Below are 56,189 nucleotides of genomic sequence, written 5' to 3'. Positions count from 1 at the left end.
CGCCTACCGACATAAGGAATTGCCCTCCCGGTCATGCCGGACGACTGCGCCCGGCATCGATGTGCGAGGACCAGCCTTCCTCACGGAGCGTGCCGGTGCTATTACACGAAAGAGCGGGAATGGATCACGTCCGGCCGGGGCAGATATGGGGGCTTGTTCGACGTCTCCCCGACATGTCTGGTTCCACCGCGCCCGTCCGGCCCGTCCCCGCGCCTCCGGGAACGCGGACGGCGTTGTCCGAAACGGCTCGCACACGGGCCGAACAAGCAATGGACGGCGCTCCGTTTCGGTACAAGCTCCCTACGAGACGGCCGCGCCGGGCGGCCGTCGCGCAGCGCGAAGGAGTCGGCCGTGGCCTCACCCATGTCCGCGAGCAGCTTCCTCAAGGCACTGAAGGCGGAGGGCCTCACCGTCGTCGAGGTCGGCGACTGGCGGGAGCACAACCGCAACCACAAGGGCCCGTGGGGTCCCGTGCACGGCGTGATGATCCACCACACGGTCACCAGGGGCAGCGAGCGGACGGTGGACATCTGCCGCAAGGGCCACGAGGACCTGCCGGGCCCGCTGTGCCACGGCGTCATCACCAAGGACGGCACGGTGCACCTGGTCGGGTACGGCCGCGCCAACCACGCCGGTCTCGGCGACGACGACGTGCTGCGCGCCGTCATCGCCGAGAAGGCACTGCCTCCGGACAACGAGTCCGGCACCGACGGCAACCGCCACTTCTACGGCTTCGAGTGCGAGAACCTCGGCGACGGCGACGATCCCTGGCCTCAGGCGCAGTTGGAGGCCATCGAGCGGGCCGCCGCGGCCGTGTGCCGCCACCACGGCTGGAACGAGCGGTCCGTCATCGGCCACCTGGAGTGGCAGCCGGGAAAGGTGGACCCGCGCGGGTTCACGATGGCCTCGATGCGGGAGCGGATCCGCGACCGCCTGAAGTGACCGGCCCGGCCGGGCCGGTCACCGGCCGACGCGGTCGGGCACCGGTGGACGCGAGGTGCCCGCCCTGTGCGGCGGCGGGACAATGGCGGGGTGACCGGCACCGACACCGACGGCCCCGACGCCCTGCGGCCCCGCCTGCCCTCTCCTGTGCAGGAGGTGGCGGACGAGCGCTTCGAGCGGCGCGGCGTCCGGCTGCTGCTCAAGCGGGACGATCTGATCCACCCCGAACTGGTCGGCAACAAGTGGCGCAAGCTGGCACCGAATCTCGCCCTGGCGGCCGGCCGCGCGGTCGTGACGTTCGGCGGCGCCTACTCCAACCACCTGCGGGCCACGGCTGCCGCCGGCCGTCTGCTCGGCCTGCCCACGGTGGGCGTCGTCCGCGGTCAGGAGCTGGCGGGACGGCCGCTGAACCCCTCGCTGGCCCGGTGTGCCGCCGACGGCATGCGGCTGCACTTCGTCGACCGCGCGACGTACCGCCGCAAGACGGAGCCGGAGACGCTGACCGCCCTGCTGCGCACGGTGGAGGCCGAGGACGCCCTCGTCGTCCCCGAGGGCGGCAGCAACGCCCCGGCCGTGGGCGGCTGCCGCGCCCTGGGCGAGGAACTGGGCGAACACGCCGACGTGGCCGCCGTCGCCTGCGGCACCGGCGGCACGCTGGCCGGGCTGGCCGCAGGGCTCCCGCCGGGCCGGCGGGCCCTGGGCATACCGGTGCTCAAGGGCGGCTTCCTGGAGGGCGACATACGGCGGCTCCAGGAGCGCGCGTTCGGCGGGCCGCGCGGCACCTGGAGCCTGGAGGACCGTTTCCACCACGGCGGATACGCCCGCACGACGCCCGCCCTGGACGCCTTCGCCGAGGACTTCGAGCACCGTCACGGAGTGCCCGTGGAACGCGTCTACGTGGCCAAGCTGCTGTTCGCCCTCCTGACGCTCACCGAGGAGGGCGTCTTCCCGCGCGGGACGGCCCTGGCCGCGGTCGTCACCGGCCGGCCCTTCCCCTGAGCGGGCCATGAGCGGCCACTGAGCGGCCACACCACCGCGTCGGCGCACCGGCTCACGTGGTCTCGCGGTAGGCCGCCGCCTCCTCCAGGTCGAGCCGGCGCAGCAGCGTCCGGAGCATCTCGTCGTCGATGTAGCGGCCGTCCCGCAGCCGGACGAAGACCTGGCGCTCGGCACTGATCATCTCCCGGGACAGCCGCCGGTAGGTGTCGTCGACGGTCTCACCGGTGACGGGATTGACCTGGCCGAGCCGTTCCCAGACGGCGTTGCGACGGCGCTCCAGGACCGTGCGCAGGCGGTCGGCGAGGGGGGCCGGCAGCGTGTTGCGCTCGTCGGCGAGCAGGGCGTCCAGGCGCTCCTCGGCGACCCGTGAGGCCTGCGCCTGGGCGTTGGCCTCCGCCAGCGTCTCGGCCTGCGCGTCGTGCGCCGGGAACTTCAGCAGGCGGATCAGCGGCGGCAGGCTGACGCCCTGGACGACCAGGGTGCCGATGACGGTCGTGAAGGTCAGGAACAGGACGAGGTTGCGCTCGGGGAAGGGCTCGCCGCCGTGCACGGTGAGCGGGACGGAGAAGGCGATCGCCAGGGAGACCACGCCCCGCATCCCGGCCCAGCCGATCACGAACGGCCCCTTCCACGAGAGGGCTCCCTCACGCGCCCGGACGCGGGCCGACAACCGGGGCAGGAAGGTCGCCGGGTACACCCACACGAACCTCGCCACCGCGACCACCAGGAAGACGGCGAGGGCGTACCAGGCGGCGTCGGCGCCCTCGTACTCGCCCAGGCCCCTGAGGACGACGGGCAACTGGAGTCCGATGAGGGCGAACACGGCCGACTCCAGGACGAACGCGACCATCTTCCACACCGCCTCCTCCTGGAGCCGGGTGGCGAAATCGACCTCCCACGCGCGGTGGCCCAGGTAGAGGGCGACGACGACGACCGCGAGCACACCCGAGGCGTGCACCTGCTCGGCGACCGCGTAGGCGACGAACGGGATCAGCAGGGAGAGCGTGTTCTGCAGCAGCGCCTCCGTGAGGTGGGTGCGCAGCCAGTGCAGCGGCACCATGAGGGCCAGTCCGACACCGACGCCGCCCAGTGCCGCGAGCAGGAACTCCCCGATGCCGCCCGCCCAGGTCGCGCCCTCCCCAACGGCCGCCGCGAGCGCCACCTTGAAGGCGGTGATCGCCGTGGCGTCGTTCACCAGGGACTCGCCCTGGAGGATCGTGGTGATCCGGGACGGCAGCCCCACGCGGCGGGCGACCGCCGTGGCCGCGACGGCGTCCGGCGGTGCCACCACCGCGCCGAGCACGAGGGCGGCGGTCAGCGGCAGGCCGGGCACGATGAAGTAGGCCGCGCAGCCCACGACGAAGGTGGCGAACAGGACGTAGCCCACGGACAGCAGCGCCACGGGCCTCGCCTGCGCCCGCAGGTCCAGGTAGGAGCTGTCGGTGGCCGCCGTGTAGAGCAGCGGGGGCAGCAGCAGGGGCAGGACGACGTGCGGGTCGAGGGTGTAGTCGGGTACGCCGGGCACGTAGCTCACCGCCAGGCCCGCCGCGACCAGCAGCAGCGGCACCGGTACCGGCACCCGCCGGCCCGCCGCGGCGACCGCGGCACTGCCCGCCACCAGCAACAGCAGCGGCATCACGTCCATCGTCCTCGCCCGCCCTCGGTTTCCGCGCGGTCGTCCGCACACCCGTCGTAACCTGGCAATCATGAAACAGTGCACGCACGCCGACGCGCTGCCGCACCCGGAACCCGAGCCGTGCGGCGAGACCTGCCCGGAGTGTCTGGCCGAGGGCACGGACCCGGTGCAGTTGAGGCTGTGCCTGAGCTGCGGTCATGTCGGCTGCTGCGATTCCTCGCCGCGGCAGCACGCGACGGCGCATCACAAGGAGACCGGTCATCCGGTGATGCGGTCCTTCGAACCCGGGGAGAGCTGGCGTTGGTGCTTCGTCGATCATGTACTCGTGTGACCCCGGCCCGCGACGGTTCGACCGTCTGACGTCTGGGTACGTCAACCCGGCGCGCGCTCTTCCGATTTGGGCCCGCCGACCCCCTAGCCACTGTGCGTGTTCATGTGTTTACTATGAGTGACAGCACGGGGCTGGGGTCTCGGGGACAGGAAACTCCGGAGCGCGATAACGTCACCGCTGAACCACGTGTCGCGTTGCTCCGAGGGGCGTCCCTCGGCCCTGTAACGCTTGTACCACCTTGGAGGTGAGGGTGTCCCAGATCGCAGGCGAGCCCGCGACCCAGGACTTCGTGGAAGTCCGGCTGCCGGCCGCGGGTGCCTACCTGTCGGTGCTGCGTACGGCGACGGCCGGCCTCGCAGCTCGTTTGGACTTCACCCTCGACGAGATCGAGGACCTGCGCATCGCAGTCGACGAGGCCTGCGCGATCCTGCTGCAGCAGGCCGTGCCCGGCTCGGTGCTCAGTTGCGTCTTCCGCCTCGTCGACGACTCGCTCGAGGTCACCGTCTCGGCGCCGACCACGGACGGCCACGCCCCGTCGCGGGACACCTTCGCGTGGACGGTGCTCTCCGCCCTCGCGGGCAAGGTCTCCTCCGCCGTGGACGAGGACAGAACCGTTTCGATCAGCCTCTACAAACAGCGCGGCGCGGGACCCGGGCCGGCGTGAGGGACGGGGACGGGCCGGTGCGGGACGAAGAGCGCGGTACACGGGAGCTGCCGGCCGAGGGCACACGTTCTCCGAACGAGGTGCGGCGCACGGCGGACGGCATCGACGGCATCCCCGAGCAGGCCCGGCCGCATCCGGAGGACGAGACCTCGCCCGGGGCCGTCGTTCCGGGGGGCGGGCAGCGGACCGGGGGCGGCCCCGCCCGGCCCGTCCGAGCGGAGGCACGGGCTCGGGAAAGGGCGACGGGCGGGACGATGAGCGAGCACGAGCGACACGCCGACGGCCACGCGCCGGGTGCGCGGGGCACGCAGGGCACACGGCACGATCCGCAGGACCGCAGCGGCGCGCGCCTCCTGTTCACCGAGCTGCGCACCCTGGAGAAGGACAGCCCGGAGTACGCGGAGCTGCGCAACCGGCTGGTCCGCATGCACCTGCCGCTGGTCGAACACCTCGCGCGCCGCTTCCGCAACCGCGGCGAGCCGCTGGACGACCTCACCCAGGTCGCCACCATCGGACTGATCAAGTCGGTGGACCGCTTCGACCCGGACCGCGGGGTGGAGTTCTCCACCTACGCGACCCCCACGGTCGTCGGCGAGATCAAGCGGCACTTCCGGGACAAGGGCTGGGCGGTGCGCGTCCCGCGCCGGCTCCAGGAGCTGCGGCTGGCCCTGACGACGGCCACGGCGGAGCTCTCCCAGCTGCACGGCCGCTCCCCCACGGTGCACGAGCTGGCGGAGAGGCTGTCCATCTCGGAGGAGGAGGTCCTGGAGGGCCTGGAGTCGGCCAACGCCTACTCCACGCTGTCGCTGGACGTCCCGGACACCGACGACGAGTCCCCGGCGGTCGCCGACACCCTCGGTGCCGAGGACGAGGCCCTGGAGGGGGTCGAGTACCGGGAGTCGCTCAAGCCGCTGCTCGAGGATCTGCCGCCGCGGGAGAAACGCATCCTGCTCCTGCGCTTCTTCGGCAACATGACCCAGTCGCAGATCGCGCAGGAGGTCGGGATCTCGCAGATGCACGTGTCGCGGCTGCTGGCCCGCACACTGGCGCAGTTGCGGGAGAAGCTGCTGGTCGAGGAGTAGCCGCGGCCGGTCGCCCGGCGCGGGCGGGGCGCCCGCCGGCTACTTCCGGGCGTTGCCCGGTCCCCTGATGCCGAGGGCGAGGGTGGTCTCGGGATTGATGAGCATGTACAGCGCGGCGAGCGCCAGGACGCCGAGCACGGCGCCCGCGGGGACGGCCAGGCTGTCGGCCCCCGCCATGTTGTAGGCGACGGGCAGCGCCAGGATCTGCGTGATCACGGCGGGCCCCCGGCTCCACCCCTTCAGGCGGAGCAGTCCGCGGGCGGCGAGCAGCGGCAGCAGGGCGAGGACGATCAGCGTGACTCCGCCGGTGACGGCGGAGGTCCGGTCGTCGGGATGTCCGGTGAAGCCTCCCACGAGCATCCAGGCGCCACCGACGACGAGGGCCAGGCCCTCCAGCGCGGCGATCGCGGCCGCGGCGGTCACCCGGGCGGGGCGGGGCTCTGCCTCCTCGGGGGCTGCGGAGGCGGGGTCGGGGGTCTGCTCACTGCTCACCCCTGCAGGGTAGCCGTCGGCGCGGGCCCGGCCGCGCCCGCCCGGTTGTCGGGCGTATCACGCGCGGTGGGCCCGGGTGGCGATCTTCACTCCGGTCTGGGCCGAGTACCGCCCAGTAGGTACCCTGCACACCATGCGTGCACTTCTCGTGGTCAATCCGGCGGCAACCACCACGAGTGCGCGTACGCGCGACGTGCTGATCCACGCGCTGGCGAGCGAGATGAAGCTGGAGGCGGTCACCACCGAGTACCGCGGCCACGCCCGCGATCTGGGGCGCCAGGCGGCCCGGAGCGACGACATCGACCTGGTGGTGGCCCTCGGCGGCGACGGCACGGTGAACGAGGTCGTCAACGGCCTCCTGCACGCGGGCCCCGACCCGGAGCACCTGCCCGGTCTCGCGGTCGTCCCCGGCGGTTCCACCAACGTCTTCGCCCGCGCCCTCGGCCTGCCCAACCACGCGGTGGAGGCGACCGGAGCCCTGCTGGACGCCCTGCGCGAGGGCAGTGAACGGACCGTCGGCCTCGGCCTGGCCTCGGGTACGCCGGGCACCGAGGACGAGGCGGTCCCGGCCCGCTGGTTCACCTTCAACGCCGGCCTGGGCTTCGACGCCGGCGTGGTCGGCCGCGTCGAGCAGCACCGCGAGCGCGGCAGGAAGTCGACGCACGCGCTGTACGTCCGCCAGGTGGTGCGCCAGCTCATCGGCGAGCCGCACCGCCGCAGCGGGACGATCACGCTGGAGCGGGAGGGCGAGGACCCGGTCACCGATCTGGTGCTGTCCATAGTCTCGAACACCTGCCCCTGGACGTTCCTCGGCAACCGGCCGATCTACGCCTCCCCCGAGGCGTCGTTCGACACCGCGCTCGACGTCTTCGGCCTCAGTCGGCTGTCGACGGCCGCGGTTGCCCGGTATGGCACCCAGTTGCTCACTTCGTCCCCCGAGCGCGGGCCGCGGGGCCGGCACGCGGTCTCCCTGCATGATCTGACCGACTTCACCTTGCATTCGAAGGTGCCCCTGCCCCTTCAGATGGACGGTGACCACCTGGGTCTGCGAACCAGCGTGACGTTCACAGGCGTACGCCGTGCACTGCGTGTGATTGTGTGAGCAGAAGGGGCGAAAGTCCTTTCACTCGAACGTTTAGACCAGGGTCCACCCCATGGAAGTACGGCTGTGACCTAGTCGACACCGAAGAATCAAAAAAAACTTTCCGGAAGGGGTTGTATCCGCCGCCGAGGTTTGCGAGTCTCTTCTTGGCGATCGGGACAGCCCGCAGGACCGGCATCCACAGATCACCGGAACCCCTCTTCAAACCACAGGACCACGCCAGGGAACCTGGCTGTAGGCCCTTCCCTTGTTGAGGGATTCGTGAAAGCGTTCACATTCACAAGCATTCGAGCATGTAATACCAAGGAGAGGTAGCAGCCATGGACTGGCGTCACCGCGCCGTTTGCCGCGAGGAAGACCCCGAGCTCTTCTTCCCCATCGGCAACACCGGTCCCGCGCTGCTGCAGATCGAGGAAGCCAAGGCCGTCTGCCGTCGCTGCCCCGTCATGGAGCAGTGCCTGCAGTGGGCGCTCGAGTCCGGCCAGGACTCCGGCGTCTGGGGTGGTCTCAGCGAGGACGAGCGTCGCGCAATGAAGCGCCGTGCCGCCCGCAACCGGGCCCGTCAGGCCTCCGCCTGACAACCCACCCCTACTGACAGCCTCAGCTTGGCGGCGCGTACAGCGAGTACGCATCCCCCGCTCCCGAGCCGCAGCGCGCAGTACCCCCGATGCGCATCGGACGATGTAGCGCACGAGCACAAGCCTCGGACCTTCACGGGTCCGGGGCTTTTTGCTGTGTCCGGCAGCGCCGTCCGGGGCGTTCCTCGGCTCCTGGTCTACTTCTCGGCGGGCACCGGGATGTCGAGGATCACCCGCGTTCCGCGCTCGGAGGCCGGGACCATGTCGAAGGTGCCGCTCAGCTCGCCCTCGACCAGGGTGCGCACGATCTGCAGCCCGAGGTTGCCGGAGCGGTGCGGGTCGAAGCCCTCGGGCAGGCCGACGCCGTCGTCCTGGACGGTGACCAGGAGCCGGGCCTCCTTGGTGCTGCCGCCGCGGACCGCCGAGACCTCGACCGTGCCGGTGTCGCTGTCCCGGAAGCCGTGCTCCAGGGCGTTCTGGAGCACCTCGGTGAGCACCATGGACAGCGGGGTGGCGACCTCGGCGTCGAGGATGCCGAAGCGGCCGGTGCGCCGGCCGGTGACCCTGCCCGGGGAGATCTCGGCCACCATCGCCAGCACGCGGTCGGCGATCTCGTCGAACTCCACGCGCTCGTCCAGGTTCTGGGAGAGCGTCTCGTGCACGATCGCGATGGAGCCCACGCGGCGCACCGCCTCCTCCAGCGCCTCGCGGCCCCGGTCGGACTCGATGCGCCGGGCCTGCAGGCGCAGCAGGGCCGCCACCGTCTGGAGGTTGTTCTTCACCCGGTGGTGGATCTCCCGGATGGTGGCGTCCTTGGTGATCAACTCGCGCTCGCGACGGCGCAGTTCCGTCACGTCGCGCAGGAGCACCAGCGAACCGATGCGGGTGCCCTTGGGTTTGAGCGGGATGGCGCGGAACTGGATCACGCCGTCGTGTGCCTCGATCTCGAACTCGCGCGGCGCCCAGCCGCTGGCCACCTTGGCGAGCGCCTCGTCCACCGGGCCGCGGGACGGCGCGAGTTCGGCGGTGGTCCGCCCCAGGTGGTGGCCGACCAGGTCGGCGGCCAGACCCATGCGGTGATAGGCCGACAACGCGTTCGGGGAGGCGTACTGGACGATGCCGTCGCCGTCGACCCGGATCAGGCCGTCGCCGACGCGGGGCGAGGCGTCCATGTCGACCTGCTGGTTCTCGAACGGGAAGGCGCCGGCCGCGATCATCTGGGCCAGGTCGGAGGCACTCTGCAGGTAGGTCAGCTCCAGCCGGCTCGGTGTGCGCACGGTGAGCAGGTTGGTGTTGCGGGCGATGACTCCCAGGACGCGTCCCTGGCGGCGTACCGGGATGGACTCGACGCGGACCGGGACCTCCTCGCGCCACTCGGGGTCGCCCTCGCGCACGATGCGGCCCTCGTCCAGGGCGGCGTCCAGCATGGGGCGACGGCCGCGCGGGACCAGGTGGCCGACCATGTCGTCCTGGTACGACGTGGGGCCGGTGTTGGGCCGCATCTGGGCGACGGAGACGTAGCGCGTGCCGTCGCGGGTGGGCACCCACAGGACCAGGTCGGCGAAGGAGAGGTCGGACAGGAGCTGCCACTCCGAGACCAGCAGATGGAGCCACTCGAGGTCGGAGTCGTCGAGCGCGGTGTGCTGGCGTACGAGTTCGTTCATGGAGGGCACGGGGCTGAGCGTACCTGGCGGTACGGACAGCGATCGAAACCAGCCGCCGTCCACTGCTCCCCCGCCCCGAGGGGGCCCGGCGCGGCGCGGACGCCCCCTGAGACACCCGCGGGCCGCGGCGCCTGGGAGGGACCCTCAACCCTCCCGGCACCGCAGCCCGGAGCAACATCGGCCGTGGGGTGTGCGGTCCCGGTCGGCCGAAGGGTGAGGAGCCGGGGCAGTCAGGGCAGAGAGCTCCGGTTCCTCGGTCCGTCCTCCTGTGCGGGGAGGACGGAAGTCTGACGATCACCTCGCGCGTGACACGGTCGGTGTCCCAGCGACCATTCTGGACTAGACCACTTACCGTGTCCATGCGGTGGACGTCGTTTGTTGCCGGTGGCCGCGCCGGCCGCACGGGCACATCGGCAGCCGCCAGAAGCCTAACCCTGTTGGCTCACACGCGGGGGCGGACCGAGGGGTTCATTTTTCGCGCGCCCGCCGCCCAGGGCCCCGTCACCCGGCCGACCGTTTGGGCGCGACCGCGGGGCCCCGCTCTGTTAGATTGGTCTAAACCACATAGCCAGTCCCGGACCCCGGGTGAGTCCTCTCTTCGAAACGGCAGGCCAGCGTGGAAGTTGTCATCGTTCCCGATGCCAAGGCGGGCGGCGAACTCATAGCCGAGGCCATGGCGAAGCTGCTCCGGCGCAAGCCCGACGCCCTGCTCGGGGTGGCCACCGGCTCGACGCCGCTGCCCGTGTACGAGGCGCTGGCGGCCAAGGTGCGCTCGGGTGCCGTGGAGACCGCGCGGGCACGGATCGCCCAGCTCGACGAGTACGTGGGGCTGCCCGCGGACCACCCGGAGTCGTACCGCTCGGTGCTGCGGCGCGAGGTGCTGGAACCGCTGGGCATCGGCATGGACGCGTTCATGGGCCCCGACGGGACGGCCACGGACGTGCAGGGCGCGTGCGAGGCCTACGACCGGGCGCTGAGCGGTGCCGGCGGGGTCGACCTCCAACTGCTGGGCATCGGCACCGACGGGCACATCGGCTTCAACGAGCCGTGCTCCTCGCTCGCCTCGCGGACGCGGATCAAGACGCTGACCGAGCAAACCCGTGTCGACAACGCCCGCTTCTTCGACGGCGACATCGAGCAGGTGCCGCACCACGTGATCACCCAGGGCATCGGCACCATCCTGGAGGCGCGGCACGTGGTGCTGCTCGCCACCGGTGAGGGCAAGGCCGACGCGGTCGCCGCGAGCGTCGAGGGCCCGGTCGCGGCCGTGTGCCCGGCCTCCGCCCTGCAACTGCACCCGCACGCCACGGTCGTCGTCGACGAGGCCGCCGCGTCCAAGCTGAAGCTCGCCGACTACTTCCGGCACACCTACGCCCACAAGCCGGACTGGCAGGGCATCTGACCAGCCCTCCCGGCCCGGCGCCACCGGGCCGGGCCGGACACCCACGCGCGCCAGGCGCCGGACCCGTCACAGGGGTCCGGCGCCTCTGCCGTTCCCGCGCCCGCGGCACGGACGGCCTCGCTGCGCCCCGCGCGGGCGGGTGCGCACGCCGAAGGCGCCGGTCCGTACGCGGGACCGGCGCCTTCGGTACGGCGACAGGGTGTTCGTCAGACGCCGGCGATGGCCTCCGCGGCGGCACGGCCGCAGACGCGGGCGGCACCGTGGGTGGCCAGGTGGAGACCGCCGCGGGGCCGGGCACGCGGCACGCCCATCTCGACGACGACCGTGTCGGGCCGGGCCGCCAGCAGGACGTCCAGGGCCGCCGCCATCCACGGGTGGCGGTGCTCGTCGCGGACGACGGCGACGATGCGCCGGGAGCCCGCCGCGGCCAGCGCCTCGCTTCCGGCGTCGGCGCCGTTGAAGCTGCCGGTCTCGGTGCCCGGGAGCAGGCGGGCGAGTTCGGCGGCCACGCCCCAGGGCGTCTCGTCGCCCACGGCGATGTTGGCCACGGGGGTGAACGCGGCGACGTACGGCGGCTCGGTGAGCGCGGTGGCGTCCCCGGCGGCGGTGACGCGCAGGGCGCGCCGGGCCGCACGCAGGCCCACGTCGCCGTCCGCGGTGTCCGGCTCCCCGTCGGCGGGACGGTTCGCCGCGGTCCAGCGGGCCAGGGCCCTGACCCGCTCCGCCGCGTCGGCCAGGCGCTCCTCGGGCAGTTCACCCGCGCGGACGGCCTCGACCAGCGCGTCGCTCAGCCGCCGTACGGTGCCCTCGTCGTGCAGGCCGCCGCCCACGCAGATCGCGTCGGCACCGGCCGCGACCGCCAGGACGGTGCCGCGTTCGATGCCGTAGGTGCCGGCGATGGCCTGCATCTCGATGCCGTCGGTGACGATGAGCCCGTCGTAGCCCAGCTCGCCCCGGAGCAGGTCGGTCAGGATGCGGCGGGACAACGTTGCCGGGCGGTCCGGGTCGAGGGCCGGGACCAGGATGTGGGCGCTCATCACCGCGCGGGTGCCGGCCGCGATGGCGGCGCGGAACGGGACGAGGTCCCGCTCGGCCAGCACGCCGGCGTCCACGTCGATGCGCGGCACGGCGTGGTGGGAGTCGACGCCCGTGTCGCCGTGGCCCGGGAAGTGCTTGGTGCAGGTGGCCACGCCCGCGGACTGCATGCCGGTGACGTAGGCAGCGGTGTGCCGGGCGACCAGGTCGGTGTCGGCGCCGAAGGAACGCACGCCGATGACCGGGTTGTCGGGGTTGGAGTTCACGTCGGCGGACGGGGCCCAGTTGAAGTCGACGCCCGCGGCGGCGAGCCGGCGGCCCAGTTCCGCGGCCACCGCGCGGGTGAGCCCGACGTCGTCCACGGCGCCGAGGGCGTGGTTGCCGGGGAAGGAGGAACCGGTGCGCACCTCGAGGCGGGTGACGTCGCCGCCCTCCTCGTCGATGGCGACCAGCACGTCCTCGCGCTCGGCGCGCAACTGCGCGGTCAGCGCCGCCACTTGCTCGGGGGAGGAGACGTTGCGCCCGAACAGGGCGACGGAGGCGAGCCCTTCACCGAGCCGGCGCAGCAGCCAGTCGGGGGCGGTGGTGCCGGCGAAGCCGGGCTGGAGGACGGTGAGCGCGTCGCGCGTGAGGGTGTCGGTGGCCCTGGCAAGGGTGGTCATCGGTGGTGCTATCCCTTCACGGCGCCGGCGGTCAGGCCGCTGACGGCCTTGCGCTGGAGGTAGACGAAGAGGATCAGGATCGGGATGGCGAACAGGGAGGAGGCGGCCATGGTCGCTCCCCAGTCGTCGCCGAACACGGTCTGGAAGCTGGTCAGCCACAGCGGCAGGGTCTGGGACTCCGCCTCCTTGTTGACGACCAGGACGAGGGGCAGCTCGTTCCAGGCGGTGATGAAACCGAACATCGAGGTGGACATCAGGCCCGGGGCGAGCAGCGGCAGGATGACCCGGCGGAACGCCTGCACCCGGGTGCAGCCGTCCACCATCGCCGACTCCTCCAGCTCCTTCGGCACGGCGGCGACGAAGCCGCGCAGCGTCAGGATGGTGAAGGGGAGGATCATCATCATGTAGAAGAGCGTGAGCGGCACGAGGCTGTTCAGCATGGACGCGTCGCGCACGATCATGTAGATCGCGATGACCATGACTTCCCAGGGCGCCATCTGGGCGAGCATGAAGCCGACGATGAAGCCGCGCCGCCCCTTGAACCGCATCCGTGCCAGGGCGAAGGACCCGGCCAGGGCGATGATCAGCGAGAAGACGACCGCGCAGACGGTGACGATGAACGAGTTGCCGACGTAGGTCCAGAAGTGGTCGGCCTCGGTCGCGGTCTTGAAGTGCTGGAGGGTGACGTCGGTCGGGAACCAGACCGGGTCCTCCGAGATGATGTCGCCGGCCGGCTTGAAGGCCGTGGAGAACATCCAGTAGACGGGGAAGACGAGGCCGATGAACAGGACGACGGCCGTGACGTTGGGCCACAGGCGGCCGAAGAGCGAGCGCTTCACAGCTCGTCCTCCTCTTGCTTGAGCACGATCTTGAGGTAGTACGCGGTCAGGCCGAGCAGGATCAGGATGGTCAGGACCGCGATCGCCGCACCCATGCCGTAGTGCTGGTTGCCGACGCCCTCGATGTAGGCGTAGACGGGCAGGATCTCGGTGAGACGGTCCGGGCCGCCGCCGTTGAACGTGTACACCTGGACGAACGCCTTGAAGATCCAGATGATCTCCAGGAACGTCGTCGCGTAGAGGAAGGGACGCAGGAAGGGCAGCGTGACCGAGGTGAAGCTGCGCCACGTGCCGGCCCCGTCGAGGGCGGCGGCCTCGTACAGCTCGCTGGGGATGGTGGTGGTCGCGGCGTACAGGTTGATCGCGACGAACGGCACGGACATCCAGACGATCAGCACGGTGACGACGAAGAACGTCGAGAACTGGCTGCCGGTCCAGCTGAAGTCGGCCATGGAGTGCCAGCCGAGCTTGTCGAGCACCCAGTTGACCACGCCGAAGCGCTGGGCGAAGAGCCACTGGTAGACGGTGGTCGCGGCGACCACCGGCATGGCCCACGCCAGTACCAGGCCGATCATCAGCACGAACCGCATCACCCTGCCGAGGCGGGCGAGCAGAAGGCCGATCAGGCCGCCCACCACCATGGTGAGAACGACGTTGACCGCGGTGAAGATGATGGAACGCAGGGTGACGCGCCAGAAGTCCTCGCCGGTGAGGACCTCCTTGTAGTTGTCGAAGCCCGTCCACTCGGTGACGTGCTGGATCAGCTGCGCCATGTTGAGGTTCTGGAAGGACAGCAGGCCGTCCTTCACCAGCGGCCAGCCGAGCAGCAGCACGGTGGCCGCGACGGCGGGCAGCAACAGCAGATACGGGGCCAGCGCGCCGGCGCGCGACCCGGCTCTCGCTCTCGGCCCGCCGGTTCCCCCCGCGTCCGCCTTGCGGACGTCCGACGGGCCTGAGGGCGGCCGTTCGGTCTGCACGGTCATGCTCGCGGTCTCTCTCTTCTCGACCTGTTCACCTCGATGCCGGGGCGGGGGCCGTCGTGTGTCAGCCCCCGCCCCGGCTCACCCAGTGCTACTGCTGCTGCGCCAGGCGCTTGTTGAACTCGCCCTCGACCTGCTTGGCGGCCTCGGCCGGGGTCTTCCCCTTCAGGACGGCCGTCAGGTACGTCTTGATCGGGTTCGGGTCGTTCTCGACCGCGGCCCACTCGGGGATCAGCGGCGTGGTGTCACCGAACTTGGAGGCCGGCGCGGCGGCCTGGGCGGCGGCGTTGCCCTCCAGGTTGCTCTGCAGCGCCTCCTTGTTCGGGATGACGCCGTTGGCCTTGGCCAGGCCGCCCTCGAACTTGTCGGAGAGGGCGATCTTCAGGAACTCCTTGGCGAGGTCCTGCTTCTTGCTGCCCGCGGCGACGGCCAGGTTGGAGCCGCCGAGGAAGACGCCCTCGGGCTTGTCCGCCGTGGCACCCGGAATGGTGAAGTAGCCGAGGTCCTTCTCGATCGCCGGGTTGGCGGTGACCGCCGTGCCACCCTCCCAGCCCATGCCGATGATGGCGCCCGTCTTGCCCTTGGCGAAGATCTCACCCTGCTGCGGGGTGGCCTCGTCCTTGTCCTTGGGTGCCTTGGAGAGGGCCTGGAACTTCTTGTAGGTCTCGGTGGCCGCGGCGACCTTCGGGTCGTCGAGGTTGGAGACGTACTTGTCGCCGTCCTTCTTGACCAGCTCGCCGCCCTCGCCGATGACCAGGCCCACGAAGTGGTACCAGTTCTGGCCGGGCAGGTAGATCGGCTCGGCGTCGGTCTTCTCGCCGATCGTCTTGAGGTCGTTGTAGAACTCGTCGCGGGTCTTGGGCGTCTCCTTGATGCCCGCGTCCGCCCAGATCTTCTTGTTGTAGATGACCGTGCGGTTGACCACGAACCACGGGGCCGCGTACTGCTTGCCGTCGAAGACGGCGGACTTGTTGAGGGACTCGGACCAGTCCTTGCCGATCTCGCTCTTGAGGTCGCTCAGGTCCGCGAGGCCGCCGGTCTTGGCGTAGGCCGGGGTCTGGGTGTTGCCGATCTCGAAGACGTCGGGCGGGTTCTCCTCGGACAGAGCGGTGGTCAGCTTCTGCTGGATGCCGTTCCACTTCTGGATCTCGAACTTGACCTTGGCCTTGGTCTTCGCCTCGAACTCCTTGGCGAGGTCCGCCTGCCAGTCGTCCGGCGAGGAGCCGTCCATCACCCACACGGTGAGCGTCTCGCCGGCGTACCCGTCGGCCCCGGCCTTCTTGTCCCCGTCGTCGCTGTCGCCCCCGCACGCGGCGATCGAGACCATCATGCCCGCGATACCGATCGCGGCTATAAGCTTGCGCTTCACGCCATCCTCCTCAGGGATGCCACACAACCCCCCTGCCTCCCCGCGGTTGCTCGTCGACGCGGACCGCCCATGGGGCCGGGATCTGGACCAATGGTGTAGACCAGTAGGGGGAGCTTGGCCCAGACCAATAGGACTGTCAAGGGTGTTCAAACTCCCCCGGTCCGTCCGTGATGGGACCGAGATATGCAGGGACCTTTCATTGCGCAAGCGACAGAACGGGCGGACCGGGAACGGGTGTACCACCCCCCACCGAACGACCCGCCGGCGCGGCCCCGAACGCGCGTACCAGCGGCGCCTGAACCCGCTGTGGACTAGACCAAGGGTGTTCCCCCGGGTATACAGAAGGGATCACGGAGCGTACGGGGGCATCCCCGCACGGAGCCGTGCCACGATGTGAGCCGTGGCCGACAGGGATAGCGGTCGCTTCGGCACCCGGAGCCGGGAAGGCAGAGCATGAGCACCGACGTCAGCAGTGCGGAGAACGAGGGTGGGGCGACCGTCCGTACCGCGCGCGTGCCCAAGTACTACCGTCTGAAGAAGCATCTGCTCGACATGACCCGGACCCAGACGCCGGGCACCCCGGTCCCGCCCGAGCGCACACTGGCCGCCGAGTTCGACACCTCGCGCACCACCGTGCGCCAGGCCCTGCAGGAACTGGTCGTCGAGGGCCGCCTGGAACGCATCCAGGGCAAGGGCACCTTCGTCGCCAAGCCCAAGGTGTCGCAGGCGCTGCAACTCACCTCGTACACCGAGGACATGCGGGCCCAGGGCCTCGAACCCACCTCGCAGCTACTGGACATCGGCTACATCACCGCGGACGACCGGCTCGCCGGACTGCTGGACATCACGGCCGGCGGCCGGGTCCTGCGCATCGAGCGGCTGCGCATGGCCAACGGCGAGCCCATGGCGATCGAGACCACCCACCTCAGCGCGAAGCGCTTCCCGGCCCTGCGCCGCTCCCTGGTGAAGTACACGTCCCTCTACACCGCGCTCGCGGAGGTGTACGACGTCCACCTCGCCGAGGCGGAGGAGACCATCGAGACCTCCCTGGCCACCCCGCGCGAGGCCGGCCTGCTCGGTACCGACGTCGGCCTGCCGATGCTGATGCTCTCCCGGCACTCGCGGGACCGCACCGGCCAGCCGGTGGAGTGGGTGCGCTCGGTGTACCGCGGCGACCGCTACAAGTTCGTGGCCCGGCTCAAGCGCCCGCAGGACTAGTACATTCCAGGCGTACCTTTCCCGCGCCCGGGTGCGAAGTTTCGGTTGGGGACCGATATACGGACGAGGTCTTCCGCTGTCCTTACGCCGTCACCTACATTTCGTGCGCACTGCACGAGGTGATCAGCGAGGGGACGGAGCCGCGCATGCCAGAAGACACCGAGGCGAGCAGAGAGCCGGTGGTGACCCCGGTGCGGGTCGTCATCGGGATCTGTCTCGTCGCACCGTTCGTCGCCATGCTCTGGGTCGGTTCGTACGCGAAGGCGGACCCGACGTTCATCGGCATCCCGTTCTTCTACTGGTACCAGATGGCCTGGGTGCTGATCTCGACCCTGCTCACGGTCCTCGCGTACAAACTCTGGCAGCGCGACCAGCGCGGGCGCGCCGCCCACTCCGCCGCCTCCTCCTCCGCGAAGGGCGGTGAGCCGCGATGAACGACGGCGTCAACGGCGTCGCACTCGCCGTCTTCATCTTCTTCTTCGTCCTCGTCACCGCCATGGGCTTCATGGCCGCCCGCTGGCGCAGGGCCGAGAACGAGCACAGCCTCGACGAGTGGGGCCTCGGCGGCCGCTCCTTCGGCACCTGGGTCACCTGGTTCCTGCTGGGCGGCGACCTGTACACCGCCTACACCTTCGTGGCCGTCCCGGCGGCGATCTACGCGGCGGGCGCCTCCGGCTTCTTCGCGGTGCCGTACACGATCCTGGTCTACCCGCTGATCTTCACCTTCCTGCCCCGCCTGTGGTCGGTCTCGCACAAGCACGGGTACGTGACGACCTCGGACTTCGTGCGCGGCCGGTTCGGCTCCAAGGGCCTGTCGCTGGCGGTCGCCGTCACCGGCATCCTGGCCACCATGCCGTACATCGCGCTGCAGCTCGTCGGCATCCAGGCCGTGCTCGACGTGATGGGTGTCGGCGGCGGCGAGGACACCAACTGGTTCGTCAAGGACCTGCCGCTGCTGATCGCCTTCGGCGTGCTCGCGGCGTACACCTACTCGTCGGGGCTGCGCGCGCCCGCGCTGATCGCGTTCGTGAAGGACACGCTGATCTACATCGTCATCGCGGTGGCGATCATCTACATCCCGATCAAGCTGGGCGGCTTCGACGACATCTTCGCCGCGGCGAACGACAAGTTCACCGCGTCGGGCAACGGAGGGGTGGTGCCCGGCGCGGGGGGTCAGTGGACCTACGCGACCCTGGCGCTCGGCTCGGCCCTCGCGCTCTTCATGTACCCGCACTCGATCACCGCCACGCTGTCCTCGCGCAGCCGTGAGGTGATCCGCCGCAACACCACGATCCTGCCGCTGTACTCGCTGATGCTGGGCCTGCTCGCGCTGCTCGGCTTCATGGCGATCGCCGCCGGGGTCAAGGTGGAGAACGGCCAGTTGGCGATCCCGCAGCTGTTCGAGAACATGTTCCCGGACTGGTTCGCGGGCGTGGCCTTCGCGGCCATCGGCATCGGCGCCCTGGTCCCGGCGGCGATCATGTCGATCGCGGCGGCGAACCTCTTCACCCGCAACATCTACAAGGACTTCATCAAGCCGGACGCCACCGCGGCCCAGGAGACCAAGGTCTCCAAGCTGGTGTCGCTGCTGGTGAAGGTGGGCGCGCTGATCTTCGTCCTGGGCATGGACAAGACCGTCGCGATCAACTTCCAGCTCCTGGGCGGCATCTGGATCCTGCAGACCTTCCCGGCCCTGGTCGGCGGCCTGTTCACCCGCTGGTTCCACCGCTGGGCGCTGCTCGGCGGCTGGGCGGTCGGCATGGTCTACGGCACGGTCGCCGCCTACGGTGTGGCCTCGCCGACGCAGAAGCACTTCGGCGGCTCCTCCGACGAGATCCCCGGCATCGGCGAGATCGGCTACATCGGTCTCACCGCCTTCGTGCTGAACGTCCTGGTCACCGTCGTCCTGACCGTCGTCCTGAGGGCGGTCAAGGCGCCCGACGGCGTCGACGAGACCAAGCCGGCCGACTACACGGCGGACGCCGGCGACCCGGGCGTCCAGGTGGAACTGCCGCCTGCCACGGCGGGCAGCTCGCACTAGCTCCCCTCCTCCAGCGGGCCGTCGGAGAAATCCGGCGGCCCGTTGTCGTACCCGTCGGGCACACTCGGCGGCATGGACTTCGTGATCCGGCCGGCGACGGCCGAGGAGTACGGCACGCTCGGCGAGATCACCGCGCAGGCCTACCTGCGCGACGGCCTCCTCGACTTCGGGGAGGACGACACGTACCTGGGCGAGCTGAGGGACGTGGCCAAGCGGGCGGCGGCCGCGGAGGTGCTGGTCGCCGCGGCGGACGGGCGGGTGCTCGGCGGCGTGACCTTCGTGCCGTCGGGCGGCCCGATGGCGGACATCTCGCGCCCCGGGGAGGCCGAGATACGCATGCTGGCCGTCGCCCGCGAGGCACGCGGCCGCGGGGCCGGGGAGGCGCTCGTGCGGGCCTGTGTGGACCGCGCCCGGGCCGTGGCGGGGTGCACGGGCGTCGTGCTGTCGACCCAGACCGCGATGCGCACCGCACACCGTCTCTACGAGCGCCTGGGCTTCGTCCGCACGCCCGGCCGCGACTGGAACCCCCTGCCCGAGCTGGACGACATCACGCTGCTCACGTACCGGCTGACGCTCTGACAGCGGCGCCCCGGCACCGGCGGGAGACCTCGCCAGGACACAACATCTGGGGGTGCTCGCGCCACCCGGCACAAGATGTATGCTCGTGCTCGCTGTCGCCGCAGGGGAATCCGGTGCGAATCCGGAACTGACCCGCAACGGTGTACATGCGTGCATCCGTACGTCTTCGCACGTGCGCGCACGCCTGTCCAGTCCGAGGACCTGCCGACAGTGCGCCCGGCCGTCCCGGCCCGGGTGCCATGACGTCCGGGCCTCGTGGAGTGGGCCGGTGGACGCGCGACGCCGCGTGCGCTCGTGTGCTGCCCCCTGCCCTCCCCCAGGCCCCGTGCCGAGCGAGGGAGTGCTCCACGTGACCATCGCGCCAGCCGACCCGGCTTCAGCGGACCCGGTGCCGGCTCCAGCCGCCCCGGGGACCGCCGCCCCCGCCCCCGGGGGACCCGACGGGCCCGGTGCCGCCCTGCTGCGGACCCTGACCGGGCTGACCGCCGATCTCCCCGACGCCGATCCCGGCCGGGTGGCCGCCGCCGCGCTCCGCGGCCGGTCCGCGCACGCCGACGAGGCCGAGCTGCGCGAGCTGGCCACGGAGGCCGCCGCGGGCCTGATCTCCGAGGACCCGGTCTACTCCCGGCTGGCCGCCCGGCTGCTGACCCTCTCCATCCGGGCCGAGGCCGCTTCCCAGGGCGTCGTCTCCTTCACCGACTCGGTCGCCACCGGCCACCGCGAGGGCCTGATCGCCGACCGCACGGCCGCCTTCGTACGGCTGCACGCGGACCGTCTCGACGCCCTCGTCGACCCGGACGCCGACGACCGCTTCGGCTATTTCGGGCTGCGCACCCTGTACAGCCGTTACCTGCTGCGCCACCCGATCACGCGCAAGGCCGTCGAGACGCCCCAGCACTTCCTGCTGCGGGTCGCCTCCGGGCTCGCGGAGGACGACACCGTCCGGTCCGTGGACGAGGTCGCCGCCCTGTACGGCCTGATGAGCCGCCTGGACTACCTCCCCTCCTCCCCCACCCTCTTCAACTCCGGCACCCGGCACGCCCAGATGTCGTCCTGCTACCTCCTGGACTCCCCCAAGGACGAGCTGGACTCCCTCTACGACCGCCTCCACCAGGTCGCCCGCCTGTCCAAGCACGCCGGCGGCATCGGCATCGCCTACTCGCGCGTCCGCTCCCGGGGTTCACTGATCCGCGGCACCAACGGGCACTCCAACGGCATCATCCCGTTCCTGAAGACGCTGGACGCCTCGGTCGCCGCCGTGAACCAGGGCGGCCGGCGCAAGGGCGCGGCGGCGGTCTACCTGGAGACCTGGCACGCGGACGTCGAGGAGTTCCTGGAGCTGCGGGACAACACCGGCGAGGAGGCCCGCCGTACGCACAACCTGAACCTCGCGCACTGGGTGCCGGACGAGTTCATGCGCCGCGTGGACGCCGACGGGACCTGGTCGCTGTTCTCCCCCGCCGACGTGCCGGAGCTGGCCGACCTGTGGGGCGAGGAGTTCGACGCGGCCTACCGGGAGGCCGAGGCGAAGGGGCTCGCCAGGAAGACCCTCCCGGCCCGTGAGCTGTACGGCCGGATGATGCGGACCCTCGCGCAGACCGGCAACGGCTGGATGACCTTCAAGGACACCGCCAACCGCACCGCGAACCAGACCGCCACCCCGGGCCACGTCGTCCACTCCTCCAACCTCTGCACGGAGATCCTGGAAGTCACCGACGACGGTGAGACGGCGGTCTGCAACCTGGGCTCGGTCAACCTCGGCGCCTTCGCCGACCCCGCGAGCGGCGGCATGGACTGGGAGCGCCTGGACGCCGCCGTCCGCACCGCGGTCACCTTCCTGGACCGGGTCGTGGACATCAACTTCTACCCGACCGAGCAGGCGGGCCGCTCCAACGCCCGCTGGCGCCCGGTCGGTCTCGGCGCGATGGGCCTCCAGGACGTCTTCTTCCGGCTGCGCCTGCCCTTCGACTCCCCCGAGGCGAAGGCCCTGTCCACCCGCATCGCCGAGCGGATCATGCTGGCCGCGTACGAGACCTCCGCCGACCTCGCGGAACGCAACGGCCCCGCGCCGGCCTGGGAGAAGACCCGTACGGCCAAGGGGGTGCTGCACCCGGACCACTACGGCGTCGAGCCCACCTGGCCGGAGCGCTGGGCCGCGCTGCGCGCGCGCATGGCGACGACCGGGCTGCGCAACTCCCTGCTCCTGGCCATCGCCCCGACCGCGACCATCGCCTCCATCGCCGGTGTCTACGAGTGCATCGAGCCGCAGGTGTCCAACCTCTTCAAGCGCGAGACCCTGTCGGGCGAGTTCCTCCAGGTCAACTCCTACCTGGTGGACGACTTGAAGCGGCTCGGTGTGTGGGACGCCCGCACCCGTGAGGCGCTGCGCGAGGCCAACGGCTCGGTGCAGGGCTTCTCCTGGATCCCCGAGGACGTGCGCGCGCTGTACCGCACCGCCTGGGAGATCCCGCAGCGCGGCCTGATCGACATGGCCGCCGCCCGCACCCCGTACCTCGACCAGGCCCAGTCCCTGAACCTGTTCCTGGAGACGCCGACCATCGGGAAGCTCTCCTCGATGTACGCCTACGCCTGGAAGCAGGGCCTGAAGACCACCTACTACCTGCGCTCGCGCCCGGCGACCCGGATCGCCCGCGCCGCGGGCCGAACCGCCGCCGTCCCCGTGCAGGCCGCCCCCGACCCCGAGGCGGTCGCCTGCTCCCTGGAAAACCCCGAGTCCTGCGAGGCCTGCCAGTAATGACCACCGAGACCCCCGCCAACCCCGCGAACCCCGCCACGAAGAACCTGCTCGACCCGGGCTTCGAACTGACCCTGCGCCCCATGCGCTACCCGGACTTCTACGAGCGCTACCGGGACGCCATCAAGAACACCTGGCACGTCGAGGAGGTCGATCTCCACTCGGACGTCGCCGACCTGGCGAGGCTCAGCCCCGAGGAGCAGCACCTGATCGGCCGGCTGGTGGCCTTCTTCGCCACCGGTGACTCGATCGTCGCGAACAACCTGGTGCTGACCCTGTACAAGCACATCAACTCCCCCGAGGCGCGGCTGTACCTGTCCCGCCAGCTCTTCGAGGAGGCCGTGCACGTCCAGTTCTACCTGACGCTGCTGGACACCTATCTGCCCGACCCGGACGACCGTGCCGCCGCCTTCGCGGCCGTGGAGAACATCCCCTCGATCCGCGAGAAGGCCGAGTTCTGCTTCAGGTGGATGGACTCGGTCGAGTCGATCGACCGGCTGGAGACCCGGGCCGACCGCCGCCGCTTCCTGCTCAACCTCATCTGCTTCGCCGCGTGCATCGAGGGCCTGTTCTTCTACGGCGCCTTCGCCTACGTCTACTGGTTCCGCAGCCGGGGCCTGCTGCACGGCCTGGCCACCGGCACCAACTGGGTGTTCCGGGACGAGACCATGCACATGTCCTTCGCGTTCGACGTCGTCGACACCGTGCGCAAGGAGGAGCCGGAGCTGTTCGACGAGCAGCTCCGGGAACAGGTCACCGACATGCTGCGGGAGGCCGTCGAGGCCGAGCTGCAGTTCGCGCGCGACCTGTGCGGCGACGGCCTCCCGGGCATGAACACCGACTCGATGCGGCAGTACCTGGAGTGCGTGGCCGACCAGCGTCTGACCCGGCTCGGCTTCGCCCCGGTGTACGGCTCGGAGAACCCCTTCTCCTTCATGGAGCTGCAGGGGGTTCAGGAGTTGACCAACTTCTTCGAGCGGCGCCCCTCGGCGTACCAGGTGGCGGTGGAGGGCACCGTCGACCTGTCCGAGGACTTCTGAGTCTTCGGGGGCTTCCGCGTCTCCTTCCCCGGGCTCCGCCCCTCCTCGGCCTCCCTGAGCTGACGGTCGATGCGCCGGTCGCGCACGATGCCGATCACCGAGGGGAGGACCATGAGGACGAGGAGTCCGAAGGTCACGAGCATTCCGACAAGGCCTTCGATCTGGTTTGCGGTCATGACACCACTGTCGTGGCGGTCGCTCCTTACCGGGAGTGGCAGGACTGCCGTAAGGCCTCGATTTCCTGCCACTTCCGGGGCACACTGGCGGCATGCTGCGCAACGTGGCCGCCGTCCTGCTGGACGGCGCGCATCCCTTCGAACTGGGCGTGATCTGCGAGGTCTTCGGCATCGACCGGAGCGACGAGGGGCTGCCGCGGTACGACTTCGCGGTGGTCTCCGCCGAGGGCCCCGAGCTGAGCACCCACGTCGGCGGTCTGACCGTCTCGACGCCGTACGGTCTCGACCGGCTGGACGAGGCCGACCTGATCGCGGTGCCGGCGGGCAGCGACTTCGTCCGCCGGGAGTACCCGCCCGAGCTGCTGGAGGCCCTGCGCGGGGCGGCCGACCGGGGCACCCGCGTCCTGAGCGTGTGCTCCGGCGCCTTCGTGCTGGGTGCCGCCGGTCTCCTGGACGGGCGGCGGTGCGCGGTGCACTGGCACCACGCGGCCGAACTGGCCCGGCAGTACCCTCGGGCCGAGGTCGCGCCGGACGTGCTCTACGTCGACGAGGACCCGGTGATCACCTCGGCCGGGACCGCCGCCGGCATCGACGCCTGCCTGCACATCGTGCGCAAGGAGCAGGGGACCGAGGTCGCCAACCGGATCGCGCGGCGCATGGTGGTGCCGCCGCACCGGGACGGCGGGCAGGCGCAGTACATCGAACGGCCGTTGCCGCGCTCCTCCTGCGACACCGTCGGCGAGGTGCTGGCCTGGATGGAACAGCACCTCGACGAGGAGGTCACCGTCGAGCAGCTCGCGGCCCGGGCGCACATGTCACCGCGCACCTTCGCCCGCCGCTTCCAGCAGGAGACGGGGACGACTCCTTACCGCTGGATCCTGCGCCAGCGGGTGCTGCTGGCCCAGCGGCTGCTGGAGGCGACGGACGAGACGATGGACACGATCGCCTGGCGCGCCGGGTTCGGCACGGCGGCGGCCCTGCGGCACCAGTTCACCAGGGCGCTGGGCACCACTCCGCACGCCTACCGGCGCACCTTCCGGGGCCCGGAGGCCGCCGCCTGATCCGTCCAGGCCGCGTCACCGCGCCACGGGCCTGACCAGCAGGTCGTGCGGGCGCAGCGTGATGCCGACCCGGACCGCGTCGTTCGAGCCCGCCACCTGTTCGAAGCGGTACTTCGCGGCGAGCGCGGCCGTGATCAGCGTGAGCTGCGCCATCGAGAAGTGGTCACTGGGGCACTTCCGCTTGCCCGCACTGAAAGGCTTCATGGCGTATTTCGGCACATTCTTCGCCCGTTCCGGGAGCCATCGGTCCGGGTCGAACTCCAGGTTGCGGTCGTACGACTTCGGATCGCGTTGGATTGCGTACGGACTGTAGATGATGTCCGCACCGGCCGGAATGCGATAGCCACCGAGTTCACTCTCGGCCACCGCGCGCCGGGTCAATACCCATACGGCCGGGCGCAAACGCATGGCCTCCACGACGACATTGCCGGTGTGCGTGAGGCTGCGGACGTCCTCGAATGCCACGGGGCGTCCACCGGTGACCGCTTCGACTTCGTCGCGTATGCGGTCGGCATGTTCCGGATGGTCGGCAAGTGCCTGGAGCAACCACATGATCGTGGACGCGATGGTTTCACTGCCGGGAGTGAGAATCGCGACCACCTGGTCGTGGATCTCCTGTTCCCCGATCGGGTCGCCATTGTCGTCCTTCGCCTCCAGCAATGCCGTGAGCAAATCGTCCGGCCTTTGACCGGATGCGCGGCGCTCGGCGATGATCTCGTCGACCAGCAGGTGCAGATCGGCCAACGCGTCGTTGAAGCGGCGGTTGGCCGGAAGCGGCAGCCGGTACAGCGGCCCGAGCGGGACCACCATGCGGCGGTACATGCCCCGGAAGACGGTGGCGAGCGCGACGCACAGCCGCTCGGCCCGCTCGTCCATGTACTGCCCGCGCAGCAGGCAGCGGGCCGCGACGCGCACGGCGACCCGGAAGGACTCGGAGGTGGCGTCGACGGTCCGCCCCGGCTGCCAGCGCTCGGTGAGCGCGTGCGCCTCCTCCTCCATGATCGGCCCGTAGGCGGGGATGGCGTCGAGCCGGAACGCCGGCTGGATGGTGCGCCGCTGGCGGCGGTGGAGCGGGCCGTTGGCGGTGGCCACGCCCTCCTTGCCGAGCAGCCCCTCCAGCGACTCCCACAGCGGCCCCGCTATGTGGTAGTCGGGGTTCAGGGCGAGGGCGCCGGTCAGCTCCGGGTTCGTGATCGCGTAGACGGTCTTGGGGCCGAGCTTGATGCGCACGATGTCGCCGTGGTCACGCAGTTGGGACATGAAGGCCAGCGGGTCGCGGGCCAGCCGCCAGCCGTGGCCGAGCAGCGGCACGCCGCCGCCGGCGACGGGCGGTTCGCGTAGCTCCGGTGCCCCTGGTGCGCGCGTTTCGGGACGGACGGACTCGACGGTCATTTCTCACCTGCCGCTTCGTTGTTGACGTACGGGGGCGTGGACCGGTCGTCCCAGCTGTCGACCCGGTACCGGCCGGACTCGTGATGGAACCAGTAGACGGAACTGAACCAGTTCCGCATATTGCCGACGTTGGCCCGTACGGCGCCGCCCAGTTCCTTTCCGCGTACGGTTCCGTCGGCGAGCCGGTCGGCGAAGCGCAAGGCTTCCTGCTCCGCGTCGAGGAATTCGTTGATGCATTCCTCGACGCGTCGCCGGACTTCTGCGACGGCTTCTTCCAGCGTGAGCGAGTGATGGGTGATGAGGCTGATTCCGAGATTGTGGACCTCGTCCCCGGCTATTTCTTTCGGAAGCGAGCAGAGGTCGTTGTACCAGGCGGCGAATTCCTGACTCAGCAGCGCCGCCCGTCGATATGCCGGGTGTTTCCTCACTGCGTCGGGGAGTTCACAGCCCGAACTCGGCTCCAGCAGGTCGGTCCAGATCCAGTGCGCGAAAGTGAGCCGGCGCAGTTCGAGGTACTCCTCGACGCCGGGCACGATGCGGCGCGTGCGGTTGTGGAATTCCCGGTCGTACGCCTCGATCACCGCGTGGAAGTGCCGGGCGAAGCGGGCGTTCCAGGTGGCCGGCAGGAAGGTGTAGAGCCGCCGCACGCTGTCGGCGAACCCGGCCACCAGCGCGTCCTGGTGGTACAGGTGGTCCCCGGGTGAGTCGAGCGCCGCGTGCAGCCGGCCGCGCAGGCGCCGCCAGGCGCCGGGGCGGCCGTGCACGATGTCGCGGTCGTGCCGGTCGTCCCAGACGAAGAACCACGCGCTGTAGTCGGCTATCGCCTGCATGACCTCGTCGGGGGCGCCCAGGTAGTACCCGGCCATGAGGTCCGTGTAGCACAGGCCGTCGGCATATTCCTCGACCTTGTCCGCCGGCATGAGCCCTTTCTCGCGCAGCCAGGCGCGCGTTGTCTCCTGGAGCCTGGGCCAATACGGGTGCAGTTGGCGGGGAAATTCCGCCTCGATCACCGGAAGGCGGAGCGATGACGGTACTGCGATCGCTGTCGGTGTCGCTGTGGTGCCGTGTGAGAAAGCGTGCACGAACAAACCCCTCTCAGCCGCCGGTGGCGCACCCCTCTGCCTGAGCCGGGCGTGCGCCGTTGCGTATCGCCGCGCTTCCCATTCAGCACCACAACTGACCGTTCTGGGAACGGATTTGCTTCATTCACTACCCCTGCGTGCCGGAATTTTCCTGGTGTGTGGCGGCTTTCCGTGGGGGTGCACAGACGAACGGCGCCCGCTCGGGGAAGACCCGAACAGGCGCCGTGCGCAAGAAAGATGTGGGGCGGGTGTGGCGGTGTCAGTCGTTGGCGACCACGGGGTAGCGGGGCTCGTTCTCGGCCATCTGCCGCAGGGCGTCCTTGCGTTCGCGCTTGGAGAGCCGGTCGATGTACAGGTATCCGTACAGGTGGTCCGTCTCGTGCTGCAAACACCGTGCGAAGTACCCGGTGCCGCGCACCTTGACGGGGTTGCCCTTCTCGTCCTGCCCGGTCACCTCGGCGTAGTCGGGGCGGGCGAGCGGCGCGTAGGCGGTCGGCACGGACAGGCAGCCCTCGTTGCTGTCGTCCAGGCGGCGGCGGTCCGCGGGCAGTTCGACGAGCCTGGGGTTGCAGACCACGCCGACGTGACGGACGCCCTCGTCGTCCGGGCAGTCGTAGACGAAGACCTTCTTGGGAACACCGATCTGGTTGGCGGCCAGGCCCACGCCCTCGGCGGTGCGCTGACTCGCGAACATGTCGGCCACCAGTTGCTGGAACTCCTCGCCGAAGTCGGTGACGTCCTCGCACTCCTTGTGCAGCACCGGGTTGCCGACCACCGTGATCGGGCGCGAGGTGCCGCGGCCGCGCCAGTCGGCCTCACGCTCCTCGCAGTCCTGGGTGTCGACGACGAAACCCTCGTCGTCCACGGGGAGCACGCCCCGGTGCTGCTGATCGGTGTCCTGCTGGGCCATGACCGACGTATGCCTTCCTCGTACAACCAAGGGTGATGCTGATGCTGGAGTGCCTGGACAGGGACTGTCCCGTCAAAGACTACGGGGCCGCTCAGCAGACCTCTTCCAGGTCCCGCCAGTCACGCGAGTCAGGGCTGTCCGCGACCCACCCGTCCAGCAGCCCCTTCACCAGCCCGGCCGGCGCGGCCACCCCGCACTCCCGCTCCGGAACCCACAGCTGCCCGTCCGTGCGGTGCCCGAGCGGCCCGGGGTGTCCGGGTTCGCTGTGGTCGTGCGGGTCGAGGTGCTCGCCCTCGCCCTCGTCGGACGGCATCCGGGACTCCGAGCACATCCGGCACAGCAGCCGGACGGAGGAGGACCAGTCCTCGGCGGCGAATCCGGCGTCCGCGGCCAGTTGCTCCAGCGCGTCCCGGTCGGCCTCGGTGGCGGCCTCCAGGAGGACCACCCAGGTGGGCACGGGTGAGGGCGCCCACAGCTCGATCTCGTCGAAGACGGGGTAGGAGTGCCCGGCGCTGGTCGTCCGCTCCCCGTGCGGTACGCCGTCGTGCAGGACGACCTCGCCCCAGCGCCGCCCCGAGGACGGCAGCGGGATGGACAGCACCTCGACGCGGGCGGGGTCGAGCCGCCGCCCCCACACCACCTCGGCCTCGCCCTCCGGGGAGAGCCGTACGGCCGCGCTGCCGAGGTCCATGCCGAGCGGCTCACCGGCGTCCGTGGCGTCCCCCGGGGTGCGCAGCCCGTAGGCCTGCCAGGCCCGGCGGGCCAGCGGCCAGTCCTGCAGGGCGGTCGCGGCGATGCCGACGTTCCACCAGTCGGGGGCGCCGGTGTCCCGGTCGAGCAGCGCGACGGCCCGCAGGCCCGCCGCCCTGGCCTGCTCCCAGTCGTGCCGGAACTTGTGCAGCAGCGCCAGGTTGAACCAGGACTCCGACAGCCAGGGCTCCAGGTCCGCCGCCCGCGTCAGCAGCGCGCCCGCGTCGTCGTAGCGACCGTCGCCGATCAGCGTGAACGCGCGGTCGGTGGCCTGCCGCCAGGAGGCGGAGGGCCGGTGCCGTGCCTTGCCGAAGATCCTCACGATTCCCGCCTGCCAGTTCCGTTCAGTGGGCTGGCTGTGCCTTTCGCGCCCCCGGACACCCTCTCCCGGGCATCAAACCACGTACGGCTGCGGAGGCGCTCATTACCCATGGGTTACCCAGCCGCGGGCTCGGTAAGGCTGCCCCGGGAAAGGACTCGGGCCAGCGCTTCCACCACCTCGGGAGCGTAGTCGCCGGCGGTGGCCAGGCGCAGCTCCTCCAGTGCCGCCAGGCCGCCGCCGGGACCCGCGTCCCGTGCCTTCTCCTCGTAGGCGTTGACGACCCGCACGATCCGCGCGGCCACCGGCTGCTCCCGGCAGGGGTCGGCCTGCCGCTCCACCACCACCGCGACCGCCGCGTCGACGCCGGTCTGGCGGACGACGGCCCCGCCGAGCAGCGCGATCCGCCGCTGTTCCGAGGCGGGCAGGTCGGCGGTGGCACCCGCCGGGACCGGGTCGACGAGGCTGAGCTGGCCGATGTCGTGCATGAGCGCCGCGTACTCCAGCACCGTCAGCTCCGCCCCGGACAGCCCCAGGTCCCGTCCGACGGCCACCCCGAGTCCGGCGACGCGGCGGGCGTGCCCGGCCGGGGTGTACCCGGCGATCTCCGTGGCGCGGGCCAGGGAGGCGATGGTCTGCCGGTAGGTGGCCCGCACGGCCGCGTACCGGCGGTAGGAGAGCTGGGCGAGCAGCAGCGGCACGGAGAAGACGGGCAGCGCCCACAGGCCCGCGACGCTCACCGCGAGCGCCATCACGGCACCGGTCGCGCACACCGCGGAGGTGATCCCGACCATGCCGCGCAGCTCTTCGCGCAGCAGCGGTCCGAAGGGCCAGCCGGTGCGCGCGTGCGCGGGTGCGGCGGCGAGCACGGCGTCGCACAGAGTGGTCAGGGCGAGCAGCGCGAGGAGCAGCAACGCGTAGGCGGGGCCGCTCCAGTGGTCGAAGACACCCTGGTTGGACAGGGGCCGGAAGCAGACGGCGGCGAAGCCCACGGTGAGCGTCCGCCGGGCCAGGGGGTCGAGGACGGGACCGCCGCCGCGGGCGACGTAGGGCACGCTGCCCAGCAGGGAGGCGGCGAGGACGACGGCGACGGTCTGGGCGACGCCGTGGTGCGCGGGCTGCCCGGCGACGTCCCCGAGCAGCGCGTACGCCAGCGCGCCCGCGGCACCGAGCGGAGCCGCCTCCCGGGCCTCGGCACCGCTCCGCCGGGTCAGCTCGCCGAGGGCGACCAGCCCCCCGAAGGCGAGCGCCACGGGCCGCTGCTGGGGCCCCGTCCCGAGCACGGAGGCGAGGCACCCGAGCGCGAGGAGCCCGGCACAGCCGGGCACGAGGAGCAGCGCCGCCGTCCCGGGGGGCCGGGGTTTCCCGCCGGTCCCCGGGGACGGGTCCGGCCGCTGCCGCCGCAGCGGTGCCGAGGGGGCGGCCGACGGGACCCGTGGCCGGAAGGACGTCACGGCACACCTCCGTCCGCACGCCGCCCGCGCCCCACCGGGGACCAGCGCCGGTCGGCGTCCCGCGTACGCGCACCGGCGTGCCCCGCCCCCGGTCCCCGGCCGCCCGCGGGGGCGGATCCCGCCCCCCGGTCGCCCGCCGGACGCCGGGCACTCCAGCCGCGGCCGGCGGCACACGCGCGACGGTCCCGCCCCGGCCGCAGGCACCGGCGCGGACAGCATCCGTTGCGGCGACCGGCCCGACGGAGGCACCCGGCAGAGCACGGGGACGGGACCGGGCCAACCCACCCGAGAGGCCACGGACCAACCACCCGGCGAAGCCACCCGACACGACACGGACCAAGCGCCCAGCCGAGCAACCCGACACCACACGAACCAACCACCCGGCAAAGCCACCCGACACCACACGAACCAGGCACCCAGCCAAGCAACCCGACACCACACGAACCAACCACCCGGCAAAGCCACCCGACACCACACGAACCAGGCACCCAACCGAGCAACCCGACACCACACGGACCAAGCACCGAGGAAAGGCACCCGGCACGACACGGACGGCGGACGCCGCGCGGGCGGCGGGTGCGGCAACGGCGTGCCGGGGGCTCCGGCTTCCTCATGACGCCCCCTTGCCGACGCGGTCCCGCGCGCCCCCGCGCCGTCCCGGCACCGCGCCGGGCGCGGCAGGTGTGCCGTCCGCCGTCACCGACGGGCGCCACCCGTGGCGGCCCAGGGCGTGGACCAGCGCCCGCACCATCCGCGGATCGAAGTGCGCCCCGGCACACCGCTGGAGCTCCTCCAGCGCCGCCGCGACGGGACGGGCCCGGCTGTAGGAGCGCGTGGAGGTCATCGCGTCGAAGGCATCGGCCACGGCCACCACCCGGGCCGACTCGGGGATCCGGTCGCCGGCCAGCCCGTAGGGGTAGCCGCTGCCGTCCAGCCGTTCGTGGTGGTGGAGGACGGCGGCGCGGGCCTCTCCGAGGAAGCGGATGCCGCGCACCATCTCGTGACCGTATTCCGGGTGCAGTTCGATCACCCGCCGTTCCTCGGGCGTCAGCGGCCCGTCCTTGCGCAGCAGCCGGGTGGGGACGCCGAGCTTGCCCACGTCGTGCAGGATGCCGGCGAAGCGGAGGGTCTCGACGCGTTCGTCGTCCATGCCCAGCTCGCGGGCGATCATCATGGAGGCCTGACCGACGCGTTCACTGTGGCCGCGTGTGTAGCCGTCCTTGATGTCGACGGCCTGCACCAGGGCCCGGATGGTCGCCTGGTGCGCGGCCCGCTCGCGGTGGTACTGGGCGAAGGCCCACCACGCCACGCACATCGGCAGCAGCACCAGCAGCGCGGCCACCGGACCGTACGGGCTGCGCCACAGGACCGCCATCATCAGACCGGCGAGCCCGTGCACCGCGATCGGCCCGAGCGACTGGAGGAACAGCCCTCGCCAGGCCCGCCGCGGCGGCACGCGGTCGGCGAGGGTCAGGATCCCGCCGTCCAGGACGGTGAGCACCACGCAGAACGCGAGGACGGCGGCCCCGGCCGGCACGAGGACGTACGGGAAGGCGGGCTCGACGACCGCGTCCCGGCCGCCGAGCCGCCAGTGGACGCAGGCGGCGGCCCACACGGCGAGGGACAGTTGCGCGGCCCGCCACACCCGCCGCAGGCCGTACGGCCGTCGTGGCACCGGGGACAGCAGTGCCCCGGGCAGGGCGACGAGCGCGGCGGCGGGCGGCGGCAGCAGGAAGGCCCCGGCGAGCAGCACGGGATAGCAGGTCCCGACGAAGCGGGACCGCGCGACCAGTTCGGAGCCCGCGTACAGCCCGGCCAGCAACAGCACCGCCCACCAGGGCGCGTGCACCGACGGCAGTGGCCGCAGGCAGAGCAGGGCGACGAGGGCGACGCACACGACGTACGCACGCGCGCGTGCGGGTACCGCGTCCATGAGCCCCTCCCCGGCCACGCCTGTGAGTCTCGGAGCCTAGGACGGCAACGGGGAGGCCGCGGGCAGATAACCCGCGGATTAGCACGTACGAGTGACCTCGGTACGGCACGAAACCGAACGGCCCCGTGCGTTTCCGGACCGGCTCGGAGTCGGCTCAGGACCGGCTCATGACTCCTGGGGCGCCGACGGCGAAGCCGTGACGTCGTGTTCGGGCACGGCCTGGCCGGACCGGATCAGGTCCAGCCGCCCCATCACCTTGGCGCGCAGGTCGCCCGGCACGTCGTCCTGGCCGCAGCACCGCTTGACCAGCTTCTTCACCGCCTGCTCCAGCCCGTACTTCTCCAGGCAGGGCGAGCACTCCTCGAAGTGGTGCTCGAACTTCACGCAGTCCGAGTCCGGCATCTCCTTGTCGAGGAACTCGTAGAGATGATCGAGGATTTCGCTGCACTCCGTCTCGTGCGGCTCTCCGCAGCTCATGACCCCGAGCCTTTCGCTTCGTTCGACTCTCCGGCGCCGGCGGGGACCAGACCGCGGTCGCGGGCGTAGTCCTCCAGCATTCCGCGCAGCTGACGGCGTCCACGGTGCAGCCGGGACATCACCGTACCGATGGGTGTCCCCATGATGTCCGCGATCTCCTTGTAGGCAAAGCCCTCGACGTCCGCCAGATACACGGCGATACGGAATTCCTCGGGGATCGCCTGGAGCGCCTGCTTCACGTCCGAGTCGGGCAGGTGGTCGAGCGCCTGCGACTCCGCGGAGCGCAGACCCGTCGACATGTGCGACTCGGCACGGGCGAGCTGCCAGTCCTCGATCTCCTCGGCCGCGCTGCGCTGGGGTTCGCGCTGCTTCTTGCGGTACGAGTTGATGAAGGTGTTCGTGAGGATGCGGTACAGCCACGCCTTGAGGTTGGTGCCCTCGCGGAACTGGTGGAAGGACGCGTACGCCTTGGCGTAGGTCTCCTGCACCAGGTCCTCGGCGTCGGCCGGGTTGCGCGTCATGCGCAGCGCGGCCGAGTACATCTGGTCGAGGAACTCCAGCGCGTCCCGCTCGAAGCGCGCGCTGCGCTCGGCGGCCGACTCCGCACCCGTGCCCCGGCCCTCGGGCTGCTCCGACCGGCCGTGTTCGGTCCCTGCGTCGGTCCCAGTGACCGGACCCACCTCCTCCAGTGACGTCGTGAAACCGAGACCGGTCTCACTCGAATCGGAGGATAGACGACGATCCGGTCCGCCCGCCGCCCGAATAGGGGCGGTCTTGGCGGCGTGCAGCACGGTCCAGTCCAGGTCGGCGCGGCTGCTGCGACTCGGGCAGAAGGCTGAACCCATGCGGCGGACTTCCTCTCCTACGGCGTCGGTGCTGATTCTCAGCAACGTATGCACCGCACAACATCGGTCACCCGCCGGTCATTCCCGGCCGTTCAGCCGAGTGGGCCGGCCCACTTCACGACGCCTTCGGTGATCAGCTCCAGCGCCCGCTCCTGGGTGATCTCCGCCCGCTTGGGCACGGCGAAGCCGTGGTCGCCGTACGGCACCTCGACCAGGTCGTAGGTCCCCTCGGGTGCCTCGGGGAACTCCTGCGGCCTGCCGAAGGGGTCGTTGCCGCCCTGGACCACGAGGGTGGGCACCCCGGCGCCCAGCAGTTCGGCGGCGCGGGACTTCTCCGGCTTGCCGGGCGGGTGCAGGGGGAAACTGAGGGCGAGGACGGCGCGGGCGCCCAGTCCGGCCGCGGTGCGGCAGGCGACGCGGGCCCCCGCGCTGCGGCCGCCCGAGATCACCGGCAGGCCGGGCGCGGCCAGCGCGGGCCAGACGCCCCGCCAGCCGGTGTCCAGGGTCTTCGGTGCGGGCGCCAGCTTCTTGCCCGCCACCCGCCAGGGCTGCTCCACCAGGGCGACGCTCACCCCGTGGCCCGGCAGGGCGGCGGCCAGGGCCCGCAGGTCACGGGCCTCGATGCCGCCGCCGGCGCCGTGGCTCAGGGCGAGGACGAGCCGGGGCCGGTCCGCGCGGTGCCAGGTGATGCGGGCGGGGCCCGCGTCGGTGTCGACGGTCTCGGTGGTGTCGCTGGTGTCGCTGGTCACGTCAGAAGAGTGTCAGAAGAGTGTGCCTTCTTCCGGTGCCTCCAGCTCCTTGAGCAGCTCGGGCCCGTTGTTGCGGACGTTGCTCACGGCCGTGGACACGGGGAAGGCCCGCATCAGCCCGGGGGGCGGGGGCGCCAGCAGGGCGGTCAGTTCGTCGGGGTCGGTACGGGCCGGGTCGAGCCAGTCGTCCCAGCGGTCCGGGGTCAGCATCAGCGGCATCCGGGGGTGGATCTCGGCCAGCGCGTGCGGGCCGTCGGCCGGGCCGACGGCGAGCGGCGTGGTCTCGGCCTCGGTGGTGATCACCGAGCACGTCACCCACCAGGCCTGCGGGTGGTCGTCCGGCAGGGTCCGGTCGCGCCAGAACTCGTAGAGCCCGGCCATGGCGAACACCGACCCGTCGGCCGGGGTCACGAAGTACGGCTGCTTGCGGGGCCGCTTCTTGCGCCCCTCCACCTCCAGGTCACGCTCCTGCCGGCCGGTGACCCACTCGTAGTAGCCGTCGGCGGGCAGGATGCAGCGCCGGGCACTGAAGGCGCGACGGTAGGAGGGCTTCTCGTGGACGGTCTCCGCGCGGGCGTTGATCATCCGGGCGCCGCCCTCGGGCGTCCTGGCCCAGGAGGGGACCAGTCCCCACTTCAGTTTCCGGAGCTGGCGAACCGGCCTCGGGTCCCCGGCGTCCTTCAGGGGACGGTCCAGGACGGCGTAGACCTCCTTGGTGGGCGCCACGTTGTAGTCGGGCTCCAAGCTCTCCTTGGGCTCCCACTTCTCGATCTCAAAGATTCCCGCGAGATCCTCGGGTCGACGACTCGCCGCATACCGTCCGCACATACGTGCCACACTGCCAGGCCCGCCCGTCTCCCGGCCACCACCCTCGACGAGGCGCCTGGCGCCGCACCCGCTCGACCGTCACCACGAGGAGCCCTCCCCGAACATGGACCACCTCGCAACGGCCTCGCTCACCTCCCTGTGGGACGAGGTCTCCGGCACCCAGCCCGATCCCGACCTGTGGGTGGTGATCGCGACCCTGGTGGCCGCGCTCGCCGTCGTCGTGACGCGCGGCTCGTGGCGGATAGCGCGCAACGCCATCACGATCGCCCACGAGGGCGGTCACGGACTGGTGGCCCTGCTGACCGGGCGCACCCTGACCGGGATCACCCTGCACTCGGACACCAGCGGCCTGACCGTGAGCCGGGGCAAGCCGCACGGCCTGGGCATGATCCTCACCGCCGTCGCGGGGTACACCGCTCCCCCGCTGCTCGGCCTCGGCGGCGCCGCGCTGCTGGCCACGGGGCGCATCACGCTGCTGCTGTGGCTGGCGACGGCGCTGCTCGTGGCTCTGCTGGTGATGGTCCGCAACGCCTACGGGGTGCTGACGGTGGTGGTCACCGGCGGCACGTTCGTCCTGGTGTCCTGGCTGGCGGGGCCGCAGGTGCAGGCGGCGTTCGCGTACGCGGTGGTGTGGTTCCTGCTGCTGGGCGGGGTGCGTCCGGCCTTCGAGCTCCAGGCCAAGCGGTCGCGGGGTGGCGCCGGGGACTCGGACGCCGACCAGTTGGCGCGGCTGACCCACGCGCCCGCCGGGGTGTGGTTCTTCCTCTTCCACGCGGTGTCGCTGTGCTCGCTGATCGGCGGAGGGCGCTGGCTGCTGGACCTCTGAGACACGGACGGACGGGGCCGCAGACAGGCACGACGGGCCCGGACGGGCGCAGACAGGCCGGACGGGCGCAGACAGGCCGGACGGGCGCAGACAGGCCCGGACGGGCGCGGACAGGCATGGCCGCCCAAGGCGCCCGCATAAATGCAAGGCATGTGCCACCGCGTGCGCACTGCCGCGGTTTCGGTCAGATTTCGCCACTTTTGATCAAGATCTCCGACGGCCCCCAGCCATTAAAGTGGGGCCCATGACCGTGAACCCCGCGCACACCACCCTCTGGCCCGCCCCGCACGCGAGCGGACCCGTCGACGCGACCGTCCACGTGCCCGGGTCCAAGTCGGTCACCAACCGCGCCCTGGTGCTGGCCGCCCTCGCCTCCGAGCCCGGCTGGCTGCGGCGGCCGCTGCGCTCCCGCGACACCGTGCTGATGGCCGAGGCGCTGCGCGCGATGGGCGTGGAGATCGAGGAGGGCGTCGGCCCGGACGGCACCGGCGAGTTCTGGCGGGTCATCCCGGCGGGCCTGCGCGGCCCGGCCACGGTCGACGTCGGGAACGCCGGCACGGTGATGCGTTTCCTGCCGCCGGTCGCCACGCTGGCCGACGGTCCCGTCCGCTTCGACGGCGACCCCCGGTCCTACGAGCGGCCGCTGCACGGCGTGATCGACGCGCTGCGCGTGCTGGGCGCCCGGGTCGACGACGACGGGCGCGGGTCCCTGCCGCTGACCGTGCACGGCGGCGGCGCCCTGGAGGGCGGCCCGGTGGAGGTCGACGCGTCGTCCTCCTCCCAGTTCGTCAGCGCCCTGCTGCTGTCCGGGCCGCGCTTCAACCAGGGCGTCGAGGTGCGCCACACCGGTTCCGCGCTGCCGTCCATGCCGCACATCCGGATGACCGTCGACATGCTGCGCGCGGTCGGCGCCCAGGTCGACACCCCCGAGTCCGGCGGCGAGCCGAACGTGTGGCGGGTCACGCCGGGCGCGCTGCTCGGCCGGGACCTGACGATCGAGCCGGACCTGTCCAACGCCCAGCCGTTCCTGGCGGCGGCGCTGGTGACCGGCGGCAAGGTCGTGATCCCCGACTGGCCCTCCCGCACCACCCAGCCCGGCGACCGGCTGCGCGAGATCTTCACCGAGATGGGCGGTTCCTGCGAACTGACGGACTTCGGGCTGGTGTTCACCGGCTCGGGCGCCGTCCACGGCATCGACGTCGACCTCGGCGAGGTCGGCGAGCTGACTCCCGGCATCGCGGCCGTCGCCGCCCTCGCGGACTCCCCCTCGACCCTGCGCAACGTGGCCCACCTGCGGCTGCACGAGACGGACCGGCTGGCCGCGCTCACCAAGGAGATCAACGAACTGGGCGGTGACGTCACGGAGACCGCCGACGGGCTGCACATCCGCCCGCGCCCGCTGCACGGCGGCGTCTTCCACACCTACGAGGACCACCGCATGGCCACCGCCGGCGCCGTCATCGGCCTCGCGGTCGAGGGCGTCGAGATCGAGAACGTGGCGACGACCGCCAAGACCCTGCCCGACTTCCCCGACCTGTGGACCGGGATGCTCGGGGCGTAGGGACGGTTCGCCATGCGCCGCTACGGCAAGCACACCGACGAGGACGACATCCGCACCCGCCCGAACCGCAAGGGCAACCGGCCGCGCACCCACATCCGGCCCAAGCACGAGGACGCCGCCGGGGGCCTGGTCCTCACGGTGGACCGCGGCCGGCTGACCTGCCTGGTCGAGGACCGGATCGTCATGGCGATGAAGGCCCGGGAGCTGGGGCGCAAGGCGGCCGTGGTCGGCGACCGGGTCGCCCTGGTCGGCGACCTGTCCGGCAAGAAGGACACCCTCGCGCGCATCGTGCGCATCGAGGAGCGCACGTCGGTACTGCGCCGCACGGCGGACGACGACGACCCGTACGAGCGCGTCGTCGTCGCCAACGCCGACCAGCTCGCCATCGTCACCGCCCTCGCCGACCCCGAGCCGCGCCCCCGCCTGATCGACCGCTGCCTGGTCGCGGCCTTCGACGGCGGCCTGACCCCGCTGCTGGTCATGACCAAGGCCGACCTGGCACCGCCGGACGACCTCCTGGAGCTATACGGCGCCCTCGACATCCCCTACGTCGTCACCAGCCGCGAGCAGCTCGAGAACGGCGCCGCGGCGGACCTCGTGCGCGAGCACCTGGACGGGAGGATCACGGCCTTCGTCGGCCACTCCGGCGTCGGCAAGACGACCCTCGTCAACACCCTGGTGCCGGAGGACCGCCGCCGGGTGACGGGGCACGTGAACGCGGTGACGGGCCGAGGCCGGCACACCACGACCTCGGCCCTGGCCCTGCCGCTGTCCTCGGCGGAGGGCGGCTGGGTGGTGGACACCCCGGGCGTGAGGTCGTTCGGACTGGCGCACATCGACCCGTCCCGGGTGATCAACGCCTTCCCCGACCTGGTGCCGGGCACGGAGGGCTGCCCGCGCGCGTGCAGTCACGACGAGCCCGACTGCGCCCTGGACGCCTGGGTCGCCGAGGGTCACGCCGACCCGGCACGGCTGTACTCGCTGCGCCGGCTGCTGTCGACGCGGGAACGCAAGGAAGGCGACTGACCGCCGCGTTGTTTGCCGTGCCGTGCAGCCGGTAAGTGCATAATCGCACCAAGCCGGAACCAAGCCCGGGCAAAGCCCGACGACGTCACCGGCGGCCCAAGTCGTCTGCCGGGCGGGGTCGTTGGGGTCGTGGCCGGACGGAGCAACCATCCGGGCGAAGCCACTGATCAGCACCGATCGGCACGGCGGTCACGGTACGGGACTACGGGAGGACGAGACATGGCGTGGCTGCTGGTCATAGTGGCCGGAGTGCTCGAGACCGGCTTCGCCGTCTGTCTGAAGCTCTCGCACGGCTTCACCCGGCTCTGGCCCACGATCGCCTTCTGCGCCTTCGCGCTGGGCAGTTTCGGCCTGCTGACCCTGTCCCTGAAGAAACTCGACGTCGGCCCCGCGTACGCGGTGTGGACCGGCATCGGCGCGGCGGGCACCGCCATCTACGGCATGATCTTCCTCGGCGACCTGGTCTCCACCCTGAAGATCGTCTCGATCAGCCTCGTCATCATCGGTGTCATCGGACTGCAGTTGTCGGGCTCGGCCCACTGAGCCGCCGCTGCGCTACGCCGTCAGCCGGCGCGGCAGGGCGGTGCGCAGGAGATCGGCCACCCCACCCTCGGCCGGCGGTGCCGCCACACAGGACAGGGCCAGCCGTACCGCCAGTTCGCAGGAGCGCGCCAGCTCGGCGGCGTCCGGGGCGGGCAGCGGGCCGGTGCCGTGCAGGACGGCCACCGCGCGGTCGCGGACGAGGCCCACGAAGTCGCCGGGCGTGGGCAGCGGACCGTCGGCCCGCCGCTGGGCCGGTGCGGTGGAGGAGGGCGCCACCGCCGGTGCGGGCAGCCGTTCGCTCCAGCAGCCGGTGAGCATGGCCCTCACCAGGGCGTTGTCGTGGGCGGCCGACATCATCCACTCGGCGGTCGCGGTGAGCCGTTCGCGCGGGTCACTGGACCCGGCCAGCGCCCGCTCCACTCCGGCGAGATAGCCGTCGGCCTCGCGCCTCACCAGGGCCCGGGCGAGCCCTTCCTTGCTGCCGAACTCGTTGTACAGGGTCTGCCGGGACACCCCGGCGGAGGCCGCCACGTCCACCATGCGCACGGCGTACCAGGGCCGGCGCGCCAACGCCGTGAAGGCGGCGTCGAGCAGGGACTCCCGGGCTGCAGGCACCTCGCCTCCCTGGACGGTTCGCTGCCAGTGGTACCGAGCGGCTCGCTGCCAGATTTGACGGGTACGGGGGCACTGTCAAGGGTTCTCGCGCCCCCCGCGCGGGCGGTCCGCGCGCCGCTCTCCGCGCCCCGCCACGCCCGCCAAACCCCTGGTGGCCCTGCCCGGCCCGGGACAGATAGCGTGACGGCATGCCCGATTACCTCGACGACCTCCGCCTCGCCCACGTGCTCGCCGACGCCGCCGACGCCGCGACGATGGACCGGTTCAAGGCCCTCGACCTGAAGGTCGAGACGAAGCCGGACATGACCCCGGTGAGCGAGGCGGACAAGGCCGCCGAGGAACTCGTCCGCGGCCACCTCGCCCGCGCCCGCCCCCGGGACTCGGTCCACGGCGAGGAGTTCGGCGTGGCGGGCACCGGCCCGCGCCGCTGGGTGATCGACCCGATCGACGGCACCAAGAACTACGTGCGGGGCGTCCCCGTCTGGGCCACCCTCATCGCGCTGATGGAGGCGAAGGAGGGCGGCTACCAGCCGGTCGTCGGCCTCGTCTCGGCGCCCGCCCTCGGCCGGCGCTGGTGGGCGGTGCAGGACCACGGCGCGTTCACCGGCCGCAGCCTGACCTCTGCCTCCCGGCTGCACGTCTCCCAGGTCTCCACACTCTCCGACGCCTCGTTCGCGTACTCCTCGCTGAGCGGCTGGGAGGAGCAGGGCCGCCTCGACGGCTTCCTCGACCTCACACGCGAGGTGTGGCGCACGCGCGCGTACGGCGACTTCTGGCCGTACATGATGGTGGCCGAGGGGTCGGTGGACATCTGCGCGGAACCGGAGCTCTCCCTCTGGGACATGGCCGCGAACGCGATCATCGTCACGGAGGCCGGCGGCACCTTCACCGGTCTCGACGGACGCCCCGGCCCGCACAGCGGCAACGCGGCGGCGTCGAACGGCCGGCTCCACGACGAGCTGCTCGGGTATCTGAACCAGCGCTACTGAGCGCCCCCCGACTCGCTCTCCGCGCCCCCTTGTTGACCCGGGCTTTGCCTGCCACTCTGGGAGCTCCCCCACTTGTGAACGTGTGAATCCATGAACCGGCTCATGGATCACCGCAGGAGGTGGCTCCACCCATGCTCGTCCGCGAAGTCATGAGCAAGGTCGTCCTCACCATCGGCCCCGCCCACACGCTCCGCCAGGCCGCCGCCCTGATGTCCGCGCGCCACGTCGGCGCGGCCGTGGTGCACGACCCCGACGCCGGGGGCATCGGCATCCTCACCGAACGCGACGTCCTGGTCTCGGTGGGCGGGGGCCAGGATCCCGACGCCGAGCACGCCCACAGCCACACCACCACCGACGTCGTCTTCGCCGCACCCACCTGGAGCGTGGAGGAGGCGGCGACCGCGATGGCGCACGGCGGCTTCCGTCACCTGATCGTCCTGGACGGGGGTGAGCCCGTCGGCATCGTCTCGGTGCGCGACATCATCCGCCACTGGGCACCGGCCCGCACCCCGCACCGCACACCCGTGGCGACCGCCTGACCGAAAGGCACGCCGCCGCCGGCCAGGAGCTATAGTGGACAGTGTCTAATTCAGGTAGGGGTCCAGAATCACACCCATTCAGGACCTGACCCCCTTGCTGTTAGGCTGGTCGGCATGAGTGACCTTCTGGAACGGCTGCGCGGTCGCGGTTGGCGCATGACCGCACAGCGGCGCGTGGTGGCCGAGGTCCTCGACGGCGAACACGTCCACCTGACGGCCGACGAGGTGCACTCCCGGGCCGTGGCCAAGCTCCCCGAGATCTCCCGGGCGACGGTCTACAACACCCTGGGCGAGCTGGTCTCGCTCGGCGAGGTGCTGGAGGTCGCGACGGACAAGCGCGCCAAGCGCTACGACCCGAACGCGCACCGTCCGCACCAGCACCTGGTCTGTGCCCGGTGCGGCGCGATCCGCGACGTCCACCCGACCGGCAATCCGCTGGCCGACCTCCCCGACTCGGAGCGCTTCGGCTTCACGGTGTCGGAGGTCGAGGTGACGTACCGGGGCACCTGCCCGAACTGCGCGGCGGCGTGAGCACGGATTTGCTTCTCGTCTTCGTGTTGACGTAGTGTTCCATTCATCGACGCGGGGTGGAGCAGCTCGGTAGCTCGCTGGGCTCATAACCCAGAGGTCGCAGGTTCAAATCCTGTCCCCGCTACTGAAGGCCTGGGGCCGGAATCCGAAAGGGTTCCGGCCCCAGGTGCATGGTCACCGCCGCTGCTGTGCCGCCGCCGCGCCGGTCCCCCCCCTCACGCCGACAGCTCCTGCAGGAGCGCGTCCCGCAATCGCGCTGCCCGCTTCCCCACCTCGTCCGGACCCAGCGACACCGCCAGGTCCGCCCACCGCTGTCCCTCCGCCAGCTCCCCCCGCCGGGCGGCCACCAGCGCCAGCCGCAGCGCCGCCCGCCCGTGCCCGGCGTCGGCGGCGCGGCGCCACCACACCACCGCCTCGGGTTCGCTGCCCTCCCGGGCCAGCAGCAGTCCCAGGTTGAAGGCCCCGTTGCGCGAGCCGGCCTCGGCCGCCTCCCGGTACCACCGGGCGGCGTCCACCACGTCGCCCCGCGCCGCCGCGAGCATCCCGACCCGCACCTGGGCCCGCCGGTGCCCCTGGGAGGCCGCGCGCTCGTACCACTCCTCGCACTCGGACTTCTCGTGGGCCGGCTCCCCCAGCTCGTGCGCGGGCGCGGGCGGCCGGCGCGCGTCCAGCACCGAAGCCAGCCGGTACGCGGCCTCGGCGCTGCCGCCCCCGGCCGCGCAGCGCAGGAACCGCTCCGCCTCACGCTCGTCGCCGTCGCGCAGCCGTGCCATCCCGACCTGCAGCGCCGCCTCGGTGTGCCCGGCCGCGGCGGCCCGCTCGTACCAGCGCAGTGCTTCCCGCTCCTCGCCGCGCCCGGCGTGCAGGATCCCGAGGTTGAAGGCGGCGTCGACGCTGCCCGCCTCGGCGGCCTTCGAGAACCACGGCTCGGCGCCGCTCTCGTCCCCGGCCCGCAGCAGCAGGATGGCCAGCGCGTTGGATGCCTCCCGGTGCCCGGCGTACGCGGCCCGCCGGTACCACTGCTCGGCCTGCGCGGTGCGCCCCTGCTCGGCGCAGAGCAGGCCGAGGTTGTACGCGCCGTTGTCGTCACCGGCGTCCATCGCGGCCCGGTACCAGCGTTCCGCCGTCTGGGTCTCACCGCGCTCTGCGTGCAGCGCGCCCAGCGCGTTGGCGGCGTTGCCGTCGCCGTCCTGGGCGGCCCGCAGCCACCACACGGCGGCGCTCTCGGTGTCCCCGGCGTCCCGCAGGAGGAAGCCCAGCGCACAGGCGGCGCGGGCCTCGCCGTCCTTGGCGGAGGTGAGATACCAGCGGCCGGCCTCCTTGAGCTCGCCGCGCTTCTCCAGGATCGCCCCGAGGTGCAGCGCGCCCCGCCGGTGACCGCGCGCGGCGGCCTGCCGGTACCACTGCTCGGCCTCGCGGGCGGCGAGCACGGCCGCCTCGTCGCCGCCGGCGCGCTGCCCGGCACGCCGGTCCAGCGTCCGTGCCAGCCGGTACGCCGCTTCCCGGTGCCCGCGCTCGGCGGCGGCCCGCATCCACCGCTCGGACCCGGAGTCGTCGCCGCGGTGCCCCAGCAGGTCGGCGAGCGCGTAGGCGGCCAGTACGTGGCCCTGTTCCGCGGACTGGCGCAGCCAGTACTCGGCGGCGGGCTCGTCCCCCCGCTCACGGAAGTGCCGGCCCAGCGCGTGCGCGGCGGCTGCGGACCCGGCGACGGCGGCGATGCGCCACCATCCGGCGGCCTCGTCGGCGTACCCCCGCTGGTGCAGCAGGACGCCCAGGTTGTTGGCGGCGGCCCGGTCGCCGGCCGCGGTGGCGGCACGCAGGTGGGACTCGGCTCCGTCGAAGTCACCGCGGCGCAGCAGCAGCGCGCCGAGCACGCTCATCGCCTCGACGTCACCGCCGTCGACGGCGAGCCGCAGACGCACTTCCTCGGCGGCCTCGTCGGCGGCCACCTGAGCCTCGTCGGCGGCCTCCTCCTGGCCGGACGACTGCCCCGACGACATACCGGACGGCTGCGCAAAACGCCCTGTCCCGAACAGATTTGCCATGTCCCCCATAACGTTCATCGTCGCACCACCCGCAACCTCGGTACATCCGGTATACCGCAGTCAGTGAGGTCACTTCAGCGTTTTGTCGACATGCCCACAGGGAGACAAGTCAAACACAGAACTGCCCAACTCCCCCTGACGGCGCGGCCGTCGTGTCCTCGGTACATGCGTTCGCACATCACGAAGGCCCGGATTCCTTGTGGGAATCCGGGCCTTCGTGGTCGTTCGCAACCAGCTCACGACGTCAGTAGCGGGGACAGGATTTGAACCTGCGACCTCTGGGTTATGAGCCCAGCGAGCTACCGAGCTGCTCCACCCCGCGCCGTTGTGTGAACCACCCTAGCACGGCGCGGGATGGGCTCTGACCAGCTCGAACGCCGGACGCGGACGCCGGGCTCGGACGCCGGACGCCGAGCCGTCGGTCAGCTCGTGTCCGATCCTCCGCCGGCGTCACCGGTCGGAGTCGCGTCCGGGCCGGCCTTGTCGCCCCCGGCCTTGTCCTCGCCGGACTTGTCGCCGGTGCCCTTGTCGCCGTTCTTGCCGCCCGCGCTCTGGTCGGCCCTGGCCTGTGCGTCCTCGGCCCGCTTGAGCGCGTCCTCGAGGTCCTTCTGCGCCTTGGCGTACGCCGCCAGGTCCTTCTGCTCCAGGGCCTTCTGCCCGGCGTCGAAGGCCTTCTGCGCGTCGCTCAGCGCTTGCCGGACCGTCGGGTTGGTGGACGACGGCGGCGGCTGGGTGGTGTCGCCCTCGTCCGACGGTGGCTCCTCGCTCTCGGACGCCTGGGCTCCGAAGACCTTGTTGAGCGCTTGGTCGAGGGTGTTCTCGAAGGCGGTGTTGCCCCCGTAACTCACCAGGACCTTGCGCAGCAAGGGGTACTTGAGGTCGCCACCGCGCACATAGACCGGCTCGACGTACAGCAGCCCGCCGTCGAGCGGCACCGTCAGCAGGTTGCCGTACTCCACCTCCGAGTCGCCGCCTCTCAGCAGCCTGATGGTCTCGGCGATGTCCTGCTCGGAGTTCAACTGGCTCTGGACCTGTTTGGGTCCGTTGACGGTCGTGCTCGTCGGCAGCTTCAGGATTCTGATCTTGCCGTAGTCGCTGGTGCCCGCCTCGGCGTCGACGGCCATGAACGCGCTGAGGTTGTCACGCCCGTTGGGTGTGAACGTGGTCGTCAGCGAGAACGCCTGCGCCTTCTGGTCGGGCATCTTCATGCTCAGGTAGTACGGCGGCACCGCGTCGCCCGACTTGTTGGTCGGGTCGTCCGGGACCTGCCACACCTCGCTGCCGCTGAGGAACGTGTTGGCGTCCTTCACGTGGTAGCGCGTGAGCAGTTCGCGCTGGACCTTGAAGAGGTCCTGCGGATAGCGCAGATGCGCCATCAGCTCCTTGGAGATCTCGCTCTTGTCCTGGACCGAGTCCGGGAAGGCCTTCCGCCAGGTCTTCAGGATCGGGTCCTGGGTGTCCCACTCGTAGAGCTTCACGTCGCCGCTGTACGCGTCGACGGTCGCCTTCACGGAGTTGCGGATGTAGTTGACCTGGTTCTGCTGGGCCACCACCGCGCGCGAGTTGTTGTTGGCGGTCAGCGAGTCGGCCGTGGTGTCGCCGAGCGTCGTACGGGAGGCGTACGGGTAACCGTTCGTCGTGGTGTACGCGTCGACGATCCACTGGATGCGGCCGTCCACCACCGCCGGGTAGGCGTCGCCGTCGATGGTCAGCCACGGGGCGACCGCCTCGACGCGCTCCTTGGGCGTGCGGTTGTAGAGGATCTTCGAACCCTCGCCGATCGCACCGGAGTAGAGGATCTGCGGCTCGCTGAACGCCGCCGCGTACGCCGCCCGGTTGATCGGGCTGGACAGGTCGACGCCGCCGTCGCCCTTGTAGCTGAACGTCTTCTCCCCGGTGTCGTCGGAGTAGTCGATCTCCTTCTGGGGACCGCCGACGATCGAGTAGGTGGTCGTCTTCTCGCCGTAGTAGATCCGCTGCTCGTACTTCCCGAGGTCTCCCTCGGACGGCAGGTTGGACTCGGTGAAGACCGGGCGGCCCTCGGCGTCGACGGCCGTGCCCTTGGCCGCCACCACGCCGTAGCCGTGGGTGTAGCGGAAGTGGTTGTTGATCCAGTTCTTCTTCGGGATGCCCGCGAGGTTCAGCTCGCGCAGACCGATGACCGTGTCCTGGTCCTTGCCGTCCTTGGAGTACCGGTCGACGTCCAGATTGGTCGGGAACGCGTAGTAGTTACGCATTTGCTGGAGCTGCTGGAACGTCGGCGAGATGACGTTCGGGTCCATGATGCGGATGGACGCCGCGGCGTCCACGTCGTCACGGAGCTTCGTCTTGTCCTTGGTCTCGCTCTTGCCCGGGTACTCGGTGACCTGGGTGCCCTCGATGCCGTACGCGTCCCTCGTGGCGACGAGGTTCTTCTCGACGTACGGCGCCTCCTTGGCCTGCTCGTTCGGCTGGACCTGGAACTTCTGGACCAGCGCCGGGTACAGACCGCCGATGAGGATCGCGGAGAGCACCATCAGGCCGAAGCCGATGACGGGCAACTGCCAGGTGCGCCGCCACAGGGTGGCGAAGAACAGCAGCGCGCAGATGACGGCGATGCAGAACAGGATCGTCTTGGCCGGCAGGTAGGCGTTGGCGTCGACGTACCTGAGGCCCGTCCAGTTGTCGGTCGCCTTGAAGTCGCTGGACTTCACGGCCAGTCCGTACCGGTCGAGCCAGTACGCGACCGCCTTGAGGGCGACGAAGACACCGATGAGCACCGACAGGTGCCCGGTGGCGGCGGCCGTGGCGCGCGCGCCCGGGCTGGTGATGCGGAGCCCGCCGTACAGGTAGTGGGTGAGCGCGGCGGCGATCACGGAGATGATCACGGCTGCGAAGCCGAAGCCGAGCAGGAACCGGTACCAGGGCAGGTCGAAGGCGTAGAAGGAGACGTCCAGCTTGAACTGGGGGTCCTTCTGCCCGAAGGGCACGCCGTTGATCCACATCAGCCAGGTACGCCACTGGCCGGAGGCCGAGGCACCGGCGACGAGGCCGACCAGGGCGGTGATGCCCAGCAGCAGCCACTTCTTATACGGGGCGATGCCCATCCGGTACCGGTCGAGGTTCTGCTGCTCCATCGACATGGCGCTCAGCGGCGGGCGCAGGCGGTGGGCCAACCAGATGTTGAACCCCACGGCGAGCGCCATCAGCAGGCCGAAGACGAAGAAGAGACCGATCTTGGTCCACAGGGTCGTCGTGAACACCGACGAGTAGTGGACCGACCGGTACCAGAGCCAGTCCGTCCAGAACCCCGCGAACATGGTGAACGCCATGAGAAGCACGGCGAGAACACCGAGTGTCAGCAGCAGGGTTCGGACACGCCGGGACGGGCGGCCCACTCTGATCCGCGGCCCCGTCGGGGGGCCTCCGCCGCGGTCCGGCATCTGGAAAGCCAAGGTGCGCACCTCGAAGTTCGCTGTTTGATCCGTCAGGCCCTCGGGTTCGCGGGCCCCCCGTGCGCCCCCGTATTCGTGGGCGCACACTTATGCAACTTACTCATCGTTTACTCGGTTCCCGATTCGGGCCATGAACGAGGCAGGATTGTGACCATGTCCAACACCCCCATGGCAGCGAGCCCCCTCACCCGGGCCGTGCTCGAGATCGACGAGTACGTCTCCGGCCTCGGCTGGGACCAGCCCGCACGCCTCTTCGCACTCGTCGACACCGCACGGCTGCGGGCCGACCAGCCCTCGCTCGCGGACCGGCTCGGTCTGCAGGACGGGACGGAGTCCGCCGGCCTCACCCCGATCGAGCAGGACGAGATCCCCACGAACCGGGCGCTCGACGAGTTCCTGGGCACCATCGCCTGGCCCGACGCCGTGGTCGGCTGTGCGCTCGCCGTGGAGCGCCTGATGCTGCCGCCCTCCGCCGAGGCCCAGGTGCCCCAGGGCCTGAGCGAGAAGAAGCTCGCCCAGTGGGTGGCGGAGCACCCGGACCGCCAGGAGGTCCGCATGACGGTCGGGGTCCTGCGCGACGGCGCCCGCGACTCGGCCCTGCGGCTGCGGGAGAAGGACACCGCCACGGAGGTCCTCACGGGCTCCGACCTGGTGCCGGGTCTGGCCGAGGCGCTGACGGCGACCTTCGCGGAGTAGGCCCCGGGACGGCGCCGGACCGCCGGACGCCCGTGCGGGGAGGGCTACCCCTTCGTGCACTTCGGCAGGTCGGCGGTCTTCCCGGTGCGGATGTCCTTCAGCGCGCCGAGGGCGTCGTCGATGGTGCCGACCTTCACGAGGGTGAGCCCGTCGGGGGTGTCCTCGGCCGCCGTCGCGCAGTTGTCCGCGGGCGTCAGGAAGTACTGGGCGCCCTTGTCGTGCGCGCCGATGGTCTTCATGCCGATGCCGCCGATGGGGCCGACCTTGCCGTCGTCGTCGATCGTCCCGGTGCCGGCGACGAACTTGCCGCCGGTGAGGTCGCCCGGGGTGAGCTTGTCGTAGATGCCGAGGGCGAACATGAGGCCGGCACTCGGGCCGCCGACGTCGGCCAGCTTGATGTCGATCTCGAAGGGGAAGGTGTGGTCGGTCCCGGCGGAGATGCCGACGACGGCGCGCTTCGGGCCGGTGTCGTCGGATGCCTCGGTGGTGATCGTGACCTCCCGCGTCTTCGTCGCCGTCCGGCCCTCCTTCTTGGCGGCGGCCTGCTCCTTGGCGGGGACGATGGTGAAGACGGTGTCCTCGCCCGGCTTGTGCTTGGTCACCAGCTCGGCGACGTCCGCGGGCTTCTTGACGGCCGTCCCGTCCACGGCCTTGACCACGTCGCCGGCGTGCAGCCTGCCCTGCGCCGGGGAGCCCTTGACCACGGCGGAGACGACCACCCATGACTTCACCGGGATGTCTAGCGCCTTCAGGGCGGCGACCTTCGCGGTCTCCTGGGAGGCGCTGAACTCCTCCGCGTTCTCCTGGGTGGCCTCTTCCTCGGTCTTGCCGTTCGGGTAGAGGGTGTCGTGCGGCACCACGGTGTTGTCGTGCGACAGCCAGCCGTAGACGGCCTCCACGAGGTTCATCTTGTACTCGGCGCTGGTGACCCGGACGGTGGTCATGTTCAGGTGACCGCTCGCCTCATAGGTCTTGTGCCCCGAGATCTGCAGCACCGGCTCGCCGTCGTGGTCGCCGAGGGTGTTCACCGTCGGACCGGGCGACATCTCCGAGTAGGGCACGGGGATGAAAACACCCGCGCACAGGAGCGCGATCAGCATCAGGGTGGAGGCGAGCATCGTCGCGGTGCGGCGTGGCATGGCACGACAGTACGGGACGCGGCTGTCGGAACATCGTCAGGGCAACCCCTGCCGGACGGCCGTGCGGACGGGCGTCAGGCACCCGTCCGGGACTTCTCCATGGCCTCACGGAACCGGGCGTACCCGTCCAGCTCGGGGCCGTCGCTGCGTGCCTTGCGGGTCCGGTTGGCCCAACTGCCCCACAGGCCCGCGCCGACAGCGGCCACCAGCGGAATCAGCAACCAGGCAAGCGCCGCCATGCCGACCTCCCAACCCCATGAGTGTCCGCGACTGACTGATCAGCAGATTAACCATTCGCAGTGACAACGCTCACGCCGGGGGGCGGGTTACGCAACCCGGAGTACCCGGAGTACCCGGAGTACCCGGAGAGGACGCTACGCGCCCACCCATTCCTCGGTGCCGTCGGAGAACGTCTGGTGCTTCCAGATGGGCACCTCTTGCTTGAGGTCGTCGATCAGCCTGCGGCAGGCGTCGAAGGCCTCGCCCCGGTGCGGGCAGGACACCGCTACGACCACCGCGAGGTCCCCGACCTCCAGGTCGCCCACACGGTGCAGCGCCGCGAGCGCCCGAACGGGGTACTCCGCGACGACCTTCTCGGCGATCCGCCGCATCTCGGCCTCTGCGCTCGGGTGGCACGAGTACCCGAGCCGGTCGACGCCGGTGCCGCCGTCGTGGTTGCGCACGGTCCCCACGAACAGCGCGGTGCCGCCGGACGCGTCGTCCCCGACCGCGCGGAAGACCTCGTCCACGGACAGGGGCGTCTCGCGGATGCCGATCAGCTTGACGGGGTCCGCTGCGGCCCGCTCGCCGGGGTGGTCGTTCGTGGTTGCCATGCGTCCATCGTGCCCCACGGCGCGGACGGCGCGGAATAGCGTGATCGCCCGGCACGCGCGCGTGCGGCGTTGGAGCCTCCTACAGAGCTGCCGCCGCCCCGGGGACCGTCTCAGATGCGGCGCCGGGCCTTGCGCGCGCGGCGCACCACCGCGGCGGCGCCCAGCAGCGCCACCGTCGCGCCCGCGGCGCCCGCCGCCGTCGCGTCCTTGCGCCCCAGCCGCCGGCCGGCGACCGTGTGCCGCCCCGAGACCTCCTCCAGCAGCTCCGCGAGCACCTCCTCGTTCGTGTGCTTCGGACGCCATCCGGCATCGTGCAGCCGGCTGCCGCTCACCACCCACGGGTACATCGTGTAGGCGAGGTCGCCGGCCGGAGAGGGGGTCAGTCCGATCCGGTGCAGCCGGGCCGCCGCGCCGAGCGCCACCGCCGAGGGCAGCTCCATGCGCCGGATGCCGCTCAGCTCCTCGACCTCCTCCTGCTCCAGCCAGCCGTCGCACCCGACGGCCAGCTCACCGTCGGCCTTCTCCAGGACGGCGTACTCCAGGGCGCTGCACAGGTCCTCGACGTGGCAGAACTGCCAGGCCGGCCGCGACCCGGCCACGACCAGCAGCCTGGGCGACTCGAAGTACCTGGTCAGCGCGGTGTCCATGCCGCCGACCAGCACGGCGGGGCGGACCACCGTGACGTTGAGGCCGGGGTGCGCCCGCGGCGCGCGCCGCGCGAGCCGCTCGATCTCCAGCAGGTCCCCGACGCCCGTGGCCTCGGCCGTGGCGCGCAGCTCGGCGTCCTCGGACAGCGGCAGCTCGTTGTCCGGGAGGGCGCCGTAGACCATCGCGGAGGTGCACAGGACGACCCGGTGCACACCGGCCGCCGCGGCGGCGGTCAGAACGGTCTGGGTCCCCCGGACGTTGTAAGCCGTGCGGGCGGCCGCGTCGGTCTCCAGGTCGAGGTCGAGCGCCAGGTGCACCACAACGTCCGCACCTCGGAGTTTCTCCGCGATGGCCGGGTCCCGTACGTCGAGGATCTGCCACTCGGCCGCCTCGCACCCACCGCGTCGTTCGTCGATGGCCACGACCTGTCTGACCTCGGACGCGGCGAGCCGCGCGGTGAGCAGCGCCCCTACGCCGGAGGCGGCACCGGTGACCGCCACGACGGGTCCGCGCGCGCCGGGGCGCACGGAACTGGTTGACTGGTTTCGCGCTGCGCGAACCTGTGGATCTGGGGAACTCACCGGGCGTCTCCAGAGGTTGTCTTCAGTACGAGCGCGAGCGACGCGTGCGTACCAGGTGGCATCCATCCTGCCGCAGGCCGCCGGCCGGCGAAGCACCGAGGCCCGATCGGCTTCGGGTGTCTACGCTGGATGGTGAAGTCGGGCAGCCGTGCCGCCGGAAAGAACCGGCGGCCTTACCAGCCGAGGAACCCCGTGAGTGACACCCCATTCGGATTCGGCCTTCCGCCGGAGGAGCCGGACGACGGCGACGAGGGCAAGAAGAAGGACCAGCAGAGCGGCGGTGGTCAGGGACCGGCCAACCCGTTCGGTTTCGGCATGTCCGGAGCCGGGGGCCTGGGCGGCCCCGGCGCGGACAACCCGTTCGCTGCCATGTTCGGTTCCATGAACCCCAACGACCTGGGCGCCGCGTTCCAGCAGCTCGGCCAGATGCTCTCCTACGAGGGCGGGCCGGTGAACTGGGACATGGCCAAGCAGATCGCCCGCCAGACGGTCTCCCAGGGCACCCCGGACGGCCGCAAGGACGCCAGCGTCGGCCCCGCCGAGCGCACCGCCGTGCAGGAGGCCGTGCGCCTGGCCGACCTGTGGCTGGACGACGCCACCGCCCTGCCCTCGGGCGCGGGCACCGCCGTGGCCTGGAGCCGCGCGGAGTGGGTCGAGGCCACCCTGCCCGCCTGGCGGGAGCTGGTCGACCCGGTCGCCGAGCGCGTCGGCAACGCCATGGGTGACGTGCTGCCCGAGGAGATGCAGGCCATGGCGGGCCCGCTGATCGGCATGATGCGGTCCATGGGCGGCGCCATGTTCGGCACGCAGATCGGGCAGGCCGTCGGCGTACTCGCCGGCGAGGTCGTCGGCTCGACCGACGTGGGTCTGCCGCTCGGCCCGGCCGGCAAGGCCGCGCTGCTGCCGGCGAACATCGAGTCGTTCGGCAAGGACCTCGGCGTGCCGCAGGAGGAGGTGCGGCTGTATCTCGCCCTGCGCGAGGCCGCCCACCAGCGCCTCTTCGCGCACGTGCCGTGGCTGCGCTCGCACCTCTTCGGTGCCGTCGACGGCTATGCCCGCGGCATCAAGGTGGACACGGCGAAGCTGGAGGACGTGGTCGGCCAGTTCGACCCGCAGAATCCGGAGCAGTTGCAGGAGGCTCTCCAGCAGGGCATGTTCCAGCCGGAGGACACCCCCGAGCAGAAGGCGGCCCTGGCCCGTCTGGAGACGGCTCTGGCGCTGGTCGAGGGCTGGGTGGACGCGGTGGTGCACACCGCCGCCAAGCCGCGCCTGTCCTCCGCCGACGCACTGCGGGAGACGCTGCGCCGCCGCCGCGCCTCGGGCGGTCCCGCGGAGCAGACCTTCGCCACGCTGATCGGCCTGGAGCTGCGCCCGCGCCGGTTGCGCGACGCCTCCCGGCTGTGGGCCTCCCTGACGGACGCGCACGGCGTCGACGGCCGGGACGGTCTGTGGGCCCACCCGGACATGCTGCCGACCGCGACCGACCTGGACGACCCCGACGGCTTCGTGCACCGCGAGCAGCTCGACTTCTCCGAGCTGGACAAGATGCTCGGCGAGGCCGCGGGCAAGCCCGACCTGAAGAAGAGGGACCAGGGCGACGAGGGCGGCCGGGGCGAGGCCAAGGGCGACGGCACCGAGTGACCCTCCACGACGACGCGGTCCTGGTCCTCAAGGGGTTCGAGGGCCAGGACGAGCTGCGCCAGGTCTACCTGGACCACCTCGCGGCACACCCCGACGGGATGTGGAAGGCCTGCGCCGACGGGCACATCACCGCGAGCGCCATGGTGATCGACCCCTCGCGCGAGCGGGTCCTGCTCACCCTGCACAAGAAGTTGCGCATGTGGCTGCAGATGGGCGGCCACTGCGAACCGGCCGACGAGACCCTGGCCCGGTCGGCCCTGCGCGAGGGCACGGAGGAGTCCGGCATCGCCGGGCTGACCCTGCTGCCCGGCGGCCCCGTGCGGCTGGACCGCCACCACACGCCCTGTGCCTGGCACCTGGACGTCCAGTACGCGGCCCTGGCTCCCGAGGGGGCCGTGGAGGCGATCAGCGAAGAGTCCCTGGACCTGCGCTGGTTCCCGTACGCCGAGGTCCCGGACGTGGCCGACGCGTCGGTCGTACGCCTGCTGGAGGCGACCCGCGCCCGTCTGTGACCGGTAAGGGGTGACCGCCCTTGCGAACACCCCTTACCGGACTGCGGCCCTCCGCCGCGCTCAGCTCCAGACGTTGCCCTGGTTCTGCCCACGTGCGCCGTGCTGGCCCATGCCGTACTGCGCGGCGAGACCCGAGCCGATCTGCGCGTTCTGCGGCGGCAGCAGCTCGCTGGGCTGGACGAGTGCGAAGCCGCTTCCCATGAAGCTCAGCTCCCAGCCCTCGCCGGTGTTCCCCCGGCGCCGCCACACGCCGGAGGAGTGTGTCTGGGCCTGCATCTGCACGCGCAGGCCGGTGGACCAGGCGACGATCGCGTCGGCGTCGCAGTTGACGTACTTGTCGGGCGTCACCTGCATGAACAGCGGGGAGCCCGACGTCATCAGGGCGACCTTGCCCCGGCCGGTGATGTTGAGCTGGTACTTGCCCGAACCGGAGATGCCGTAGAGGCTGTCCACCGCGATGACCTCGTGGTGCAGGTTTGAATCCATCGCGAGCACATAGCTGCTGTCGACCGTGAGGCCGTCCTGGTCGACGTCGACCACGTGGACGCACTGGGCGAGGTTGGCGAAGTAGACCGTGCCCTGCCCGTGGCAGCGCATCAGGTCCAGGCCCTCACCGGTGTACGCACGCGCGTGCGACTGGCTGTTGCTCTGGTACTCGGCGTCGAACTCGACGAGCCCCTGGTAGGCGACCATCGTGCCCTTGCGGGCGAGCACGTCGTCGTGGCCCGTCAGGGCGACGCGGAGCATGTGCTTGTTCTGCAGGCTCCAGGCTTCCTGGGACTGCTGGTCGTTGTAGGCGAAAATCGGGCTCTGCATGATGTGTGGCTCCCCCTCAGCCCCGGACCCGGAGGCGGTCGGTGCTGTCCTCGCTGGGCTGGACGACGACGATGCCCTGACCGGAGAAGGCCATCTGGAAGGCCTCGCCGCTGCCGCGGCCGATCAGCGACTGCGCCTTGAAGCTGCGCTTGCCCTTCACCTTGAGGTTCGGGGACCAGGCCACGAGCGCGTCCGGGTCGACATAGGTCTCGTCCTCGCCGCCGCCGCAGTCCACCACGATCGGCTTGCCCCGGGAGGTGAGGGCGACCCAGCCCTGTCCGGAGATCCTGGTGTTCCACAGGCCCTGCCCGGCGAACTTCGCCAGGCCCTTGACCCGCTCCACGCCCCACGTCAGATGGGCGTCGAAGGCGAGCAGGTTGGTGGCGTTGACGGAGATCCCGTCGCCGTTGAGGTTGATGACGACCACGTTGGCGCCGTAGTCGGCGAGGTAGAGCAGTCCGTCGCCGGAGCACTTCATCAGGGGCGCGCCCTCGCCGGTCATCCAGTCCTTGGCGATCTGGCGGACGGCCGGCGGGTTCGGCTCGTACTGGACGAAGCCCTCGTAGGCGACCATCGAGCCCACGCGCGCGAGGAGGTCGTTTCCGGTCTGCATGGCGACCTTCAGCATGTGGTTGCCGTGGTTCTCCATGCGGGCGGCGACGGGTGCGGGAGCGTAGCCCGCGAGCGGCTGGTTCATGTCGGGCTCTCCCTCAGATCTCGTACGGCTGGACGACGACGAAGCTGCCGGGCGCGGCCCGGAACTGCAGGTTGACGCTTTCGCCGGTGTCGCCCGCGTAGGAGTTGCGGCGCATCCGCACCTGGCTGGAGACGACCACCTGGGCGGCGGCGGACCAGGCGACCACGGCGTTGCAGTCGGCGAACGTCGTGGGCGTGACCGGCAGTACCACGGGCACACCGTGCGTCTTGACGACGATCGTTCCGGTGCCCTGGAACTGCATGGTGAACAGCGCTCCGCCCGGGATGCCGTGCCCTTCGATGCGGCGGACCTCGTAATGGAGGCTCTCGTCGAAGGCCAGGACGTTCTCCGCGGAGACGCAGACGGCGTCGCCCTGGAGCTCGATGGGGTGGAGCATCGAGGAGTCGTCGGCGAGGAACACCTGCCCCTTGCCGGTGCAGCGCATGAGCTGCATCTCCTGGCCGGTCACGTTGCCCACGACCCGGCCGGCGAATCCGGCGCCCTTGTAGCTGAAGTCGACCTTGCCCTGGTAGAGCACCATGCTGCCCTGCCGGGCGAGCACGGGCTGGCCCTCGGCTCCGAGGTCGACGCGGACCAGCTTCTTGTTCTGCTGTGTCCAGCGCTGCCCCGCCGCGGTCTCCCGGTACTGCTGGAGCGCGGCGGCCACACCGGCGCCCTGCGGCGCTCCCTGGGGCATGCCTTGCGGCGCCGTCTGGTGAGGCTGCTGCCCGTAGCCGGGAGGTGCCGCCGGCTGCCCGTAGCCCGGGGGCGGGGCGGGCTGCCCGTAGCCGGCGGGCGCGGGCGGCTGGCCGTAACCGGGCGGCGGGGGCGGTGCGTGCGGCGCCGGCGGCTGGCCGTAGCCGGGGGGCGGCGGCGCCGTCTGGCCGGGGACCTGGCCGTACGGCGGCTGCTGACCGGGGTGGCCCGGCTGGCCGTACGGCGCGGGCGCCGGGGCGGGCGGCGGCACGGGAGCGCCGCCGGGCGCCGGGTTCATCGGCGCGACGATGGTCGCCGCGGCGTGCACGTCAGCGGGCGCCGGAACGGGGGCCGGCGGCGGGGTGGCCGCGGGGGGCGGGGCGAAGCCCTGCTGTGCGGGCTGCGGAACGGGTGCCGGAGCCGGTGCGGAGGCGG

Annotated in this window: 54 protein-coding genes, 2 tRNA genes and 1 riboswitch (1 of these 57 running past the window's edge); of the genes, 26 read left to right on the top strand and 30 right to left on the bottom strand. The window is 71.3% G+C overall.

Annotated features, from left to right (window positions below):
• On the bottom strand, window positions 1-13 hold the 5' portion of the coding sequence (locus tag IG88_RS0123220) for a family 2B encapsulin nanocompartment shell protein (protein WP_031044414.1). Its footprint begins 1,394 nt before the window's first position; the window shows 13 of its 1,407 coding nt (coding positions 1-13); it begins with the start codon at window positions 11-13; its stop codon lies off the left edge, out of view.
• 350 nt (window positions 14-363) lie between these two features.
• Here IG88_RS0123220 and IG88_RS0123215 point away from each other — a divergent pair, with 350 nt between their 5' ends.
• On the top strand, window positions 364-942 hold the full coding sequence (locus IG88_RS0123215; protein ID WP_031044412.1) for an N-acetylmuramoyl-L-alanine amidase: 579 nt from the start codon (window positions 364-366) through the stop codon (window positions 940-942).
• Window positions 943-1,032: 90 nt separating this feature from the next.
• A complete protein-coding gene (locus tag IG88_RS0123210; protein ID WP_031044409.1) occupies window positions 1,033-1,941 on the top strand; it encodes a 1-aminocyclopropane-1-carboxylate deaminase/D-cysteine desulfhydrase in 909 nt (302 codons plus the stop codon).
• A gap of 52 nt (window positions 1,942-1,993) precedes the next feature.
• On the opposite strand, the gene IG88_RS0123205 is transcribed toward IG88_RS0123210, so the two are convergent.
• Window positions 1,994-3,586, bottom strand: coding sequence for a Na+/H+ antiporter (locus IG88_RS0123205; RefSeq protein ID WP_031044406.1), 1,593 nt, complete (start codon window positions 3,584-3,586; stop codon window positions 1,994-1,996).
• Window positions 3,587-3,647: 61 nt separating this feature from the next.
• On the opposite strand from IG88_RS0123205, the gene IG88_RS38900 reads away from it, so the two are divergent.
• The 3 genes from IG88_RS38900 to IG88_RS0123195 all read left to right on the top strand — a co-directional run bounded on the left by IG88_RS38900 (window position 3,648) and on the right by IG88_RS0123195 (window position 5,654).
• Window positions 3,648-3,908, top strand: coding sequence for a UBP-type zinc finger domain-containing protein (locus tag IG88_RS38900; RefSeq protein WP_030400639.1), 261 nt, complete (start codon window positions 3,648-3,650; stop codon window positions 3,906-3,908).
• Window positions 3,909-4,158: 250 nt separating this feature from the next.
• Entirely contained in the window at window positions 4,159-4,572 is a 414-nt protein-coding gene (locus IG88_RS0123200; RefSeq protein ID WP_006136266.1) for an anti-sigma factor, read from the top strand.
• 17 nt (window positions 4,573-4,589) lie between these two features.
• Window positions 4,590-5,654: an RNA polymerase sigma factor SigF gene (locus IG88_RS0123195; RefSeq protein WP_078861579.1), complete on the top strand. Its 1,065-nt coding sequence runs from the start codon at window positions 4,590-4,592 to the stop codon at window positions 5,652-5,654.
• Between the two features lie 39 nt (window positions 5,655-5,693).
• Here the strand turns inward: IG88_RS0123195 and IG88_RS0123190 are convergent, their stop codons facing one another.
• On the bottom strand, window positions 5,694-6,146 hold the full coding sequence (locus IG88_RS0123190) for a hypothetical protein (RefSeq protein ID WP_031044403.1): 453 nt from the start codon (window positions 6,144-6,146) through the stop codon (window positions 5,694-5,696).
• A gap of 133 nt (window positions 6,147-6,279) precedes the next feature.
• On the opposite strand from IG88_RS0123190, the gene IG88_RS0123185 reads away from it, so the two are divergent.
• Together IG88_RS0123185 and IG88_RS0123180 are read left to right on the top strand one after the other, a co-directional pair.
• Window positions 6,280-7,248, top strand: coding sequence for a diacylglycerol/lipid kinase family protein (locus IG88_RS0123185; protein ID WP_030400642.1), 969 nt, complete (start codon window positions 6,280-6,282; stop codon window positions 7,246-7,248).
• A gap of 320 nt (window positions 7,249-7,568) precedes the next feature.
• A complete protein-coding gene (locus tag IG88_RS0123180; protein ID WP_003973730.1) occupies window positions 7,569-7,826 on the top strand; it encodes a WhiB family transcriptional regulator in 258 nt (85 codons plus the stop codon).
• A 197-nt stretch (window positions 7,827-8,023) separates the two neighbouring features.
• On the opposite strand, the gene IG88_RS0123175 is transcribed toward IG88_RS0123180, so the two are convergent.
• Complete coding sequence (locus tag IG88_RS0123175; protein ID WP_031044400.1) at window positions 8,024-9,499, bottom strand: sensor histidine kinase; 1,476 nt, start codon at window positions 9,497-9,499, stop codon at window positions 8,024-8,026.
• A gap of 607 nt (window positions 9,500-10,106) precedes the next feature.
• Here IG88_RS0123175 and nagB point away from each other — a divergent pair.
• Entirely contained in the window at window positions 10,107-10,892 is a 786-nt protein-coding gene (nagB, locus tag IG88_RS0123170) for a glucosamine-6-phosphate deaminase (protein ID WP_031044397.1), read from the top strand.
• A gap of 206 nt (window positions 10,893-11,098) precedes the next feature.
• On the opposite strand, the gene IG88_RS0123165 is transcribed toward nagB, so the two are convergent.
• The 4 genes from IG88_RS0123165 to IG88_RS0123150 all read right to left on the bottom strand — a co-directional run bounded on the left by IG88_RS0123165 (window position 11,099) and on the right by IG88_RS0123150 (window position 15,777).
• Entirely contained in the window at window positions 11,099-12,589 is a 1,491-nt protein-coding gene (locus IG88_RS0123165; protein WP_031044394.1) for a glycoside hydrolase family 3 protein, read from the bottom strand.
• Between the two features lie 8 nt (window positions 12,590-12,597).
• Window positions 12,598-13,428, bottom strand: a complete 831-nt coding sequence (locus IG88_RS0123160) for a carbohydrate ABC transporter permease (RefSeq protein ID WP_031044391.1) — start codon at window positions 13,426-13,428, stop codon at window positions 12,598-12,600.
• Window positions 13,425-14,411 (bottom strand): carbohydrate ABC transporter permease, encoded by a 987-nt coding sequence (locus tag IG88_RS0123155; protein WP_031044388.1) that lies wholly within the window; start codon window positions 14,409-14,411, stop codon window positions 13,425-13,427. The genes IG88_RS0123160 and IG88_RS0123155 overlap by 4 nt, the downstream gene beginning before the upstream one ends.
• A gap of 88 nt (window positions 14,412-14,499) precedes the next feature.
• Window positions 14,500-15,777: an extracellular solute-binding protein gene (locus tag IG88_RS0123150; RefSeq protein ID WP_031044385.1), complete on the bottom strand. Its 1,278-nt coding sequence runs from the start codon at window positions 15,775-15,777 to the stop codon at window positions 14,500-14,502.
• A 453-nt stretch (window positions 15,778-16,230) separates the two neighbouring features.
• Here IG88_RS0123150 and IG88_RS0123145 point away from each other — a divergent pair, with 453 nt between their 5' ends.
• From IG88_RS0123145 to IG88_RS0123120, 6 genes are all read left to right on the top strand, one after another.
• Complete coding sequence (locus IG88_RS0123145) at window positions 16,231-16,995, top strand: GntR family transcriptional regulator (RefSeq protein WP_031044382.1); 765 nt, start codon at window positions 16,231-16,233, stop codon at window positions 16,993-16,995.
• 146 nt (window positions 16,996-17,141) lie between these two features.
• Window positions 17,142-17,429, top strand: a complete 288-nt coding sequence (locus IG88_RS0123140; RefSeq protein WP_031044381.1) for a DUF3311 domain-containing protein — start codon at window positions 17,142-17,144, stop codon at window positions 17,427-17,429.
• The gene (mctP, locus tag IG88_RS0123135) at window positions 17,426-19,036 is read left to right on the top strand and encodes a monocarboxylate uptake permease MctP (protein ID WP_031044380.1); all 1,611 of its coding nucleotides are present in this window, start codon (window positions 17,426-17,428) and stop codon (window positions 19,034-19,036) included. Before IG88_RS0123140 ends, mctP begins: the two co-directional genes overlap by 4 nt.
• A 72-nt stretch (window positions 19,037-19,108) precedes the next feature.
• Window positions 19,109-19,615, top strand: coding sequence for a GNAT family N-acetyltransferase (locus IG88_RS0123130; protein WP_031044377.1), 507 nt, complete (start codon window positions 19,109-19,111; stop codon window positions 19,613-19,615).
• A 62-nt stretch (window positions 19,616-19,677) separates the two neighbouring features.
• Window positions 19,678-19,839: riboswitch (cobalamin riboswitch) on the top strand.
• A gap of 125 nt (window positions 19,840-19,964) precedes the next feature.
• Window positions 19,965-22,370: a ribonucleoside-diphosphate reductase subunit alpha gene (locus IG88_RS0123125; protein WP_031044375.1), complete on the top strand. Its 2,406-nt coding sequence runs from the start codon at window positions 19,965-19,967 to the stop codon at window positions 22,368-22,370.
• Entirely contained in the window at window positions 22,370-23,410 is a 1,041-nt protein-coding gene (locus IG88_RS0123120) for a ribonucleotide-diphosphate reductase subunit beta (RefSeq protein WP_031044372.1), read from the top strand. Before IG88_RS0123125 ends, IG88_RS0123120 begins: the two co-directional genes overlap by 1 nt.
• Here the strand turns inward: IG88_RS0123120 and IG88_RS0123115 are convergent.
• Window positions 23,323-23,586, bottom strand: a complete 264-nt coding sequence (locus tag IG88_RS0123115; protein WP_031044368.1) for a hypothetical protein — start codon at window positions 23,584-23,586, stop codon at window positions 23,323-23,325. The genes IG88_RS0123120 and IG88_RS0123115 overlap by 88 nt on opposite strands.
• Window positions 23,587-23,678: 92 nt before the next feature.
• On the opposite strand from IG88_RS0123115, the gene IG88_RS0123110 reads away from it, so the two are divergent.
• Window positions 23,679-24,647: a GlxA family transcriptional regulator gene (locus IG88_RS0123110; RefSeq protein ID WP_031044366.1), complete on the top strand. Its 969-nt coding sequence runs from the start codon at window positions 23,679-23,681 to the stop codon at window positions 24,645-24,647.
• A 15-nt stretch (window positions 24,648-24,662) separates the two neighbouring features.
• Here the strand turns inward: IG88_RS0123110 and IG88_RS0123105 are convergent, their stop codons facing one another.
• The 10 genes from IG88_RS0123105 to IG88_RS0123060 form a co-directional block, all read right to left on the bottom strand.
• Window positions 24,663-26,039, bottom strand: coding sequence for a cytochrome P450 (locus IG88_RS0123105; protein WP_031044362.1), 1,377 nt, complete (start codon window positions 26,037-26,039; stop codon window positions 24,663-24,665).
• Window positions 26,036-27,121, bottom strand: coding sequence for an epi-isozizaene synthase (gene cyc1, locus IG88_RS0123100; protein WP_031044360.1), 1,086 nt, complete (start codon window positions 27,119-27,121; stop codon window positions 26,036-26,038). Before cyc1 ends, IG88_RS0123105 begins: the two co-directional genes overlap by 4 nt.
• 259 nt (window positions 27,122-27,380) lie before the next feature.
• Window positions 27,381-28,031, bottom strand: a complete 651-nt coding sequence (def, locus tag IG88_RS0123095) for a peptide deformylase (protein ID WP_031044356.1) — start codon at window positions 28,029-28,031, stop codon at window positions 27,381-27,383.
• A gap of 91 nt (window positions 28,032-28,122) precedes the next feature.
• Window positions 28,123-29,103: a tetratricopeptide repeat protein gene (locus IG88_RS0123090; RefSeq protein ID WP_031044353.1), complete on the bottom strand. Its 981-nt coding sequence runs from the start codon at window positions 29,101-29,103 to the stop codon at window positions 28,123-28,125.
• A gap of 113 nt (window positions 29,104-29,216) precedes the next feature.
• Entirely contained in the window at window positions 29,217-30,437 is a 1,221-nt protein-coding gene (locus IG88_RS0123085) for an HD-GYP domain-containing protein (RefSeq protein ID WP_037836475.1), read from the bottom strand.
• Between the two features lie 727 nt (window positions 30,438-31,164).
• Entirely contained in the window at window positions 31,165-32,487 is a 1,323-nt protein-coding gene (locus tag IG88_RS0123080) for an HD-GYP domain-containing protein (protein WP_031044348.1), read from the bottom strand.
• Between the two features lie 165 nt (window positions 32,488-32,652).
• Complete coding sequence (gene rsrA, locus IG88_RS0123075; RefSeq protein WP_031044345.1) at window positions 32,653-32,964, bottom strand: mycothiol system anti-sigma-R factor; 312 nt, start codon at window positions 32,962-32,964, stop codon at window positions 32,653-32,655.
• A complete protein-coding gene (gene sigR / locus IG88_RS0123070) occupies window positions 32,961-33,644 on the bottom strand; it encodes an RNA polymerase sigma factor SigR (protein ID WP_031044343.1) in 684 nt (227 codons plus the stop codon). Before sigR ends, rsrA begins: the two co-directional genes overlap by 4 nt.
• 257 nt (window positions 33,645-33,901) lie before the next feature.
• Window positions 33,902-34,558 (bottom strand): alpha/beta family hydrolase, encoded by a 657-nt coding sequence (locus IG88_RS0123065; RefSeq protein WP_031044341.1) that lies wholly within the window; start codon window positions 34,556-34,558, stop codon window positions 33,902-33,904.
• A gap of 12 nt (window positions 34,559-34,570) precedes the next feature.
• Entirely contained in the window at window positions 34,571-35,386 is an 816-nt protein-coding gene (locus IG88_RS0123060; RefSeq protein ID WP_031044339.1) for an SOS response-associated peptidase, read from the bottom strand.
• Window positions 35,387-35,489: 103 nt separating this feature from the next.
• Here IG88_RS0123060 and IG88_RS0123055 point away from each other — a divergent pair, with 103 nt between their 5' ends.
• The 4 genes from IG88_RS0123055 to IG88_RS0123040 all read left to right on the top strand — a co-directional run bounded on the left by IG88_RS0123055 (window position 35,490) and on the right by IG88_RS0123040 (window position 39,342).
• Entirely contained in the window at window positions 35,490-36,212 is a 723-nt protein-coding gene (locus IG88_RS0123055; RefSeq protein ID WP_031044335.1) for a M50 family metallopeptidase, read from the top strand.
• A 244-nt stretch (window positions 36,213-36,456) separates the two neighbouring features.
• Window positions 36,457-37,773 carry a 3-phosphoshikimate 1-carboxyvinyltransferase gene (aroA, locus tag IG88_RS0123050; RefSeq protein ID WP_031044332.1) on the top strand — a complete coding sequence of 439 codons (1,317 nt, stop codon included), beginning with the start codon at window positions 36,457-36,459 and terminating at the stop codon, window positions 37,771-37,773.
• Window positions 37,774-37,785: 12 nt separating this feature from the next.
• Window positions 37,786-38,799, top strand: coding sequence for a ribosome small subunit-dependent GTPase A (gene rsgA, locus IG88_RS0123045; protein WP_031044329.1), 1,014 nt, complete (start codon window positions 37,786-37,788; stop codon window positions 38,797-38,799).
• A 219-nt stretch (window positions 38,800-39,018) separates the two neighbouring features.
• A complete protein-coding gene (locus IG88_RS0123040) occupies window positions 39,019-39,342 on the top strand; it encodes a DMT family transporter (RefSeq protein ID WP_031044327.1) in 324 nt (107 codons plus the stop codon).
• Window positions 39,343-39,354: 12 nt separating this feature from the next.
• Here IG88_RS0123040 and IG88_RS0123035 read toward each other — a convergent pair whose 3' ends face one another.
• Complete coding sequence (locus tag IG88_RS0123035; RefSeq protein WP_031044324.1) at window positions 39,355-39,957, bottom strand: TetR/AcrR family transcriptional regulator; 603 nt, start codon at window positions 39,955-39,957, stop codon at window positions 39,355-39,357.
• Between the two features lie 188 nt (window positions 39,958-40,145).
• Here IG88_RS0123035 and hisN point away from each other — a divergent pair, with 188 nt between their 5' ends.
• The 4 genes from hisN to IG88_RS0123015 all read left to right on the top strand — a co-directional run bounded on the left by hisN (window position 40,146) and on the right by IG88_RS0123015 (window position 42,140).
• Entirely contained in the window at window positions 40,146-40,946 is an 801-nt protein-coding gene (hisN, locus tag IG88_RS0123030; protein ID WP_031044321.1) for a histidinol-phosphatase, read from the top strand.
• A 131-nt stretch (window positions 40,947-41,077) separates the two neighbouring features.
• Window positions 41,078-41,485: a cyclic nucleotide-binding/CBS domain-containing protein gene (locus tag IG88_RS0123025; RefSeq protein WP_031044318.1), complete on the top strand. Its 408-nt coding sequence runs from the start codon at window positions 41,078-41,080 to the stop codon at window positions 41,483-41,485.
• Between the two features lie 114 nt (window positions 41,486-41,599).
• Window positions 41,600-42,016: a Fur family transcriptional regulator gene (locus IG88_RS0123020; RefSeq protein WP_030400675.1), complete on the top strand. Its 417-nt coding sequence runs from the start codon at window positions 41,600-41,602 to the stop codon at window positions 42,014-42,016.
• Window positions 42,017-42,066: 50 nt separating this feature from the next.
• Window positions 42,067-42,140: transfer RNA gene (locus IG88_RS0123015), tRNA-Met, on the top strand.
• Between the two features lie 91 nt (window positions 42,141-42,231).
• On the opposite strand, the gene IG88_RS0123010 is transcribed toward IG88_RS0123015, so the two are convergent.
• The 3 genes from IG88_RS0123010 to IG88_RS0123000 all read right to left on the bottom strand — a co-directional run bounded on the left by IG88_RS0123010 (window position 42,232) and on the right by IG88_RS0123000 (window position 47,483).
• A complete protein-coding gene (locus IG88_RS0123010; RefSeq protein ID WP_199807489.1) occupies window positions 42,232-44,079 on the bottom strand; it encodes a tetratricopeptide repeat protein in 1,848 nt (615 codons plus the stop codon).
• A gap of 230 nt (window positions 44,080-44,309) precedes the next feature.
• A tRNA-Met gene (locus tag IG88_RS0123005) sits at window positions 44,310-44,383 on the bottom strand.
• A 100-nt stretch (window positions 44,384-44,483) separates the two neighbouring features.
• Entirely contained in the window at window positions 44,484-47,483 is a 3,000-nt protein-coding gene (locus tag IG88_RS0123000; RefSeq protein ID WP_031044312.1) for a UPF0182 family protein, read from the bottom strand.
• 165 nt (window positions 47,484-47,648) lie between these two features.
• Here IG88_RS0123000 and IG88_RS0122995 point away from each other — a divergent pair, with 165 nt between their 5' ends.
• Window positions 47,649-48,191, top strand: coding sequence for a PPA1309 family protein (locus IG88_RS0122995; RefSeq protein ID WP_031044311.1), 543 nt, complete (start codon window positions 47,649-47,651; stop codon window positions 48,189-48,191).
• Window positions 48,192-48,235: 44 nt separating this feature from the next.
• Here IG88_RS0122995 and IG88_RS0122990 read toward each other — a convergent pair whose 3' ends face one another.
• From IG88_RS0122990 to IG88_RS0122975, 4 genes are all read right to left on the bottom strand, one after another.
• On the bottom strand, window positions 48,236-49,330 hold the full coding sequence (locus IG88_RS0122990) for a PDZ domain-containing protein (RefSeq protein ID WP_031044308.1): 1,095 nt from the start codon (window positions 49,328-49,330) through the stop codon (window positions 48,236-48,238).
• 74 nt (window positions 49,331-49,404) lie between these two features.
• Window positions 49,405-49,569: a hypothetical protein gene (locus IG88_RS43820; protein WP_167458149.1), complete on the bottom strand. Its 165-nt coding sequence runs from the start codon at window positions 49,567-49,569 to the stop codon at window positions 49,405-49,407.
• Between the two features lie 135 nt (window positions 49,570-49,704).
• The gene (locus IG88_RS0122980; RefSeq protein WP_031044305.1) at window positions 49,705-50,163 is read right to left on the bottom strand and encodes a molybdenum cofactor biosynthesis protein MoaE; all 459 of its coding nucleotides are present in this window, start codon (window positions 50,161-50,163) and stop codon (window positions 49,705-49,707) included.
• Between the two features lie 110 nt (window positions 50,164-50,273).
• The gene (locus tag IG88_RS0122975) at window positions 50,274-51,392 is read right to left on the bottom strand and encodes an SDR family oxidoreductase (RefSeq protein WP_031044304.1); all 1,119 of its coding nucleotides are present in this window, start codon (window positions 51,390-51,392) and stop codon (window positions 50,274-50,276) included.
• Between the two features lie 192 nt (window positions 51,393-51,584).
• On the opposite strand from IG88_RS0122975, the gene IG88_RS0122970 reads away from it, so the two are divergent.
• Complete coding sequence (locus IG88_RS0122970; RefSeq protein ID WP_031044301.1) at window positions 51,585-53,033, top strand: zinc-dependent metalloprotease; 1,449 nt, start codon at window positions 51,585-51,587, stop codon at window positions 53,031-53,033.
• A complete protein-coding gene (locus IG88_RS0122965; protein ID WP_031044300.1) occupies window positions 53,030-53,545 on the top strand; it encodes an NUDIX hydrolase in 516 nt (171 codons plus the stop codon). Before IG88_RS0122970 ends, IG88_RS0122965 begins: the two co-directional genes overlap by 4 nt.
• 60 nt (window positions 53,546-53,605) lie before the next feature.
• Here the strand turns inward: IG88_RS0122965 and IG88_RS0122960 are convergent, their stop codons facing one another.
• The 3 genes from IG88_RS0122960 to IG88_RS0122950 form a co-directional block, all read right to left on the bottom strand.
• A complete protein-coding gene (locus IG88_RS0122960; protein WP_031044296.1) occupies window positions 53,606-54,361 on the bottom strand; it encodes an AIM24 family protein in 756 nt (251 codons plus the stop codon).
• A gap of 16 nt (window positions 54,362-54,377) precedes the next feature.
• Window positions 54,378-55,058 (bottom strand): AIM24 family protein, encoded by a 681-nt coding sequence (locus IG88_RS0122955; protein WP_031044293.1) that lies wholly within the window; start codon window positions 55,056-55,058, stop codon window positions 54,378-54,380.
• Between the two features lie 13 nt (window positions 55,059-55,071).
• Window positions 55,072-56,189 (bottom strand): AIM24 family protein (locus tag IG88_RS0122950; protein ID WP_031044291.1); only part of this gene is annotated, 1,118 nt, incomplete at its 5' end.

The sequence above is a fragment of the Streptomyces sp. NRRL F-5650 genome (assembly GCF_000721365.1).
GTDB classification, from domain to species: Bacteria; Actinomycetota; Actinomycetes; order Streptomycetales; family Streptomycetaceae; genus Streptomyces; species Streptomyces ardesiacus.
The sequence above is the reverse complement of the archived record's forward strand: the minus strand, read 5'-3'. Positions and strand labels throughout refer to the sequence as shown.

Bases quoted from the DNA above. Each gene is read 5' to 3' on its own strand.
- IG88_RS0122995 (WP_031044311.1), top strand. From the start codon at position 47,649: ATGTCCAACACCCCCATGGCAGCGAGCCCCCTCACCCGGGCCGTGCTC.
- IG88_RS0123130 (WP_031044377.1), top strand. From the start codon at position 19,109: ATGGACTTCGTGATCCGGCCGGCGACGGCCGAGGAGTACGGCACGCTC.
- IG88_RS0123215 (WP_031044412.1), top strand. From the start codon at position 364: ATGTCCGCGAGCAGCTTCCTCAAGGCACTGAAGGCGGAGGGCCTCACC.
- IG88_RS0123115 (WP_031044368.1), bottom strand. From the start codon at position 23,586: ATGACCGCAAACCAGATCGAAGGCCTTGTCGGAATGCTCGTGACCTTC.
- IG88_RS0123110 (WP_031044366.1), top strand. From the start codon at position 23,679: ATGCTGCGCAACGTGGCCGCCGTCCTGCTGGACGGCGCGCATCCCTTC.
- mctP (WP_031044380.1), top strand. From the start codon at position 17,426: ATGAACGACGGCGTCAACGGCGTCGCACTCGCCGTCTTCATCTTCTTC.
- IG88_RS0123120 (WP_031044372.1), top strand. From the start codon at position 22,370: ATGACCACCGAGACCCCCGCCAACCCCGCGAACCCCGCCACGAAGAAC.
- IG88_RS0122955 (WP_031044293.1), bottom strand. From the start codon at position 55,058: ATGAACCAGCCGCTCGCGGGCTACGCTCCCGCACCCGTCGCCGCCCGC.
- IG88_RS0123165 (WP_031044394.1), bottom strand. From the start codon at position 12,589: ATGACCACCCTTGCCAGGGCCACCGACACCCTCACGCGCGACGCGCTC.
- IG88_RS38900 (WP_030400639.1), top strand. From the start codon at position 3,648: ATGAAACAGTGCACGCACGCCGACGCGCTGCCGCACCCGGAACCCGAG.
- IG88_RS0123010 (WP_199807489.1), bottom strand. From the start codon at position 44,079: ATGAACGTTATGGGGGACATGGCAAATCTGTTCGGGACAGGGCGTTTT.
- IG88_RS0123105 (WP_031044362.1), bottom strand. From the start codon at position 26,039: ATGACCGTCGAGTCCGTCCGTCCCGAAACGCGCGCACCAGGGGCACCG.
- def (WP_031044356.1), bottom strand. From the start codon at position 28,031: ATGGCCCAGCAGGACACCGATCAGCAGCACCGGGGCGTGCTCCCCGTG.
- IG88_RS0122960 (WP_031044296.1), bottom strand. From the start codon at position 54,361: ATGCAGAGCCCGATTTTCGCCTACAACGACCAGCAGTCCCAGGAAGCC.
- IG88_RS0123055 (WP_031044335.1), top strand. From the start codon at position 35,490: ATGGACCACCTCGCAACGGCCTCGCTCACCTCCCTGTGGGACGAGGTC.
- IG88_RS0122990 (WP_031044308.1), bottom strand. From the start codon at position 49,330: ATGCCACGCCGCACCGCGACGATGCTCGCCTCCACCCTGATGCTGATC.
- IG88_RS0123025 (WP_031044318.1), top strand. From the start codon at position 41,078: ATGCTCGTCCGCGAAGTCATGAGCAAGGTCGTCCTCACCATCGGCCCC.
- IG88_RS0123145 (WP_031044382.1), top strand. From the start codon at position 16,231: ATGAGCACCGACGTCAGCAGTGCGGAGAACGAGGGTGGGGCGACCGTC.
- IG88_RS0123060 (WP_031044339.1), bottom strand. From the start codon at position 35,386: ATGTGCGGACGGTATGCGGCGAGTCGTCGACCCGAGGATCTCGCGGGA.
- rsgA (WP_031044329.1), top strand. From the start codon at position 37,786: ATGCGCCGCTACGGCAAGCACACCGACGAGGACGACATCCGCACCCGC.
- IG88_RS0123080 (WP_031044348.1), bottom strand. From the start codon at position 32,487: ATGGACGCGGTACCCGCACGCGCGCGTGCGTACGTCGTGTGCGTCGCC.
- IG88_RS0123140 (WP_031044381.1), top strand. From the start codon at position 17,142: ATGCCAGAAGACACCGAGGCGAGCAGAGAGCCGGTGGTGACCCCGGTG.
- rsrA (WP_031044345.1), bottom strand. From the start codon at position 32,964: ATGAGCTGCGGAGAGCCGCACGAGACGGAGTGCAGCGAAATCCTCGAT.
- IG88_RS0123155 (WP_031044388.1), bottom strand. From the start codon at position 14,411: ATGACCGTGCAGACCGAACGGCCGCCCTCAGGCCCGTCGGACGTCCGC.
- IG88_RS0123020 (WP_030400675.1), top strand. From the start codon at position 41,600: ATGAGTGACCTTCTGGAACGGCTGCGCGGTCGCGGTTGGCGCATGACC.
- IG88_RS0123180 (WP_003973730.1), top strand. From the start codon at position 7,569: ATGGACTGGCGTCACCGCGCCGTTTGCCGCGAGGAAGACCCCGAGCTC.
- IG88_RS0123205 (WP_031044406.1), bottom strand. From the start codon at position 3,586: ATGGACGTGATGCCGCTGCTGTTGCTGGTGGCGGGCAGTGCCGCGGTC.
- IG88_RS0123040 (WP_031044327.1), top strand. From the start codon at position 39,019: ATGGCGTGGCTGCTGGTCATAGTGGCCGGAGTGCTCGAGACCGGCTTC.
- hisN (WP_031044321.1), top strand. From the start codon at position 40,146: ATGCCCGATTACCTCGACGACCTCCGCCTCGCCCACGTGCTCGCCGAC.
- IG88_RS0123185 (WP_030400642.1), top strand. From the start codon at position 6,280: ATGCGTGCACTTCTCGTGGTCAATCCGGCGGCAACCACCACGAGTGCG.
- IG88_RS43820 (WP_167458149.1), bottom strand. From the start codon at position 49,569: ATGGCGGCGCTTGCCTGGTTGCTGATTCCGCTGGTGGCCGCTGTCGGC.
- aroA (WP_031044332.1), top strand. From the start codon at position 36,457: ATGACCGTGAACCCCGCGCACACCACCCTCTGGCCCGCCCCGCACGCG.
- IG88_RS0123000 (WP_031044312.1), bottom strand. From the start codon at position 47,483: ATGCCGGACCGCGGCGGAGGCCCCCCGACGGGGCCGCGGATCAGAGTG.
- IG88_RS0122980 (WP_031044305.1), bottom strand. From the start codon at position 50,163: ATGGCAACCACGAACGACCACCCCGGCGAGCGGGCCGCAGCGGACCCC.